Raw genomic sequence first — 57,220 nt, forward strand, 5'->3', positions numbered from 1 at the left:
GTCCCCTGCATCATGGCTGAGAGGTACTCAACCTGTTAGTGCTATTCCAGCCGTTCGAGATAATGCAGAAATTCCAAGAGAATTACCGAATGAAGAAGTCCATGAATTGGTAAATGCTTTTGGCGAAGCAACTAGAAGAGCTATTGAAGCGGGGTTTGACGGAGTAGAGCTACATGGGGCAAACACCTACTTGATTCAACAATTTTTTTCCCCACATTCTAATCGTAGAACTGATTTTTGGGGAGGATCGCTTGAAAAAAGAATGAATTTCCCTCTTGCGGTTGTACAATCCGCAAAAGCAGCTATTGAAAAATATGCGGACAAACCATTTATTTTTGGCTATCGTATTTCACCTCAAGAGTTAGAGGAACCAGGAATTACACCCGATGACACACTAGCTCTTTTAATGAAGTTAAAAGAGCTAGGCCTTGATTATATTCATCTTTCCCTTAGTAAGATGGAGCAAAGTTCCATGCGTGATAAGAAGAGTGCAACACCTGTTATTAACATTATCAATGATGAAATTGGAGATGAAATACCACTCATCATTGCAGGTTCGGTCATAACACCAGATGATGCCTTGCACGTATTAAAAGAACTGAACATTCCCCTTGTAGCAATTGCAAAACAACTTATTATAGAACCTGATTGGATGCAGAAAGTAAAAACCGGAGAAGAAAATACCATTCGCACTGAAATTCAGATGAAAGACCGAAAAGATTTGGCTTTACTTGATGCTATGTGGGAATATATAGAAGCTGTACCTGGAGGGTGTCCGATAGTAAAATCAGAATATAATATGACTAGAAATAGGTAACAGGTATTCATAGTATGATCAATGCTTTTGAGGGAACTACAGACTTTCAACTAGGCACAAATGAAATAAATAAATTAATGTAATCCAACTTCTTGGATTTATTTCTAACAGAATAATAAAGCAAAGGGGCTGTTCCAAAAGTCTTGATTTCCATTTATGCCGAACGCAGAGAGCTCTTTAGAGTGGTCCTATAATATCAGACAGGAAAAACCCCCAAATGTTGGATTTCACTCTAACATTTGGGGGCACTACCTATCCCTTCTATGGGCCAGTGGCCTTTTGCTTTTTTCAAAAACAATCCTCAGTCGCGTATGCATACCACAAAACCATTTAGCGGTGGCCGACTATTGGATGCGGGGTATAAGGCTCTTCAAGAAAAGTAACATCCTCAGGAGCAAGCTTTACCGATAAAGCCCCAACGGCTTCGTCCAGGTGAGACACTTTCGTAGCACCAATGATCGGGGCTGCAATAGTTTCTTTTTGCAGCAGCCAGGCAAGTGCCACGTGAATACGGGGAACTTGATACTTTTCTGCAATAGAGGCTACGCGTTCCACCACCAATCGATCGGCTTCTGCTGTCTTATCGTATTTCGATTGTTGAATGTAATCCGTCTCGGAACGATGCGTGGTAACGGACCAATCACGCGTTAATCTTCCGGACGCCAGGGGACTATAAGGCGTAACCCCGATTTTCTCTTCCTTGCACAGGGGCAGCATCTCCCGTTCCTCTTCCCGGTAGAGGAGGTTTAAGTGGTTCTGCATCGACACAAATTTCGTCCAGCCATGTGTTTCCGCTACATAGTTAGCCTTTTGAAACTGCCAGGCAGACATCGCAGAAGCCCCGATGTATCTGGCTTTTCCAGCCTTGACGACATCATGTAATGCTTCCATTGTTTCTTCAATAGGGGTGGTGTGGTCCCAGCGGTGGATGATATAAAGATCCACGTACTCGGTTTTTAGTCGCCGAAGGCTTTTTTCTATTTCACTCATAATGGCTTTGCGGGAAAGACCGGATCCGTTAGGTCCTTCACGCATCTCTCCCTGTACTTTTGTGGCGAGAACGATTTCATCCCGATTCGCATAATCATTCAATGCTCGTCCCAGGTATTCCTCGCTGGTCCCAAGGGAATATACGTTGGCTGTATCAAAAAAATTAATCCCTGCGTCCAGAGCTTTTTTTATAACGGGACGGGAATCTGCTTCGTTCCGCACCCATTTGTGAATCCATTGGTTTGCGTCTCCAAATCCCATACAGCCAAGACAGAATCGCGACACATCTAAGCCTGTATTGCCAAGTTTTACATATTCCATACTCGCAGCTCTCTCCTTTGTTTACCTGCTGGATTTATCGCAGCGTATTACAGCCCCATTATGGCATATATAAAACCAATCTCTTATCTTATTTCTATTCATTTTTTGCCTAATCCTCTCAAATCGATTCCCTTCTTCCATGGTTATCCGCTATACTAATTGGAAAACCCCCTAAGGAGAAGGTAGTATGGCAGACAAGATGCATCTATGTAAAATCACTTCCATTATCGAAAATCATGTCCGGGAGGACGGGGTGCATCCTACCCCCATTCCCTCTATGTTTTTCATTCGTGAATCGGTAAGGACAGAACCTATTCCCAGGGTGAATGAACCGTCTTTTTGCATTATCCTCCAAGGAGAAAAGGAAGTAGTATTGGGTCGGGAACGCTTTTTGTATGGCCCCGGCCATTACATTGCGGCTTCCGTTGATCTTCCTGTAACCGGGCAGGTCATTAAAGCCTCATCTGACTCCCCTTACTTAGCTCTCAAACTTGAATGGACCCCAAGCCAAATTTTAGAAGTCGTCAAGGAACTTCCTATTACGTTGGACCGGAGAACTCCTACGAAACGGGCGATGTTTATCAGCGAAGCCGCACCTCCTTTACTCGATGCCGTCCAGCGGCTGGCTGCCTTACTGAACAATCCGAACCATATTCCGGTCCTTGCCCCTCTCTTACAAAAAGAAATTATCTATTGGATTTTACAAGGGCCATATGGCAGTACACTGGCGCAGGTAATAGCCGATAACCATCATGCTTCCAGCATAAGAGAAGTGATTCACTATATTTTCCATCATTACAAAGAATCTTTTCCAATAGATCAGCTTGCTGAAAAAGCGAATATGAGCGTGTCTTCTCTGCATCGGCATTTTAAAGAGCTCACAGCCATGAGTCCCCTGCAGTTTCAAAAACAGTTGCGGCTTCAGGAAGCCCGGCGTTTATTAGTAACGGAGTCTCTGGATATAGCTGAAGCGGCCTTTAGAACGGGGTATGAAAGCCCATCGCAGTTCAGCCGGGAATACTCCCGTCTGTTCGGCCTCCCACCCAAAGTCGATGTCACCCGCTTAAAAGAAACATACGCTTAATTAAATAAAGGAAGAGAGTCAGGAATTGAGCAATAAAATATTGTATTGCACTAAACAAAAAAAGATCCAGTATGTTATTCGCTGAATAACATACTGGATCTTTTTCTTAGGAAATTATAATTTTATCGCAGTAATTCCCATTTCCTTTTTGCGGTTTAGCGGTAAGATTTAGGATCTTTCCCTTGATGATTTCTAGGTTACCCTCTACTCTCCTGTCTTTTCATTGTTTAAATTTCTCTCCTATCAACAATACTTATCTATAGACTTTTTAAAAAGAATGCCGCCAGCTTATCAAAAGGAATTTTTTTGCCTGATCATACATATCAACGTGATTTACATCTGAAATGGTATAGACCTCTTTCGGTTCTACCGCATTTTTATAGGCCGTTCCGCTGAAATAGGTAGAATGTACATTTAACCTACTATAAACAAAATGGGATGCGGAATGATTTTATTTATATGTGTCAAAGACAAAAGGTCGTCAAAGATAGCATAGATGATCTGGTCACATTGCCACGTGCATGAGGATACCAGCCCCCATTCACTCCTGGGTAGTTTTAATTTTTTTTAACGTTTTCGCTGGCACACCGCCTGCAATAACATTGGAGGGTACATTTTTGGTCACTACTGCACCCGCCGCGATAATAGCCCCCTCTCCAATGACTATCCCGGGGAGAACGGTGGCATTTGCTCCAATCCAGACATCTTTTCCGATTGTAATAGGCGCAGGATGCATCGTGCTGCGCTTGGCAGGATCAATATCGTGATTTAAGGTAGCCAAAACAACATTATGTCCAATAAGAGCCCTATCTCCAATGGTAATGCCTCCTTGATCTTGAAAGCGGCAGCCGGAGTTGATAAAAACATTCTTGCCCATCTTAATATTTTTTCCGCAATCTGTATAAAAAGGGGGAAAGAGAGCAAATGTATGATCTACCGGTTGCTCAATCAACTGGAAAAAAAGTGCCTGAATGTCTTCCGGTGTGTGATACTGTCCATTTAACTGACTGGTCAACTTCAATGCTTCCTGCGATAGATTATGCATCATTTGGTGCATCTCGGTACCGCCTTCAACTGATTCTCCACGATTTAGGTGGGCTAAAAGATCATTAGTATTCATTCAAACTCTCCTTTATATTTTTTCTTTTATTGATACTCATTTAATAATTTTTGACTAATAACAGATTTACCTTTTGTCTATTATTTTTTAATTTGTTAAAAATGTACAAACTTTTCTACATTTCTATTGTTTCTTGGTCCCTTATAACACCATTTTAATTCCTAGAGTTAACTCTAGTTCAAGAAGGTAGTTTCTAATCCTAAATGAATTAGCTGGTCACTTACGAACTAAGAAAAGCCCCTCGGTACTCATAAATGAATTTATGAGTACCGAGGGGTTTAATTAATGAGTAATTTCAATTTTATTTTTCTTATGAACCTCTTCTGTTCCTGCTTCTAATGCCGTTTTGTAGTACATGCATTTATGTTCAATAAGAGCCATTGTTTTTTTTAGTTCTTCAATCTGCGCTTCTGCCGCAGCTTTTCGTCCCATAAACATATCGTACCTTTTTTGAAGGGTGGAATCTCCTTCCGCACACCAATCAATAAAATGTTTAATCTCTTTAATGGGCATGCCTGTCGATTTTAGGCATTCAATAATTTTCAACGCTCCAATATCTGCTTCATTAAACACCCGTACCCCACTGTCTTTTCTTTCTATAAAAGGCATGAGCCCTTCTTTATCATAATAGCGCAACGTATACACCGTAAGATTCAGTTCTTTTGCCACTTCGCTTATTGAGTATGTTTTCATCCGTTATCTTCCTTTCCATATCAATCAAACCTCTAGTTAACTCCAACTACACAAATAAATTACCACGTTTTTTATGTAGCGTCAAAAAGTCTTGAAAAAAACAACCAGTCTATTTGATCCTTGTAGGACAAAAGTTTTTGAATGACTTTCATGACTAAAGATATTTACCATTCATTAAAATAAAGCGCTTGACTTAGAGTTAACTCTAAACTGTAGCATACAATTTATAAGAGAAATTAATTTAAGGTTTCTCTTTTAAATTGATAATAAGAGGAAAAACAAAAAAAGGTGGAGATGTTATATGAAAGCAAATATTATGTACGAAGCTGGAGATGTCCGGGTCGAAGAATTACCGGTTCCAGAATTGAAGCAATCTACGGATGTTCTTTTAAAAGTCGTTGCTGCCTGCGTTTGCGGAAGCGATCTGCATCCTTATCGCAATATGCACGCCCACGATCATGGGGAAGGCGAAGCAATGGGACATGAAGTACTTGGACGAATTGAAGAACTCGGTTCTGACGTTTCCGGCTTCACGAAAGGCGATTTGGTCGTTGTTCCTTTTGCTTATGGGGATAATACGTGTCCATTCTGTCAGGAAGGATTAATGACTTCTTGTGTGAACGGAGGCTTTATGACGGGAGCTCAGGCGGAATTTGTCCTGGTGCCCCAAGCACAGGGAAGCATGTTCAAACTGCCTGACGACATTGACGAAAACTCGTCTTTACTGCCGTCCCTCCTGACTTTGTCTGATGTGTACGGCACCGGCTACCATGCAGCGATCATGGGCGGCGTGAATGAAGATACAACGGTAACCGTTATTGGAGATGGAGCGGTAGGTCTTCTTGCTGTACTGTCCGCTAAGAAACTTGGTGCCAAACAAATCATTCTTATGGGCCGCCATAAGGATCGGACCGACCTTGGGATGGAGTTTGGGGCTACCGATGTGGTGTCGGAACGAGGAGACGAAGGCATTGCCAAAGTTCACGAGCTGACGAATGGCGAAGGAACCCACGTCGTGCTCGAGTGCGTTGGGTTGATGCCTGCGTATGAAATGAGTGTGGGTGCTGTGCGTGCTGGTGGCGTGATCAGCCGCGTCGGGGTACCTCAGTATGAAGAGGCAGCCGTTGGCTTTATGAGTCTTTTTGGACGGAATATCACCTTGACGGGCGGACCTGCCCCAACACGTGCCTACATGGAGGAATTGCTGCCGGATATTCTCGATGGAACCATTGAGCCCGGCCGGGTGTTTGACGTAACGGTGGATCTCGACCATGTGCCCGACGGATATCGTGCCATGGACAACCGTGAAGCTCTAAAAGTGTTAATCAGACCTTAAAGATTTTCATTTTTCCAACCAAAAAGACATTACGGATTCCAATACAAATTAAAAATGAAACGTTAGAGAAAATCAGCAAGTCTCTTGAGACAAAAGCCTTATTTGTAATCTATGAAAGGCCATAAAGAAGGTTTAAAGGAAATAGCACTTTCACTGGATACATTGTGAAAGTGCTATTTTTCATAATTATATGATTATTAGAAAGTTAGTACACGATTATTTTGTTTTTCTCCCAGCTCGTCAAAGTATTCCATCTTTTTATCTATTTTCTTAAATACTTTATTTAGATTTATTTTTTGTTCTATCATTTTTTCTTATGTTTTTCAAGGGTTGCTTTATCGTAGCGTATGAGTTGGCAGATTCACTTTTACTGCCGCCTCTCTACTGTTCCGATGACTTATTTCTTTTGCTGATTTTTTAAGTGTTTCACATTCATCTTACCAAACACTATCTAAAATATCTCGGGATTATTATTAAATTAGAACCCAACTACTCTAGACAATTGTCATGTTTTTATAAAGGACTATAATGGCCAGAAAAAGTATTCCTTGACTTAGAGTTCACTCCAAGGTTTAAACTGACTTTAACTTTTAACCGGCGAGGTCTGGAAGTGACTTCTCGTTGGTGATAAGACCAAAAAAATACTCTCGTCATTTAGTTAGTATTCCTCTATCGGGTTCTTTCGACACTTCAGCAGACCTTGTCTTAGAAAGTGGAGGCGACTATACACGCTGGGAGCCGCATTAGGATGACAGATGGATGGGAGAAAAAGGCTTCCACATTCTTCCGAAAGAAAACAAGGAACAACCTCTCGACCTGCAGGCAGGTCGATTAAAAGAACAGATAAAGGAGATGGTTTGGCCATGCTCGGGGAAAAAATTCAAAGACATCGTCAAAACAAAAACATGACTTTGGCGGATTTAGCTCAACACGCAGCGGTGTCGAAATCGTATCTCAGCGTGATAGAGCGTGGTATTAAGTCCAATCCTTCTATTACAATAATAGAAAAGATCGCCCAAGTTCTTGGTGTCTCTGTGTCTGCCTTACTTATAGACCCTCCCCCTGCCCAGCAAAAGGTGGTTTTAGATGAAGAATGGCATCGGTTAATCCAAGAAGCGATTCAATCGGACATGAGTAAACAGCGTTTTAAAGATTACTTAGTCTTTATTGGTACGAAACTCTAAGCTGGATAGATTCCATTCTGCGCGGTAAAGGACTGATGCTTAACCTTTAAATCGTTAAAAAGCCTATCAGCTCTTTACTAATCAAGCGTTGCTATTATAATTTTTAGAATATTTTATTTTATCTTTTGGGAATTAGTCACCGATATCAATTTCATCTAATTTCTTTTAATCATACGCAGCTAACCCACAAGGGTGAGCTCTTTTTCTATACTTGCAGCCTCTACGTTTTTAAAAAGGATAATCTTTTCCACTTTTCATACCAACAGTCCCTCATTGATACGCTTTTATTCTTCACGAATAAGCCTCTATCTCCTTACCCCACTCCTCTGCTCGTTGAACACTTAACATAATCGTGGTTGTTAAAAGCCAATTAAATATAGAAAGAGAAGAGGCTGAAAAGCATCTCTTCTCTCTTTTTTTCTGTAAAATTTTGCTTTTATTTCGAGTCTTCAAAAGTAGTATTCACACCCTGTGCCATCTCCATCGCGATCTAGATGCTTCGCATACCAAGGGTCTCCTTTTTAATCAGGTTTTAAAATGCACGTCTGTTTCTACTTTTTATTCTGTGGGTGTTGGTTCAGGTTCTGACTTTGGCTCTGATTGAGGCTCTGGTTTTTCTTCTTTCCCGTATTGAAATCCGTTCTCTTGGTAATCGAAAACCAACGTTTTCTATGAAAGCGACCCAACCAAGAAAATGCTTCATGACCATTCCCCTTTTTCCATCATTTAAAGGGAGACTACTCATAAAGTATCAACCAAAGGGTAAAATGCTTGGAGTTAGGATCCAACGGTTTTTATTCTTTACTTCTGTAGGAAATAATAAATACTCTAAAAAAAATATTTGTTTTATACTCAGATGATCTGTTTAATATATTCGTCCATAAGTTCTTTATTTAGTTTTTTGCCATACTGCGTGCTCTCTAACGTAGTATCATTATGGGGTATAAATAATATATCTATTACTTGATCATCTTCATCGTAATTTTTTCTATAATCGCTAGCTATTACTTTGATTTCCTTTTCGATCTGTTCGAATTGGATTCTCTTATTACCCAACGCCATCGAAGGGCCTTGATGGTAAAAACCGTACAATACAACATCGTTAAAATCATGATTACTCGAATTCTTATCTAAATTTCTTTTAAATACTTGGAGGTATGTTGAAATAAATTCTATGCCATCCAAAACAACTTTTTCTACATTCATTATTAGCACCTCTTTTTTACATTAACTTTTTTATAAACACTATTATATTCTAAAAAAATTACGAAAGGCTTCCCAATTCCCCTGCCTCCGGGTGTAACTTGCTCTCAAATACCAACGGTGTCCGATCAGATTAGGCATCAAAAAAAAGAAAAAGGCATGCTTTAATAAGCCCCTTCTCTCCCTTTTTATGTTTAAAATCGTACTTTTGTGAACAGAGTGGAGGTTCCTACCATCTATCCACCTGCTTTAAAAACCTCCTCTAAAGTAGATATGTTGTATTTGTACTTTGGGAAGATGTCTTGCTTCTATTTTAATGTACCTGCTTTCCCATTCTCCATAAATCATAAAGAAATAGCTTTTTCATATTTGCCATTTTTATCTAAAAGAATAATTAAAATCACGGATAATGTTTCGAAATTGGTCGTGTACCAATTGTTCTGTTTTTTTATCGTAATAGTCCCGGTAGTTTATTTTTTTCTTATTGGATACTTTTTCTTTCGGCAAGTTCATGGCAGACAGACCAATCTTTTCTCCTACGTCTATTAAATCCTGCTCTATCTGTTCGAATCGTATGTAAAAATCACAGGCTTTTCCTTGTTCATCATAAACGAAAGGATCAAGCAGTTCTCCTATTTTTTTAAAACCAGTTGGAAGCACTTCTTCTTCTGTAATCATCTGGACAAAATACGGAAAAGACATATCCCGCTTTTCCGATCTTCCTGCCCGTCCGCTCCTAATCCAGCGATAGTCAGAAGCTACTAGATCCCAGGGATTTCGTATGTTAGCTACTTTATATGATTTCTGCCATGTTTTTTCTCCTATGAGATGCTTTACATCTGCCGCCGACTGATGCTGCAGCAGCGGCCCGCCGCTTCCTGTTTTCCGCAGAAAGATCTTCGCTCCTGTATCGATTATCTTTTGCGAGCTGCCTATATCGGTGTTATAGCCCCACTTTGTAAAAAAATGCCCTTTTTTTCGTTCTGCAAACCCATATTTGCCAATATCTTTTGCGGTCGCATACGCTGTTATTCTCTCATGGGCTTTTCTAATAAAAGCAATTTCCGTAGAGGTGCCCCCTGTTTTATAACTTTTCAAATAGATCAAACGCAATGGCTGGCTGATAATTGTCATGTTGTTCCTCCTGGATTTCTTTTACTGCTTACTAGATCACCTAATTTAAAAGGATACTATGTACGCTGGACATTTTTTTCGCCGGTTAACAGTATTACACTTGCAAGCGTTATAGCAATCGGTACCGGTTTATATTCTACATGTTCCGGAAACCCACTCCCTACTGTTAGACTGGTAAACAAAAGGGCTCTTTCTCATCATAGAATTTCGTTCTTTAATTATTTTTCAGTTAACGTTAAGTTTTTATACCAAATTTTGTTTCATTTAAGCTGATTGATCAAATTATTTTCTCCTTTTTCTATCACCTATTTTCATCATAAGAATCAATCTTAGTTTGGTGAAAAAAATTAAAAAAACTGCCCCTTTTGGAGCAGCCAAACACAAAAAGAACGGTTCCCAAGGGCAGTTTGGAGGGAAGGGTGGTGGACCCACTGTTAATGTATCATGCTCTTGTTTCTCTGCCTATGAATGGTGCCAAATCTTTACAAACACTTTACATAATGCAACTTATTAAAATCTAATGAAATACAAAAGGAATATATTGATACAATTCTTTATGTAATTGTAAGATCATGTTATCTGCGATTGGGATCTTCTTATAGGAAGACTAGACAAGGTTTAATACATCACGATAACCGGCTGCTTCCCCTTCCGAACGATCCATAGGCGTTTTTGTGACGCATCAGTCCTTTCAAGCGTTGATCGGTAATTACGATACCTTCGATAGCGTTCGAAGATTTTGTTGATTAAATCACCGCTTATACGAAAATGAATATGTTTATTGTTTTATGAGTATGTTTTTATGTCATTCGATTCTCTCATTGCTCGGGACAAGATATGGCTTTTTTAGAGACATTACATAACCAACTATTGCGCTTTGGTATTTATTTCGCCTACATTGTTTTACAGTCATACTATCATGATAGTTAGGAGAGAAATTCCGTGATGCATTCTAGAAATAAAGGTTTAATGTTGGTTATATTGGGAGCTTCCTTTTGGGGGCTGGGAGGTACCGTATCACAAAAGCTATTTCAAGATTTTTCTATTGAAGTCAATTGGTTAGTCGCTGTTCGATTGCTTTTGGCAGGCGTGGCTTTATTGATTATTCAATGGGGAACAGGAGAACGGTCTCAAATTTTTCAGATCTGGCGAACGCCTGCTACCGCGTTTGCCATTCTCTTGTTTGGAATTGGCGGCATGCTGGCCGTTCAGTACACTTACATGGCTTCGATATACGAAGGAAATGCAGCGGTGGCTACCCTTCTTCAATACCTGGCTCCGGCCATGATTATCATCTACCTGCTCGTTCGAAAACAAACGGTATTTACTCGTCAGGACGGATGGACACTCACGTTAGCCAGCACAGGTTGTTTTTTTCTATTAACTAATGGGTCACTGTCTCAGTTATCTGTGCCTGCTCCATCCATTATTTGGGGCGTGCTATCCGGCGTTTCCCTAGCTTTTTATACCTTGTATGCCGTCCCGTTATTAAAACAATTTGATTCTCTAGTAATTGTTGGCTGGGCCATGACCATAGGAGGAGTGTTGTTAAGCACCGTCCATCCTTTCTGGCAGATCAATCATGCCGTCCTCTCTTTCGAAGGGGTTAGTTATTTGGTATTCGTTATTCTGTTTGGCACGATGTTTGCTTTTTGGTTTTACATTGAAAGCCTGCAATACCTTTCTGCTAAAGAAACTAGTTTGCTGGGATGTTTGGAGCCCCTTGCTGCCGTGTTGGCTACGGTACTTTGGCTGCAGGAACCTTTTGGTCTCTTTCAATGGATCGGCGCCGCTTGTATTCTGATCATGGTTGTGATGCTTGCACTTTTGCAGCCGAAATTAAAAGTCTCCCAGCCGTAAAAAGACCTTAGCCATTGTTTTAGTCCTTCCTTACAAGCTTACAATTGGTGATTTTGCTTCCTCCCAGATTATCTTTTTATGTTTAGCTATTGCTGCCATATTTGCCTCCCAGGGTTCTTAATTGATCAACAACCTGGAGACGGGAACTATCCCTTCCTATTTCACTATACTATCGCTTCACAAGCTATGGAGTTATATACGACGGTGAGAAGGGCCATAAATTAAATCTTCTATAGAGACCTTCAAGGCTTCAGAAAGTTTAGTTAGGAGTAAAAGACCTGGATTAGCGTTTTTATTTTTTTCCAGTGTGCTCAAATAAGAAACGGATACATTGGCCCTTTGAGCTAAGTCAGACAAGGATAGCTGGTCTTTTTGACGATAAAACTTTATATTTTTGCCATTCATCATACTCTTCCTTTCTTTATCATGCCTAAGCCTGATTTAATCCATGTTGTTCTATTATTCATCCTACCTTATTTAATTGAACCCTTACCTTCGTATATAAACACCTAAACGCCGTATGAGATGCTTCATCTCTATGTTATGGGCTGCTCTTCTGTTCTCTTCTTGACCCTTGTTTTTACTCACATCATACCTCAATGAAAATATAATAGGAGCTATGGAAGGGATACCCCAATAGAGAAGAGGCGGCCCTTCCGTTTTTTTCTTACAACAAAGGCGCAAGGGAGGAAAGCTTTAAAAAAAAGATCTATCTACTGATCTTATGCCTGTGTTTCCTATAAAACAAGAAAAAGGTTTTAGGTCCTTTCTAAACGGTAAAAGCGTAAAGAACAGGAGAAAATCCATAGATCTTACGGTTACTAATGTTTGTCTATATGGATGATGCCAACACTTTTCTGCTAAATAACAAAAGGAGGAATTCAGATGACAACGAATCAAGAAAAGACATCAACCGATGAAACGAAAAAAACGGCTCCGGCAATTCTGCTATCTATTGCAGCTATAGGAGGGGGCATTGTTTGGCTGACAAAACGGTCCCGTTCGAGTAGTTCAAGCGAAGGACCAGGATTAAAAGAAAAAGCAAAAGAAGCGAATGACCAGGTCGATAAAGAAGAACTCAAAAACCGTTTTCAACGAATCGTGGCGCTTGTTAAAACCATCGCGACAAGCCTTCAGGAGATTTATGAAAAACAGGGAAAGGATCTCATGCAGCAGACCCAACAGGTGAAAGAGCAAGCAGAACATGTCGCTTCAACGGCTAAAGAAGCCGGTGAGGAATTAAAAGAAGTCAAAGAAACCACCGTTCAAGAAACCAAAGAGGAAATACAGGGAGCAAAAGGGGACGTCCAGGGAGCAACAGAAGCTGCTCAAGAAAACAATTCGTCTTCAGCCAATGAGGACCCTTCATCTCCTACTTCTCGTTAGGTTGACGATAAAAAAGGATAGGAATAGACAAGAAACAACGAGCTTTAGGCAGGTCGTCGAGAAAAGAACGTTCTTGACGGCTTTTTTCATGGAAAAAATTCTTCCTAAAGAAAAAGAAGCGTAATAGAGGGCGTTCAAAAAACGCGTCCCCGCTTCATCGCTTTTCTGTATTTCTCGTGCATTTCAAAAAGTTCTGGAGTAAAATCTCCCCGGAGCCTTTCTCATGCCTTTTATCATGTGTGATCGTCTACCCTTGCCTCTCCAGCGTACTGTTTCACCGCATTAATGTCATTTTGACAGCTCTGCATCAAGGTATATCACTCACTGACTGCGACAACTTTTCCATATTTCGTTTTTCCATTATTAAAGAAAATTGAATCATGAATGATTTCTTATGTTAGCCTGCGGGCCTATAGGCGCATTACTTATATAGATCGAGGTTTTTTCTAAGGTACAAGCATCTTTTTCCCATTCCTGTTGCAAAGCGGAAGGATAAGAGATAAACGTAATAATTACTTCCTGCGAACGATAAAGATGGAGGGCTTGCACCAGTTTTTGCATGTCTGTAAATGAATGGTCCATTACCTGTCCTGTGACAGCCTCCATTTCTTCTACGGTGCCCACTAGTACTTCATTTTTTTGAACAACATGGACAAAAACGAAGGGTGTCATGGGTATTCCTCCTTTTTATTATTCCATGAAAAAAAGCCACATCTGCCCTGGGAAGGAGATGTGGCTTGGGCAACAAACGTCCTTGTTTGTTGTCAGAACCATATTTTATAGAACGGCAGAGCCGTTATTTTCTTGATTCCTTTAGTTATATCTTACTTCCTTTGTAATATCAACCTATTTTTGGTTTTCTTTTTTCTCATTTTTATTTTTTTTCGAATTTTCTAAACCAATCAGTAAATATCCTTTATCTTTCTGGAAATGCCAATCGACAAATGTTTCTTCGATCGTTCGCTGTAACAGACTTTCCAGCACATGCTTGGCAAATAAATTTTTTTCCAGCGGTCGCTTTACAGTTTTTAAGGTTTCGCCATAGTTTTGTTCGATCAATGCGTTTTCAATTTCCACAAAGATGCCAATTCGTTCGACTAAAATCAGTCGCGGGCTTAACCAAAATAGATTGGTTTCCTCCGGTTCCTTCTGCACTTTTTTGCTAAGCGCAATAATCTCACGGCGAAACATATTTTGATTTAATTCTTTGGGCCAAGAAAACGTATCCAGCTGTTTTGGGGAAACATCCAGCGAAATCCAAACCATCCCCGTGCATTTCTTATTCTTCCGAAAATTCCAATCGTAATACATGTCCAGAACACTCTCGTCGGTTTCTTCCTCCACAATCTGCTGAATCACAGGGAGAACTTTAATCATCATCTGTTCGCGTAATTGTTCTAGTTGCAGCTCCTTGTCCTGGTGCAATAACACCTCTTCCATAGGAGCTAAAAAGCCTTTCAAATGAATCGTTACAAAAGGGGGCGTAATCATCACGTATATGCTCTCAGGACCTTTCCCAAACTGCGTTTGAAACATTTTCCCTAACCGTTTTGCTGCCTGCTGTTCGTTTTCTTCGTGTATAGGCATGCAAGGTAGCCCCCTTTCATGAATGATCCTTTATTGTATTTACCTTTTTCTAAAACCCTCTAAACAAAAAAGCTCACACGCCTGCTCCCCGGGAAACAGACATGTGATCACTTCAATGAGAAGGAACCTTTGTTTGCCCCTTTCGCTTTTAGTATAAACCAACGAACTCTTTTCCTACACTAATCAAGAAAGAAATGGAGCAAATTTTTATAGATCGTATAAAAATATCTTTGATAAAGAATGTAGAATAGCTTTCTTAATACTTCGTTGCCATACATCTACCAGGTATGAAAAGCAAAGCAAGCTAAAGATTAATTAAACGTAGGAACCATGCAGTACTTTTTTTACGGTCCATCTGTATCTCCCTATCTCTATCATTAATGAATGAATAGGCCTCGATTTCTCAACTCTGTACTCCTTAAAAATCCCACTCTTGTTTTCCCCAATTACAACACTCCTTTTATTTACCGGTTCAAGGTCGCTTTATCGCGGTCTCTTTTAAAGAAAACATTTCGATCCAGGTATTTATGGAAAAACCACTCTCCTCCGCCGATGATTAGAGCGGAAATAAGGGCTGCCTGTAAGATGTCTTCACTGGCGGCAAGGATGAATTCTCCCATTAACCAAATTACCAGAAAGGCCAGGACGATATCACCAACCGTTGCCATAACATTACGTTTTATATGGTCTGCAAGAGCACTATCCGGGCCGGATCGGGTGATATGATCCGTGGCGGTTTGAATGGAACGACCTTCCTTTTTGCGGAAAATCATTAGATCTCCGAGCAAATAAGCCAGCAATGTTAAAACCAGACTAATAAGCAGTGTGTTACCGATCTCCACATTGTAAAACCCCGTCAAGACGATTAACAGGACAATAGTTACCATAGGAAATTTCATGCTAAGTGCTTTTACATGCTTCAACATCTTTCATCTCTTTTCTATTTTATTTGATAACCCCTTGGTTTCAACGACTATGCTTCTGCTGCTCTATACAGATTGCTGGATGAAGCTATTAAAAATAAGCCGAAAAAGGCCACTTTCCCTTCTCGACCTATTAGCAGGCATTGATTCTTCTAATAACAGCCGGTCTATTGGCAAACAAGATCATTTCAGATGTAAAAAATCCCTCTGAAACATGTATCATCTGTTTACATGATAAGAAAAGGGCAGCTCCTGTTTTGTGCTTATCCAAAGAAACGATGACGATCCTTCACATGGAAAGACCACAGCTCATGGGATTTCCGGACGGTCCGTCTCGTTGCTTCATTTGTAGTTCCTATCGATAAGCCCATTCATGCAATGATAGTTACTATTCATAAAGACAAAAAAATAAACCCTTCTTTAAGTGATAGCAACACTCAGCAGGTTTATTTTTTCTTTTATTCTCTTCTTATTAGGGGAGAATAAAAAAGGAGGAAGTTACTTATGACTGGCAAGCTATATTCCATTCAATCGAATCAGCAACTACCCCCCCAAAGGAATTAGAGAAGGATAATATATTTTTACCCTTCTTCAAATTTTATAAACATTTTTGTCTTTTTATTCTAAATATTTAAACTTTTTTTACGCTTTCTCTCTAAACATGCAGATAGGTTTTTGGGCCGGACTATATTCCTCTCTTCCTTCGTTGTTTACTCATAATAGTATGATCTCAAAAGGGTTACTATGATTTTTATACGCTATTTTCCCCCCATTTCCGTCTCTATCTTCTATGTTTTTTCATATGTAATATAATTTGTAAATTAATGAAATGTTTAACGACTACTCTAATACTTGACCACCGCTTTCATTGCTAGCGTGCCCTTTCTCTCATTTTTTCTACAGAAATGCCTGCTGCTTCTGGAGACGAAAATAGGAAGAGAAAAATGATCATTAGAATCTATTAGTTAACTTTACATAATAGCGGTTATCCAAAGCTCTTAACTATACAAAAGGAGAAAAGGTGCAGTACCGATGTATTTAGCAGCCTCTTCTCTCTCTTTCTGTTTGTATTATCGTACTTTAAGAAAGGGGCAATCTAATATTGAAAATGTTAATTGAGTAAATAGTCACAATGATAAATATTTTGAATTATCTGTTTTAAACCTCATCTACTATAGTAAAGGAAGTAACAGTGTGCTACACTTCAAGAAAAAATATTCATCCAAAATTTTACAAAATATTCAGGGTTTTAATATGTGTGAAGCTATCGTTTTCTCCAGTTAAAGCGAATCCGTTTTATTGCTGTTATACATAAGGACGATCCGTTCCCTATGCATTTTTGCCTTTTCTTCTTTTTTAAAAGAGAATATCGGCGGGAAAAATGTAAACACCTGCAGGTCATTGTTTTCAGGTAAATGTACTTCAAAGAATTTTCATCAACCCTAAAATTAGTCTTCGTCAATGGATGATAAAGTCGGCGCAGAAGATAGTCTAATGGGATTAATGAATGGAGGCGTACACATGAATACCAGGCATAATCTGAAGGATAGTAAAAAGCGGCTAACACCATTAGTGATTATTCGTTATACAGGCTTGTTTGCAATAATGGGAGGAAGTCTCTATATTGTTATTCAGTTTATTCACCCGTCGGATGATATATCTTCTGTTAACACAAACTTATGGGTGGTTGTGGCGTGCTTAACGGTGGCTATGGCCCTCTTTAACTTCATAGGAATTACGGGAATCTATACAAGACAAGTGAAGGAAAGCGGTTGGCTTGGATTAATGGGGTTTCTTATATTTAGTCTTTTTTGGTTATTCGCAGCGTTCTTCAGCTTCATTGAAGCTTTTGTTTTGCCGCTGCTTACCACCGTGGCTCCACAGTTTGTAGAGGGATTTATAGGGATTTTTAGCGGATCCGTCAGCGAGGTCGATCTTGGGATTCTTCCGACTATTGGCTCACTGGCCGGGGTAATGTATATCCTTGGAGGATTCTTATTCGGCATGGCAATATTTCGTGCTAAAGTCCTGTCACGTGTAGGAGGTGCTCTTCTTGCTTTCGGTGCTGCAGCGACCATCGGTGCCTCCATCATCCCTCACCCATTTGATCGGTTATTTGCGCTGCCGATGGGCGTAGCTTTGATTTGGCTGGGATATGCTCTTTGGACTGAACAGAAGAGAAAGGTATAACAGAACAGAAAGAAAATGAGTAAGAGAGAATACTCTTCCCTCTCTCAGCAGCCCGTTGAAAATAAAAATAAGGCCATCCCTGCCGAAACGGTCCTCTTTGTACTTGGTTTGGTGAAAAAAAATAAAAAAACTGCCCCTTTTGGAGCAGCCAAACGCAGAAAGAGCGGTTCCCAAGGGCCATTTAGAGGGAAGGGTGGTGAACCTGCTGTTAATATATCATGCTCTTGTTTCTCTGCCTATAAATGTTGCCAAATCTTTACAAGCACTTTACTTAAAACAACTTTTATTTATGAGAACATCCAATAAATATACGATGCATAGGTTGCTGATCCTCGTATATCTTGATGAAAAGAACGGTAACACTAATATGTACCAGGGGCCCGGCTTTCCTTTATTTAGTTAGATGCGCGTCGGCGGAAAAGCAGAAACGTTCCTGTCATGAAGATCACAACACCAAGAAGCACAGCAGCAGGGTAGAAAGTCGAGGTGGCTGGAAGCGGACCTCCCTCTTCTCCGATGGTAACCGGTATTTCCAGTTCGTCTATCCGGCTGCCGTCATCAGCACTTTCACTGAATACAATCACGGTAAGATCACGCGATTCTCCTTCGTCCAGCTGGGCTACTTCGATTTCCAGATCGAATTCTCCCCAATCCGGACCGGCTGTGGCAGCAGTCGTAAATCCTTCATCGATTTCCTGGCCATCTTCTACTACCACATATGATACGGTTGCTTCGAATACCCTGGCTTCTCCTTCAATCAAAATCGTATTGCCTTCGCTTTCCACACTATGAATGCGGAAGGAATCATTTTCATACGTTGTTTCTGTCGCAGCGCCTGCCGGTAACACAACAAGAAAGCAGATGAATAGTACCATTACTGTCAGCAGTAATTTATTCACTATGGATCCTCCTCATAAGGAAGAACCGGGGCCCCTACTTCCTATTTTACTCTAATATTACTTCCATTACATAAAAAAATTGTCATTACTTCCATTGTTTAGATCAAAAAACCGCTCCAGACGTATGATCTGGAACGGTTTTCTTTATTATCACTTATTCAACAGAAGACGCAATTTTATCTAAAGACGCTTGGACCGCAGATTTTTCTTCATTACTATAAAAGGATGCCAATAGTTCATAACAGGTCTCAAGATCCACTAAATAACAGTCGTGTGTGCCGGTGTTATACACAAAATGATTCAGCTCTTCGCCTTTAGTACCATCAAGCACTTTATATTGTTCAAGATTGAATAACTCACGCATGCCTCCCTGCGCTAAATCCATAAATTCTTCTCTCGAGATTTTTCTTAATGCCGTAAATTCTTTTTGTACGCTCATTTGCAGCCTCCTGTATATTCTTAAAATTGATCATTTAAAGATTGTTCTTTATGATCTCAGACTTTACATATTATCACAATTCCCGCCTGGAGAATACGATTTCAACTTCTCATAAAGAATGGTTGAAATTGCAATGCTCGGAAAAACACAAACAGAAAAAGATGACTATTTTAGAATGATTTCAATAGGATGGGATGGGCTTTACACTTCCCTATATCGTCCCAATCGGACTTCTGCAAATTCCGATTGACGTACCTTGCTGATTCAATATTTTTTTAAGGTTCACAATGGCGTTTCCGTTATAAACCTGTTCCATAGTTGATTGTACGGTGTCGCTTTCCTGCTGTGACATTGCCTGATTGGTAAGGAGTTGGTTGAACCATTGGCTGATTTCTACTGGATTTATATTGCCGGCCATGGAAGAAAGCCGATTATATCCGCAGTTTACTTTATCCTCTAACTCCGCTTCTCCGCCTGCATAAAAAAAGAAGTCCTCTCTCTGGATAACGTCTCTTAACCGCTTTATTTTTTCTTTATCTCCGGCTTCTTTTATACCCACTACCCAATTTAGCCTGCTTAATTGAACAATGCTTTCCTCTGACAAATCAAACCCCGTTCTATTCGGGTTATTGTACAGAATGGCAGGTTTTTGACTGATCTCAACCATTCTTTTGGTATACAACATAGCTTCCTGCTGGGAGGGCACGATGTAAGGCGGATACCCAATCATCATACCTGCCATTTTTGAAGAGCCGATCTTTTCAGCTAATATCTCAGCCTCTTTCAGCCTGGTGGAAGCTGCCCCGAATATAATTTCCATATTGCTGATAAGCTCTTCTTCCGACTCCAGAGCGTCTATTATTTCTATTTTCTCCTGAAGGTTCATACTATGCTGTTCCCCCGTGGTTCCAGAAACCAGAATAGATTTTACTCCGTGGTTATATATATTTTTAATATGGCTGATGGTGCCCTGGGTATTTAACGATTCATCTTCGTAAAAAGCGGTAGGTACCGCAATATGGAATGGTTCTGTCAGCATATATTTACAACTTCCTTTCGTTTTTTACTATCATTTTGTTAACGTATGGCTTCTTCCTTTTTCTCCAGCGTTACTTGATACAGCCGTTTCGGCAGAGCACCTTCTTCGAATTCATGTTTTTCCACGACTTTGTATCCTTCTGCTAACATTTCCACTTTCTCTTGATTAAAGAAATGCACGATAAATCCATTTGCTTCATACAGATCTTCTCCATGGTGAATGCCATTGCCGTACTGTGGATCGCCGACGTGTCTTGCCGTGTAGATATTATACCCCCGCGGGCGCAGAACATGTCGTATATGCCGGCTTAGTGTTTTCAATTCTTCCGACGTCATTGCCATACAGTACAGCATATGGGAAAAGCATCCGTCCATCGAATGGGCAGCTAGTGGAAATGGCTGGCGCACATCATGCCGGGTTACGGTAATCCGGCTGTTGAGGCCGTGTTTTACGGCCTTTTGCTGAATGGATTCAACGCCTTCTTTTGTGTATTCCAGTGCATGAACATGGAATCCGTTTTGTGCGAAGTACAAAGTATCCCTTCCCTGCCCGGCACCAAGCTCTATCATACGAGTATAGCCTTTTGCCTTAAACATTTCTGCAGCTCTTACGGCCGCTTTGCTTGGTTCACCGCCGAACATTTTTTTATTTTTCGCATATACCTGCTCCCAGTGCGGCTGCTGGGTATTCAGTATTTTACCATCCATAATGAGCCCTCCTTTTCGTTAGCCGTTTTCTCCCATTATAATCGAACCAATTTCTTTTTAAAACGACAAGCTGGTGTGTACTGCTGTTAATACCAGCTTTCCGGAAGAATATTAATCAAAAGTTTTTCGTTCTTGATGTACGTCAAGTTTTTATTTTACTATGTCGTTTATGATAAAAATAACAGAAGATACTTATTCTGAGAAAAATACAAAAATGGAGTGTGTATGATGACTATACAAAAAATGCAGGATCTTCAAACGTACGATGAAAATCAAATGACCAAACAGATTGTTTTTACAGGACAAAAAAGCAAAGCGATCGTGTTTAATTTCCTCCCCGGACAGATAATGCCTGCCCATGGCCATCCTCAACAAAACGCCTATCTGACTGTGATCGAAGGAACAGGAGTATGTTACTTGGATGACAAGGCTTCCCCGGTACAGCGGGGCGATATGATTCACTGCGATCCGCATCAAACCATCAGCGTAGAAAATACAGACGCTGCCGCAATGACCGTTTACGTTGTACTTGCAGAGGAATAGGCAGAACAGGAGGACGTTATGACCATTGGTATCGTGTATGCAACGATGGGAGGCAGCACAGAACAACTTGCTTCTTTCATTAAGGAATATTTGATCGAAAAAGGAATACAGGTAGACCTGAAAGAGGCTTTTGAAGAAGGCGCGGAAGATATACTCGAATACGAGTGTATCTTTTTAGGAAGCTACACCTGGGGAGACGGCGACGTAGCCGACGAGATGCTGGACATCTATGAAGATCTGGAGACGATGGATTTAACAGGAAAGTTTTTTGGCGTGTTTGGCTCAGGCGATACCTGCTATGAATACTTCGCGGGGGCGGTGGATAGGTTTGAAGAAGTTATTCAAAAGCAGGGAGGATATATTGCAGTGCCGGGGCTGAAAGTAGATATTGATTCGGAAGAAACAGAAATACGAAAGCAGGTAAACGACTTCACCGAAGCCTTTTTAGAAGCTGCAAAAGCAAAATAAAAAAAGCTTTTAATCGCAGCTTCATGAGGAGACATAAACGCCGGGGTTTATATTTTTTCTTCCCGGCATTTAAATACCTTTTGTTCTCTTTTAAAACAAACAATTTGTATTTAAAAAAGAGAAGATTGAGTTCCGCTTTGCCCTCCTTTCGTAATGTCTGCCGGCATTTTATGGGTCTTCTCAAGAATAAGGAAATAGTTTCGATCAACTGCTTTTTTCACTTTATAGAGCACTACTCCGCCAAGCAAAAACTGCACAGTCATTAACAACGTAAAAAGGAGCGGAACTGCTGATTCTTTAATACCTAATAATATTAATAACAGCAGTAATTGAAAAAGAAATACTTTTTTTGTCCGCAGCATGACAGTAAAGGCAAAAGTTACAATGGCAATAATAAAAGCAAAGGTATGATCTTGAATAAGAATATGCCAGTTAAAATTAATGACGGAAAGAAACACGGGTTGGAATACATTCATTACCCTTCACCCCCGCTGCAGCACTTCCATCCTTTACCATTAGGATTTTTCATTTCTAAGCCCCCTTCTGTCCTTCAATTATCTAATAGAAGGGAGCCCATTTCCTTGACGCAAATCAATATTTGAAAATCATTTGCACTTCCCGATAAACCACCTAATTTACCTGGTTACTACCCTGCCTTTCTCTTCTAAGCTAGACCAGTTGTAGTCCGTCCAGATCCAATACTTTTATTTTCCTGCTGCTGATCTGTTCAATAAACCCACGGTCTTCCAAATCCGCCATCCTGCGGCTGATCGTTTCCGCCGTGGTACCTAAATACGAGGCTAAGTCTGCTCTCGTCATTGGCAGTTCCAGAGTATCGGTGCCAGGCAGATTAGTGGCTGCCTCCACTAAATACAGCGCGAGCCGTGTTTCTACTTTATCCGCAGCAAAGTGGGCTCTTTGGTTTTCGGAGCGGTTCAACCTTTGAGAAAACTCTGTGAGCATTTTCAAAGAAATGGCCGGGTATTTTGTTAAAATGGTCTGGAAATCGTTACGTGGAATCCTGCATATTATCGTATCTTCCACTGCCTGGGCGAAGGATTGATGGGTGGATTTATTAAAGAGAGCATACTCCCCGGTGAAGTCCCCGGGTAACAGCAGAGAAACTAAATGTTCTTTCCCGCCTTCTGACAATCGATACATTTTCACTTTTCCCGTGTTCACAATATAAAGAGCGTCTGATTGATTCCCCTCCTGAAAAATAAGTTCTCCTTTTTTGTAGGAGCTGGATTGAACAGTTTTCATGATTTCATTCATTTGAACAGGCTCCAAATGATTAAAAATCGGGACGATGGATACGCACAAGTGCTTCGCGCCACTCGCTGAACACGTACACTCTGTTCCAGTGGGTTTACATGTTTCAAATTTCTCCATTTTCTATTCTCCTTTAATACAAAATCTTTTACACTTATATTTATTATATCTGATTCACTCTTCATCTCCACATTCATCCAACGAGCAGAAACCATCTAAAACAGAAAAATAATACGAAAATACTGAAAATACAAAAAAATATAATACCTGCTCGTGCCGCCATGTTCGGAACCTATAGTATTGTTACATTCGAATGATCAGAGGTGATACAATTGACATTCAGTTTAACAAGTCCATACTTTGTTATATAGCCGGTATCTTATGCGGATAGTCTGTTTTAACAAATACTCCAGCTATTGAGAAAGTGATGATGTGTATGAATCAATCAAATAAAGGGTTCCTTTCATATAAATAAGTTCCATTTTTTCTTGAATAATGCCTTTGCTGATCACAAATAAAATATATTCTGTAATAGATATCGTTTTTTTAACCAGATTTTTTGTCTTTTCTTCCACAGTTTATTTAGTTTTATAGAAAATAAGGACAGTTCATGATTTATTAATTCAAACATGCTGTTCTAAACGAATTGACCTCCAAGCTGCATGCATTTACACATTCTGCAGAAGATATTCTATGCGTAGGCTGATACAGGGAAGAAATAACGACCCTCCTTCCCTTATATATCGCTTTCACCCACAAAATGGTTATTTAATTCAAAAAAATATTGATTATATGAATACGTTCAACGCTGCCATGACTGCCGCTTTGGATATATTTTCAAATGATTCAAACAGTAATTAAAAAATAACTAAAACCCTCTTAAATAGTTAGAATATTACATTTAGTATCTCTGCAGTTTCTTTTTTAGACAAACTATTACATTTCAGAAAGGGTTTTATGATGAAATATTCTATGCGATGTGCCGTATATGAAGAAATGCTTTTTTCCCTCAAACGACCTCCTAAAGGTTTACAGGACCTTCTTTTCCACGCTTCCCATAATGAAAAAATAGCCAGCATTACTCCATTCTATGGATTCTATCTTTATCCTCACGAATGGCTCTATTATTCCTTACAGAATCATGATCCCTTAGTGGTTGAAATGAATGCAGCAATGCTGATAGCTCTGGATGCACCCGCAATTGAAGCAGATCCTAAAATGATTCTTTTCTTTTCTATCGCTTCTTCCCCAAGCAATAAGGAAGTATGTAAACAAAGTCTCTCAGTCGCGTTTAATACGAGCTTATTTTTTCAAATGTTTACCCACCTGCAGCACAAAGTGGCACTTGTAGAAAAAGATCAGCAATTTACGATGCGTAAATACGAAAGCAGGCTGAAAAAAGCCGTTATCCATCACTAAATAGTTTATTTCCCTATAGTTATATTTATACCCTATTTATTTTCAAAACCCTCCTGTTGATCTATTCAAAACAAAGCAACCTGAAGGAGAAGTTATTAATGGAAAATTATCAAAAAATTCTATCAGCTGTGGATGGATCAGACGAATCCAAACATGCTTTTAATAAAGCGGTTGCGATAGCGAAAAAAGAAGAAGCAGAACTTATTATTTGTCACGTGGTGGACACGAGTTCTTTTAATAGAATAGAGCATTACAACTCCGCCTTTATTTCCGGTCTGGAAGACTATGCAAAAGAACTGCTTACCGATTGTGAAAAACAGGCAGACGAAGCAGGAGTCAAAAAAGTAATAACGGTACTGGAACACGGCTCACCTAAAGTCAAAATACCGCAGGAAGTGGCTGGGAAATATGAAGTAGATCTTATTGTGGCAGGTGCTACCGGCCTGGGCGCAGTAGAGCGATTTATTACAGGAAGTGTTTCTGAACAAATTGTAAGAGGTGCTGCATGCGATGTCCTGATTATTCGCATGACGAAAGAGAAACTTTAACAAAATATTTCCATTTTAGATTTTGTAGAAACGCTTTACTCCTGGCAGGGCCAGGGTGAATAATTTTTCTTCTTCCACGGAAAGCCGGGAACGTTTAGAAAACAGGTTGAAAATGTAGAATTCAATTAACATCTTGGAGAAGTAATTAAAATATCAGCCGATAGCCCCTATACAGTAAAAATGCCGGATATTCCATAAGGAACATCCGGCATTTACATATTAATTAACGAAGCTCCGGCCAGAAGCCTTTGTTTGCTTCCTGCAGATCTTCCAGAATGTCCTTTGCAACCTGTGCGCTCGGAACAATGCGGGAGAGCGTCAGGGCCTGCCACAGCTTTTGGAAAGACTTTTCATTCCACGCTTCCACCACCAGCTTTTCGACTGCGACCTGCTGCTCCATCAGCCCTTTCTGGAATCGTGGAATTTCTCCCTGGACGAGCGGTTCCGGTCCGTTGCTACCGACAATACACGGCACTTCAACCATCGCTGTTGGCTCAAAGTTGCTTATCGCTCCGTTGTTTTCTACAATAAGCAGCATTCGCTCTTTTGTGTTGTAGGCAATGGCACGGGCAAGATCAACGATGTAGGAAGCGTGCTCGTCAATATGAAGAGCGGAATCAGCGGCGGTGCCCTTTTCAATAATTTTGCGGCACTCTCCGAAAACAAACGTTTCTCTTCCTTCCATCACTTCGTTGGCCCGCGTTTTTTCCGGGTTGGAATGAGCAACTTCGTAATCCGGGTAAAGATAATATTTTAAATAGGTGTTTGGGACAGTGGAAGGATCCAGCGCCTGAACATCCTTCGCTTTAGCAAACGTATTGTTCCAGCTTTCATCTGCGTGCTGCAGGGACTGGTCCTCTGTCACATAGCCGAACCTGGCCACATGTTCCCGGATACGGGGCAGCAGGTCGTTTCCTTCTTTGTCACGGATTCCGGTCCACCAGCCAAAGTGATTCAGGCCGTAATAGTCCACTTCCATCTCCTTACGGCTTTCCAGTCCAATTGCGGACGCCATCAGCTCTTCAATCCCAATCGGCATGTCGCAGATATTAAGAATTTTTGCATCTGGACGCATTTTCCGCGTGGCCTCCGCCACAATTGCAGCCGGATTGGAATAATTCAAAAACCAGGCTTCCGGGGAATACGTCTCCATGTAATCAACAAGCTGCAGTACGTCTCCTATGGAGCGCATCCCGTAAGCCATGCCACCCGGCCCGCACGTTTCCTGGCCGACCACCCCGTGCTTCAGAGGGATCTTTTCGTCTTGTTCCCGCATGGCGTACTTTCCGCTTCGAATATGGGCCATAACGAAATCAATATCAGAGAATGCTTCTTCGGGATCTGTCGTTTCAGTAAAACGAATGTCCGGTGCTTTTTCCTTTAAAATGATTCGGCAGGCGCCGGCAATCGTCTGCTGCCGCTCTTTGTCGTTGTCAAAAAACTTAATCTGGTCTATTGGAAGCTTTTCCAGGTTATCCATCAGCATCAATATGATTCCCGGTGTAAATGTACTGCCTCCGCCTGCAATAGTAATTGAGTGTTTTTTCATCATTGACATCCTTTCGTTTTCTTAATTTTCATCAATAAACGCTTCAATAGAATCTCTTACCTGAGGAACGGACAGCCCGACAATAACCTGAATGCTTTGGCCGTTCTGCACAAGTCCGTGTGCTTCCCCATTGTTTTTAAAGTAGTCTGCCTCCTTAACCTGGTCCGGATCTTTTACTGTAACGCGGAGTCTCGTCGCGCAGTTGGTAACATCCGTGATATTGTCCACACCGCCCAGTCCTTCAAGAAATGCGGCAGCTCTCCGGTCATAGTCGCTTGCGTACGCTGCAGCGGGTTCAGATTCAGCACCTTCTTTTCCTGCCCGGTAATCCGATTTCGTATAAAGCTTGGTTTCCTGACTTTCGTCTTTTTCCCGTCCCGGCAGGGCGTAGTCAAATTTCACGATCAGCCAGCGGAACAGGAAGAAGTAAATAATGGTAAATACCACACCGATAATAATCTGCGCGATATAGACACCCCAGTGATTGCCCATGAGCGGAATCCAGTTGGTTGTCGCAATCTCAATCAGTCCGCCGCCCTGATTGCCGACGAGACCGAATGCACTCTGCAGGGTAACCATGGTGGCGCCGAGAAGCGCATGAAGCAGAAACAACAGCGGTGCAATAAACAGGAAAGTGAATTCCAGCGGCTCGGTAATTCCTGCGACAACTGCCGTCAATGTGGCTGCCAGAAGAAGGGCTCCAACCTGCTTTTTCTTTTCGGCACGCGCTGTGCTGTAAATAGCAAGCGCAATTCCAATTGAACCGAACATTTTAATATTGCCCTGTAGAAGGAAAGCCCCTCCTTCCCACTGTTCACGAAGCGGTGTATCAGAAGATGCTAATTCGCCGAGTCTGGATACCCAATTGGCTGTAATACCGCCGTCCACGACGGCCGGACCAAACTGGAATGGCGTATAAATAAAGTGATGCAGGCCGGTTGGAATTAATATCCTTTCCAAAAAGTGAAACAGCCAGACCCCAACGTATCCGGAAGAAATCATAAAGCCCTGAAGAGAACCAATACCGTCCTGCACTGCCGGCCACACCCAGGCAGTTAAAAAGGCCATCGGGATCATGACAAAGAAGGAAATCATGACAATAAACGGTCCGCCCTGAAAAATGCCAAGTGCATCCGGGAGCTTTTTGTCATAGTAGCGGTTATGAAGCCAGATCGTAATACCGGAAATCACAATCGCACCCATAATGTTTGTGTCGAGCGTCAGGATACCTGCGATTTCCGTTAATCCCGTTCCATCTGCCCCTTCGCTTAAATCAACACCGAACGCCGGACCCCACACATCAAGAATGGAGTTGATAAAGGTGTTATACATTAAGTAGGCCACCACCGCAGCAAGCGTTGCTCTTCCTGCGGCTTTTTTAGCCAGCGAAATAGGAAGCCCGATTACAAATATAAGCTCCATATGGTCAAATACAGTCCACCCTGTATTTTCCATAAAGGTCCAGATCTGATACCAGAGACTGTCCGGGTCCGCCAGTCCACCCATAATCTGCTCGTTTTTAAACAGTGTCGCCAATCCGACAATAATACCGAAAAAAGGAAACAACAGCACCGGCACAATCATTGCACTGCCAAATCTTCGAATAGAATTCATCATTATTCCCCTACCGCCCTTTACATAGTTTTTGTGATCGTTCTCTTTGACTAATGTCAGCTTACAAATGAAAGTGCTTACAATCAATACAGTCAGGGCAGGCAGGGAAACGAACAGCAACTTCGGACATTGTTTCAGAAGCTGGAAATTTTCCCGGCAAATATAGAAGAATGCTATACTGAATACAGGAATCATCCCGTACAACAGGAGGAACCACGATGTCTTTAGAAGAATTGATCAACACTCATTACGACAAACTGAATGAAAACGACATGCATGTACTTAAATACATTCTGAATCATAAAAACACTTGTCGGAACATGGGCATTAATGAGCTGGCCGAAGCTTCCCTTGCTTCCCGCTCTTCTATTCACCGGCTCACTAAAAAACTCGGTTTCAGCGGCTACAGTGAATTTAAAGTGTTTCTAAAATGGGAAGAGAATACTGAAAAAGATTCCGGGAACCACATGCAGGTATTGGAAGACGACATCCAGGCGACATTAAAAAACCTTTCTTCCCTCAATTTCGAACCGATCTGTGAAAAGCTTTACGCGGCCAACCGTATTTTTATCTACGGTACCGGCACGGCACAGCTTGGCTGCGCACGGGAAGCCCAGCGTCTGTTTGCTTTGCAGCAGACCTTTGTGACTATTATTTATGATGCGGTGGAGTTTGAGGTGATGCTCAAAGCGATGGGACCGGACGATGTGGTTATTATTATTTCCCTCTCCGGTGACACGCCGAGCCTGCTTCCGCAGGTACAGCAGCTGACAGCACGGGGCATTACGTTTATTTCCATTACGAATTTAAAAAACAATCGGCTTGCCCAGATGTCCCCTTTCAGCATTTATGCTGCCACCAGCGTTTTTCACGCTGGAAACGGTGGAGAGATTGTGTCATTCATTCCGCTTACGATAGCAGTCGAAGCTCTTTTTCGACGATTCATTCTATACAGGGAAGCACATGAAAAGTAGAATAACGAAAACCGCCGGGCATCCGTAATATGCCTGGCATGTTCTGCTTGATTTTCCGTACATAAAGTCCAGCTTCAAAAAAGGCAGCAAGATCCAGCGGAAGAGAGAAAGAGGAGATGTAATCCATTGAAAGAACATACAAGTTCTCACAAACCTCTGCGGGTGCCAAAATTTTTGCATGAGTTATTTGGAAAAGAAGCAACTAAGCCTGAATTAGTTCTAATCTTATTGAGCTGTATTATAATTTCGGCTCTGCTTTTGTCATCCACCTATGAAGAATGGCTTCATTTGTCAGTATTAAAGATTATTCTATTGGTAGTCTTAGCATTAGATCTTTCCGGCGGAGTAATCGCTAATGTTACAAGATCCACTAATGAGTATTATCAAGAGGGAAAAAGAGCAGGCTTCATTTTTATTGCTGTTCATATTCAACCTTTACTAATCGGATGGCTTCTTGGTAATTTTCTGTTGGGTCTGGCTGTGTGGATTGGAGCTGCAATCACTGCAGTGATTATCTTAAACCTCGATAGACGCATTCAGCGTACTGCAGGTATGGCCGCTGCACTCTGCGGGATTACTTTCGTAATTTTGGTGCCGGATGCCTTAGTAATTTTAAAAGGTCTACTTGCCCTGTATATCTTCAAGCTTGTTTTCAGTTTTGCCGTGAATCACACGAATTATAGGCGATGATCTCTAAAAAGAAACAATCAGATCCATAATGACCGTTCTATATGATAAAAAAAGAAGGAGCTGCCCTTTTTTGGGGCAGCTCCTTTTACATTAGTGCTTCTGAATAGTCATGGATGAAATAATCGTTTTCATGGACAGAATCCTTTCTTCATGTCTTCACAAATGCAGGCTTCTGTATCGGAACTCAACAGCGACAATCTGTCCGTTACGTCTTCGATCACTTCTTTATTCAAACGATACATGTTTTTGTTTCCTTCTTTTCTCACAACGATCAGATTATTTTCTTTAAGTGTTTTCATATGGTGGCTTAACGTCGGCTGGGAAAACTCAAAATGTTCCAGCAGATCACAAGCACAAAGCTCACCGCATGACAGCAGGTCCAGTATTTCCAGGCGGTTACTATCGGCAATGACTTTTAGATACCGGGACAACGTTTGATAACTGCTTTTGTTATTCGTTTTTATCAATAGAATTCACATACCTTTGGTAGTTTTTATTGCCTCCGGATAAATTATACACGTTCTCAAATCCGAGATTAATAAGCACGTTCTGGGCCGCATTGCCCGTCGTGCCTTTGTTGCAGTAGGTGACTACCGTTTGGTGTTTATCTGCTGTCTCTGCATATTCCCGCAGGTTTTTAAGAGGAACATTTACAGCGTTCTTAACATGGTTCTTTTCATATTGTTTGGGAGACCGCACGTCAATCACATGAATGTCCTCACGTTCGGCTTTCTCGGTTAATTGTTTTGGGGTGATGATGTTTCTGCCCCGCTGAATATTGTGACCGATCATTCCTGTATAAATAACCGGATCTTTTGTCGTAGAGAAAGTCAGTGCGTAGGCAAGATCGAGGTGGAAGAGATCCTCTACTTTTGCTCCAAACGACATCGCCGTTGCCAGCACATCGATACGTTTATCGACGCCCTCATATCCAACAATCTGTGCACCGATAAGTCTGGACGTCTCCTTATCAATGATCGCTTTGATGACCATTTCTCTGCCTTTCATGTATTCAGGCTGATTTGGTTTGATGTTATGAAAAACGTCTATATTCATGTTTAACCCGGCGGCTTCTTTTTCCGTCATACCGGTCTGGGCAATTGTCATATCGAAAACACGTACGATCCCGGTTCCTAAGATGCCTCTATGCTCCAGGTCCCCGCCGGTTAAACGGTCGCCTGCAATTCTCCCCATCTTATTGGCAGTCGAACCAAGGGGTCTGTACAGCGGCTGTCCGGAAACGACACTGAAACTTTCCGCCACATCGCCGATGGCGTATATATGCGGGATATTGGTTTCCAAATACGTATTTACTTTAATAGCACCCGTTGCTCCCAATCTGACCCCGATTTTTTCTCCTAGAGATACGTTAGGCTTTACTCCAACGGCTACTATTACCATGTCCGTGTCTATTGTCCGGCCGCTCTCCAACGTAAGCTGTGTGATCGAGCCTTCCTCTGTCACGCTCTGAATCGTTTCTCCAGTAATGACCGTTGTTTTCTTTTGAAGGTATTCTTCCACCATATAACCCATATCCGGATCCAGGTTACTCATAAATGTACTTCTTTGAATAATCGTCGTCTCATATGCCGCCAATTGTTCCAGCATTTCCAGACCGATGAAGCCGCCGCCGATAATCGTAATCTTTTTGACCTCGTTTGCATGAATGTATTGGTGAATAGCTTTAGCATCGTTGATATTTTTGACCTGAAAGGCATTTCTGTAGTCTCTGGAATACAGCTGCGGCAGTTCTATCGGGCTTGATCCCGTTGCCAGAACCAGCTCATCATATGGCTGCTCAAACGTTTCATCCGTCACTAAATTCTTAATGGAAACCGTTTTGTTTTCTTTATTTATATTTAGTACTTCGTGCTGGGTGTGGATATTAATATGAAACCTGTCTTTGAACCATTTGGCATCTCTTGGGGTCAGTTCATCAATTTCTTCTACTTCTCCGCCAATAAAATAGGGAATGCCGCAAACCGAATACGAAATATCTGTGTCTTTATCATAGACAGTAATGTCAACCTCTTCATCATTTCTTCTCGCTTTTGCTGCCACGCTTGTACCGGCTGCCACTGAGCCTATAATCACTATTTTTCTCATTGTCCGTTCTCCTTTTGATAGGTGCATCTCTTTTTCTTCTTTTCTCCACTCACTGTTATGTACCTTTTTGATTAAAATTCGACAAATATAGACTAACATCTATATTGATTATTATCTATCTTCTTTTTTGTAAATTCTCTTTCTGTGCCAATACCTCCCGCCTTTATGCTGAATCCAGTGCCTTAAGCAGTACAAAAAAGGAGCTGCCCCAAAAGGGCAGCTCCTTTAACAATTTATTGTTTATTCGCGGTTCGTCTCATTATTGTTCCTATCATCGGAAGAGGATTTTGTTTTTCGGACCAGCTCTTCTAAAATCCCAACAATTTCATCCTTGGAATACTGGTCTTTTTCCGCTCCGGTTTTGTTTTCTGTCGTTATTTCATTTGTTGTTTTAATGTCTGATTCATTGGTGTCTGTTGTTTCAATCGTTTCCTGCGTGGCTGCATGTTCAGCAGCCAGGTATTTATCCCGCTTGTCTACAGTCTCTACCGTATTAGTTTCGGTATCGATATCGCGCTTGTAAACAATTTGTCCGTCCGGTGTCATAAACTTCTTGTTCATCGTTCTTGTTGATTTGTCAAACAAGCTGTAGATAACCGGTATAACAAACAGGGTCAAGAAGGTACTGCTGATTAAACCACCGATTATAACGATACCCATCGGCTGAATAATTTCTGCTCCTTCTCCGATACCAAGTGCTAATGGAATAATACCAAGGATCGTCGTGATCGCTGTAATCAGGATCGGTCTTGTCCGGTCCTGCACGCCGGTAACAATGGCTTCGACTGTCGGCAGGCCTTTTTGCTTCTGCTGGTTGATATAATCGACCAGCACAATGGCATTGTTGACGACAATACCTGCCAGTACAATGACCCCTATCATCGCCATCGCGCTTATCGGGCTTTGCGTGATCGTGAGGGCAAGCATAACCCCGATTACAAACAACGGCACGGTAAACATAATGATAAATGGATATTTAAACGACTCAAACTGGGCTGCCATAACCAGGTAGATGAAAATCAGACCAAGCGCAAAGGCTAAAGCCACATCGCCCATCAGGTCATCAATCATTTCCTGGTCGCCGCCTACAACAAACTCTGCGTCGCCCGCCAGTCCTGCATCATCAATAACATCATCCACGACTGTAGAGGCATCACTTAAATCACTGGATGCTGTATACAATACGTCAAAATCAGCCGTTGTGATCGCGTCGGCCCGGTTGATAACAGAAGGAGCCTGGCCATCTTCTATATCTGCTACGTCAGACAGCGCAATGTAGTCTCCCTCCTGGTTCGGGATCGTAATGTCTTCGAAGTTTTCGGTGCTCTCCAGCACTTCATCTGCGTAGCGTACATTTACATTGTACGTGTCATTGCTGTCAGTCGTAATGCTGCCGGCAATTTCTCCACCGGTTGCCGTATTAACCGCCTCTGCAATCTGTGCCGGAGCAAGTCCTTCGTCTTCGGCTGCTTCGCGGTCGATAACGACCTGAAGCTCAGGTGCCGTTTCTTCTTCGGTGCTTGTGACACTGCGGATAATACTCTCGTCTTCGAGGGCTTCTACGATTTCGTCACTCGTCTCAGCCAGACGGTCCGAGTCGGGATCCTGAATGCTGAAGGAATACGTGTTAGGCTCTCCGCCTAATCCGGCCTGGGCGAAATCCTGTACTTCGATATCGGCCGCCTCATCGATGCCTTCTATTTCATCGGCAAGCTCTTCGGTAAATTCGGCCGTGGTCGTATCGCGTTCTCCTGCGCCCACAAGATTGACAATAATCTCAGCGGTATGGCTTTCAGAGGTTAATCCCCCCTGCTGGGAAGTAGATCCAATGGTGCTTAGATAGCTTTCAATATCGTCATCGCCATCGAGCTCATCTTCGATCTGGGCGATGGTTTCTTCCGTTCTTGCAAGTGTGGTGCCTTCTTCGTGTTCTACATCCACTAAAGCAATACCTTCATCGGAATCAGGCAGAAATTCAACGCCGGTTGTGGACAATCCGAGGGCACCAATTGCTAAGGTCACGAGCGTAATGGCGATAACAACAGCTCTTCTGCGAAGTGTCCAGCGGGAAATACGCTCGACTCTTTTGAGCATCGACGAATTCTTGCGCTTTTTTTCCACTTCTTCTTTTGGAGCAGTTAAAATTCTGCTCGCGATCATTGGAACGATGGTCACTGCTACGAACAGGGAAGCAAACAGACTGAATGCCACCGCTATAGATAATGGGGCAAATAGATCTCCAACAATCCCTGTAATAAAGACAACAGGAAGGAAAATGGAAACGGTCGTTAATGTAGAAGCCGTAATTGCTCCAGCTACTTCACGTGTACCGTCGGCCGCTGCCTGCTTCGGGGTTTTCTTCATGGATAAATGACGGTAAATATTTTCTACAACGACGATGGAGTTATCAACAAGCATCCCGATTCCGAGTGCGAGCCCCCCAAGGGTCATCATGTTCAAGCTGATATTTGTAAAGAAGAACAAAGCAAATGTCGTAATAATGGAGAATGGTATAGCAATACCGATTATTAACGGTGTTTTTAAATTACGTAAAAAGGCGAATAACACGACCATTGCCAGGATACCACCACTGATAAGAGCAGTAATAACACTGTTAATGGAGTCTTGTACATATTCTCCTTCATCATACAGTGTAATAGCATCCAGGTTCGAATACTCATCTTCCTCAAGCAGGCTGCTCAATTCATCATTAAATTCACTTGATACCTGGGTCGTATCTGCATCTGATTCCTGCATAACGTCCAGCTGAATGGAGCTTTCCTGATTTACTCTCGTGATAACATCTGCATTTTCGCTTTGCAGCGATACTTCCGCTACGTCTGATAACGCAATATCATCACCGGATTCAGGATCCTGGGAAACGGTAAGCTCTTCTAATTCCTCTGCGGAGCCAAGCTCGCTGAGAATCCGGGTGGAAATAGATTCTTCTGCCTCTTCATCGACGATTACACCACCCGGTACAGCAGCTTCCTGCCCCTGGATAACCTGTACGATATCCGATTGAGAAATACCGGCGTCTTCAATTTCCTCCTGATCTAGTATAACTTCGTACTGCTCTGTTAAGGAGCCTGACTCAGAAATACTGGCGACACCGCCGATTCGGGACAACTCTCTTTCGAGAGAAGCCGTCTCTTCCTGAAATTCCGTTACTTCATCTCCGCCGCCGGAAACAGCCAGCTGAATACTCGGAAACATCGAAGGATCAAATTGCAGAAAAGCTGGTGTTCCTGCGTCATCTGGAAGCTCTATCTGCGATATCGTAGAAACAATCTCTGTTTCTACATCATCAATATCCGTGTCTGCTGTGAACTCCATAATGACAATGGAAGAACCTTCCAGCGACTGGGAGGTCAGCTGATTGAGTCCGGAAATGGTAGACAATTCGTCTTCCAGATCTTCGGTAACATCATTTAACACTTCCTCCGGTCCGGCACCGGGATAGCTGGTGCTGACTGCAGCTACCGGCGCTTCAACATCCGGGAACAGCTGGACAGGTAAACGCGTCAGCGATACGGCTCCTAATATTAAAAGTACAAGCATAATAACAATCGTAAACTTTGGCCGTTTTATCGACAGGTCCCATATTTTCATTTACTGCTTCTCTCCTCTGATGTTTGTAATAGCTGGTGTGGTTTTTCTGAAAGGGCGGTTTCAAAAGAACGCATCACGTTCTGAACTAATTTTAAATCGTTAATATCTATTTTAATAAGGTACTGTTCGATGAGATTCTGTTCCATTTGAAGGAACTGTTTTTTCATCTCCAGCCCTTTCGTTCCAAATTCAATGTGCACTTCTCTGCGGTTTTCTTTATTAACGACGCGCTTAATAATAGATGATCCTTCCAACTTTTTAATCGTCTGACTCACTGCACTTCTGGATATATCACAGTATTCTGCCAGACCGGTCATCGTAACGTGCTCCTGCTTCAGAATATATAACAACATCACCTGCTGGCGTTTTGTTAAACTGATGTCCGGAAACGGAAAAAGCTGCAGCAGGGATTTATGTATTTTACGGTAGCTTTCCATCATTTCAGTAAATACTTTTCCGTGCTCTTCCATGGACGTTCTCCTTTCTTTTTCGATGCAGGTTTCATTCTAACGTAATTTGCTTAATAATTAAATAGATAAACAGTTTATTTTTTTAACTGTTTAGCAATTAACCGTTTTCATAAGAAACATTTCTCTGCTCTGCCTTTTCGTGATAGGATTCATGTATCTATTTTTTACTTAAAGGAGATCATCTATTGAATTCAGAGCCAGCAGATATATACCGGGTTATTGAAATAACCGAACGCATTCATAACACGATCATCAGCGACTTCCCCATGCCGGACCTTCCTTTAAATCAACGACAGATCAGCATTCTCTGGTTTGTGTTTCATCATCAGGAAAGCAGCATTAATGATGTAGCACGTCACTTTTACATTTCAAAAAGCACCGCCAGCCAGGCCGTTTCCCACCTCGAGAAAGAGAAATTTCTGGAGCGGACCGTGAACCCGTCCAACCGCAGAGAAGTAATACTACGCCTGCTGAAGCGCGGTGAATATTGGAAAACGCAGTTTAAAGAAGCCGAACGGCAGCTGCATGAAAAGTATTTTTCAAAAATCCCCCAGGAGGATGTTAACAAAATGCAGGAAGCGCTGGAAAGCATTCAGGCAATTGTGGAAGACGAAAAATCAAAAAGCTAACGTTTCGGAAAAAGATATAAAAATGACCCTGCTCTTATGTAAGAGCAGGGCTTTTTGTAGATCATGAAGTTTTTACGGCTGCTTTTTCTGTTCTCGTTCTTCATCAGAATCGGACTGCACTTCTTCAAGCAGACGAACTTTCTCCTGCAGCGCCTTATTTTCCTGTACGACTTCCATTGCCTGAGATGAATAATGAGGATCGTGCCTCCACCAGTCAATCCCCATTTCTTCCGCCTTGTCTATCGAAGCAACGAGCAGCCTGATTTTGATCGTAAGCAGTTCCACTTCGGCAATATTAATTTTGATATCTCCAGCAATAACCACCCCTTTATCCAGCACCGTTTCAAGGATATCTACCAAACTGCTTCCGCCGGACCGGTTATTGGTCACCTGGGCGTTACGGTCACTTACCGGGTATTCGTCGGCCATATATAGCCCTCCTTTTTTCTTTAGATGAGATTGCCAAGCGGGCCAAGGTCAATGTTCAAATCTTCATCCGTTAAACCAAAGATAACCTTCATCTCTTCCATTTTTTCTTCCAGCTGCATCAAGGCTGTTCCAAGCTGTTCGATCTGCTCATCTGACAGATCTCCTCCTTCTACCCGCCTCATCGCCTGTCGTTCGACAAGCTGTCGCAGCAGTTCAATGACTGTCATCACGATCTGCGACAATCCTTCATCTACTTTGTCGGGATCGAGTGAAATTTTTCCAGTCGGATTGCTCGTCTGCAGACCATTTATATTCGGAATATCACTCATGCATAAGCCTCCTGATTTATTTCGGGAATCGTCTGGCTGCTTTCTAAATAGGCTTTCTTTTTATTATCTTCAAGCTTCTGAACAGAGGCTAACAGCACACTTAAATCCAGATAAACGAGCTCAATATCGGCGATCGAAATCGTTAAATCCCCACGGATCACCACCCCGGTTTCAAGCACGGTATCTAATATATCCAAAAGGGTAATATCTTTATTTTTCAGGTCAAGACTATCTTCTCTCATCAGCCTTTCACACCCTTCGCTGTTGTAAAATTGGAGAAATGATAGGAAGGCCACGGACCGGTCACTTCATAATAAAAGCCGGAGTCGTTCTGTTCTGCCGTGTTCCGTTCGGCTTCTATATAAGAGAGCAGCAGCTCCTTTTTGGGGGCATTTACGAGATATACGCCGTTTAGGCTCATATCTTCCCCGCGTCCTGTCACTTTCCGTTCCCAGTTCTTTTTGACATCACTTGCTTCACTCAGCATTTTAAGATGATCGTGCAGGTCCTGACAGTACGACCTTATTTTTTCCACGGCTTTTTCTTCTGCAAAATTAGCCAGTTTCTTCTTTTCGAAAAATTTCTTCCCTGCCGGCATTGCTTCAATATCGGCCTTTTTTTGTTCCATTTCTTCGCTGTTTTCTACCACATTATTCATAAACGTATCCTTGTCAGCTTATACCTTAATATTCCATTCTTCTTTATCGGCTAAAAAAGCAAACTGGTCTGCAATGGATTCTTTTTTCTCATCCATCATTTGTTCCAGGCTTTCCCGCGATTCAAATATGGTCCCGAACTTTAATGGAACGACGGTATATTTTTCATGGAGTATATTCATCAGCTCATGATGGTGAAAGGCTTTTACCTGCAGCCACTGCATATCTTCGACCTTCTTCTGAAGCCTCTCTTCTTTGTAATCTTCTTCCGGAACCCTGCAGACTACTGCCGTTAATTCTCCGAGGCTCTGATATTCTATGATTTCCGATGGTTCGATGGCTTCTTTTTCTTCCATGGGGCTGCTTGTGTATTCTTTAGTCGGCACAAAAGCATAGACGTAAATCAGTTGGGCATTGCTTTTTTCTTCAGCCATACAAACCTCCTTTTCTTCTGTTGGTTTCTTCATCAACAAATGTGTATTACATATAGTATAATCAGGGGTACAAACCACATACAATCATCAAATAAACGGCTTTTGTTGGCTATTGAACAGTTAATCCTCTATTTGTTGATGAAAAAAGGAGCGAGCGTATGGATGAACACCTGCCTCCGATGGACAGACGGACCAAACGGTCAAAAGATGCCTTAAAAAAATCACTGATCGATTTAATGAATGAAAAAGATTTCAAGAAAATCTCGATCACGGAAATGATGGATCACGCCGATTTAAACCGCGGAACGTTCTACAAGCATTATCAATTCAAAGAAGATGTGTTGGAGGAAATGATTGAAGAAGTAATTGATAGCCTGGCAGCGTCTTTTCAGGAACCATTTCTTCAATACAGGACGTTTGACGCGGAACAGTTAAAAAACTCCGTTACTAAAATATTTGAACATGTTTTTGAGTACCGGAACTTCTATACTGTTGTGGTGAAATCGCAGGTGCTGTCCTGCTTTCAAGATAAAATCAGTGTCGTTCTCCGAGACTTTTCCCTCCAGGAATTCATCCATAAAAAATCCGATCCGCACATTAACGTTGAGCTGCTGGCCAGCTACCAGGCCTATGCCTTTTTAGGAATGATTATCGAATGGATTCATGACGATTTTAAACATTCCCCTGCGTACATGGCTGATCAGCTTCTACGTATTATGCAGAGCAGCGCCTCCCATTCTCCTTTCACAACAGAAGATAGATCTTTTTAACTCCATACAAAAAACACCTTTCTAAATGAAAGGTGTTTTTAATTATATTGTTATAAACTTTTCTGTAAAGAATGGCTGGTTGTCATCATTAAACTCTACGCCAACGCCAAGCTCCGTGAAACTATCGTGCAGAATATTCTCCCGATGGCCCATTGAATTCATCAATCCCTGATGGGCAAACACGCTGCTGAATTGTCCATACGCCAGATTTTCCCCCGCCCGGGTAAAAGTAATCCCGTCTTCTTCCAGCCTTTCAAAAGGAGACTGTCCCTGCTCGTTCGTATGGCTGAAAAATTGATTTTCCGACATATCGGTACTGTGCTCACGGGCTGAGTCTCTTACTTCCTCGTTCCACTCCAGAACAGGAAGGCCATGACGAACACGAGCTGCATTTGTCAGGTCGAATAATTGATATTCAAACCCTTCTTTTAATGTTTCACTACTGCTCGTGTAAAAACTTTCTTTCGTCGTTTCCAGATTTTCGTCAATGATCTGAACAGCCGTTACTTCATCCGACTCATGAACATCGTAAAACATAGTTACATAGCTCCCATCCAGATGGTGAACGCCGTATTCTCCTTCACTGTTGACCTGATAGGTAAATCCGCCATTTCGCATCATGTCCTCGGATTCACCCAACGTTTCATTTACATAGGATTTTGAGTCGCCCAATGTAATATCATATTGGGAGGAAAGTAAATTCTGGTTTGTGTAAAGCCCTTGAACGATACCTTCTTCATTGTACGAAACCATCATAAAGTTATGATAGTTTTCATGATAGGTTAACCAGTTTACCCCGTATTCATTCTCGCTTTCACGCATAGACTCTCCATACATATCTTCCACTTCCTGCCTGGTATCCCCCAGTTCCACATTACCTACGGAAAAGGATTGATCCTCCGGCGTGGTCAGTTCCGGTTCTTCTACTTCCACTGCTTCCTGCTCAGGTTCTTGTACAGAACCTATCAAAGCATTAAAAAGGGTGACCGCCTCTTCTGTCATCTCCTCAAAGTCAAAGCCATTGTTTATCGTATCGTTTAATGGTTCAGGCATTACGTCGCCGGCGCGCTCCTCCCATAACGGTTTCGTCCAAATGATAACCAGCACAGCAGACACCAATAAAAACAATCTTCTCAAAATACGAACCACCCTCATCTATTCAATACTCCCGGCCGTTTCCGGCGGGAGGCACTGTTTTACTAATTATCTTCGCCCATCATTGTATCATTCTCATGAGGCACCATTCTATTAATTGGACTCCTAAGTCCGCCCTGTATGTCAGTTGTAAATACTACGGGGGAAAACCCTGGTTCCATAAAAAAACAACCTGCTTGCGGCTGGACGGCAGGTTGTTTACGGTTTGTGTGCAAGGGTTCTTATATTCATTTCATGCCCTTCAGTAGAATATACCGGTTGGTGATCTATGCCGGCTGCGCCCCATTCAGGATGGCATGCGGCTGCCGCTAATACGGAAGCATCCAGAATATCATCACGGGTGCATACGCTGCGGGGATATAGGCTTAGTGTTTTAGAAAATAGATTAGCCATATCAGAATCAAGCAGTTGGATCAGATCGAGGCGCTGTGAGAGACCCGGATTCGTTTTCTTTGATTCCAACAGCGGCTCTCCGTTCAGATCTGCGAATACGACTTCCGGATGTGCTTCATTCACAGGCACCAGAAGAGCAAAAACATCTACTTCTTTTATTTTCGGAAATAAAAACCAGGACTGCTTTTGCAGGCCTGCACCTGTTAACTGTTTGTGTAACACATTTGCTTCCTGGTAGCTGCTGCAGGCAAGTACTTCCCTGCAAGGCACCGGAAATACGCTGGAACGCCGTTTTCCGAGTTTCCGGCGCGCCAGCGCCTCCACCCGCCGCGGGTACTCGCTGGCAGCCGGCAGGCCGATCGGCATATCTATCCATATAGAAGTATCCGGTTCGGGCCGGAGCTGATTCAAGCCGGGTATTACCTCTATATGATGTACCTTTCCGTCTTCGGCGAAAGCCGCGAGCCATCCACCTCTGCATCCATCCAGTCCAATTGCTTTCACCACGGCTCCTCCTTTCATCTATACAGGTAATGGGAACGTATGGCTTTTCATTACCCAGGTATTTGCTTTGCTTTTTTATATGTCATTGTCTTAGGTAAAAATAAAGCTTGTTACTACTAATAATATTAACATTTATTGAATAATCTTTTTTAGACACAATTAGAATATTATTATGACCAAGCTATTATCCACACCTATACTATGGGGCGATGCAATAAATGAACAAAACAGTTGATTTAAATGCTCTAGAACGTCATAAAAAGATCCATTTCAAGAGGATTTGTATATTATTTATCGAAGTAAACTATATATTATTCGTCCCCTCTTATCCCTTCCTTCATCCAGCCTGTATAAAGGAGAACGTTCATGGAAAAACTGAAGCTGCACATTGAATTAATCGCTGCTCTTACTTCCGGCGTTTTGATCCTTTTTGCTTATACCCTTGAACTTTTTGAAGCTGGCAGCTTGTCGGTCATCACTTATATACTGGCCTTTGTTATCGGCGGTTATGCGAAAGCGAAATACGGAGTCAAAAAAACCATCCAGGACCGAAAGCCTAATGTGGAAACGTTAATGATTCTCGCTGCAGTAGGCGCTTCGATTATTGGTTATTGGACTGAAGGAGCTATCTTAATCTTTATTTTTTCCCTCAGCGGCGCATTGGAAACCTATACGATGAACAAAAGCCGGAAAGAGCTGTCGGCGCTGATGAAAATCCAGCCCGAAGAAGCATGGCTGTTAAAAAACGACGTAACCACCCGTGTGGCTGTGGCTTCCTTAACCTCCGGAGATATGCTAATTGTTAAACCCGGTGAGCGGGTGCCTGCTGATGGCAAACTAGTGAAAGGTCATACTGTCGTAGACGAATCTGCGATCAGCGGGGAATCCATCCCTGTTTCTAAAGATATAAATGATGATCTATATGCCTCTACTGTAAATTTAAGCGGTGCGGTTACGATGGAAATGACCAAGCCAAATTCCGAAACGCTCGTCCAGAAAATTATTGACCTTGTTCAATCGGCCCAAAGCGAAAAACCACCTTCCCAGCAGTTTGTGGAACGATTCGAAGGACGATATGTCATTGTCGTATTAATAGTCTTTTCGTTTATGTTGTTTCTTCCACACTATATAATCGGCTGGGACTGGAATACGACGTTTTACCGGGCGATTCTTCTTCTCGTTGTTGCTTCCCCGTGCGCCCTCGTCGCTTCCATCATGCCGGCTGCGCTTGCAGCTATATCCAATGGAGCAAGAAATGGCGTTATTTTTAAAGGGGGCGTACATTTAGAGAACTTAAGCTCTATTCAAGCTGTGGCTATGGATAAAACGGGCACGCTCACCCAGGGGCGGCCTCAAGTAACGGATTTTGTGTTCCGGGAAGATATCGATCGTGAGGCGCTGATGGCAATAATTGCAGGGATTGAATCACAGTCCAATCACCCGCTGGCTAAAGCAATCATGAAGTTTATTGAAGCCAAAGGAATCAGTCCGTTATCCAATATCCAGGTAACGGATGTGCCGGGAAACGGTTTGAAAGCGACTATTCAAAATGAAGACATTTTAATTGGAAAGCCTGCATTTGTGGATGAAAAAGAGGCAGAACTGTTCCAAGGGGGAGTGTTGAGCCGACTGGCTCTTGAAGGAAAGACCGTAACGTTTGTCAGGGACGGAAAAGGAATAGCGGCAGCCATTGCCTTAAAGGATATTGTTCGGGAAAATACCAAATCCACTATTCAAGAACTTCAGCAGTTAGGAATTCACTGCATTATGCTTACAGGCGATAATCAAAAAACGGCCGAAGTCATCGCTGCAGAAAGCGGCGTCGATGCTTATATAGGCAGTTGTATGCCGGGGGACAAAGTGAACGAAATAAAAAAATTAACGGAAACCTACCGGTACGTTGCTATGATTGGAGACGGCATTAACGACGCTCCGGCACTTGCGGCAGCTTCCACCGGCGTTGCGATGGGGGAAGGTACCGATGTTGCACTTGAGACGGCGGATGTTATTTTAATGAAAAATGATTTATCGCGTATTACCTATTCGATTAACCTGGCGCGGAAGATGGAACGGATTATTAAACAGAACATGTACTTTTCTGTCAGTGTCATCCTCATGTTAGTTATTTTAAATTTTGCGCAGTCCATTACGATTCCTTTTGGTGTGATCGGTCATGAAGGCAGTACCATTCTCGTCATTTTAAATGGCCTGCGCATGTTGAAACCATAGACCGGTATTAACTGGGCTTATCCCGGATAATTAACACATCACAGGTGGCTCTCCGGACAATTCCTTCTGAGACGCTTCCTAAATGTATCCCTTTCTCCATTCCCGCTCCCGTGGCACCGGCAACAATAAGATCAGCACGATAAAGCCAGGCGGTTTCCTTCGGCAGAATATATTTAGGGGCCCCGTATTCCATCGAAATCGACATATCCTGCATTCCATTGTCAGCCGCTATTATTTGATACCTTTCTAAAAGCAATTGTCCATTCTTCATGTAGATGTCTTGAATGTCATCGCGAAACTGTTCTACTGAATGCGCCAGCGGCGTATACAAAACGTGCACAGCGGATATGTCTGATTCCTGTTCCCGGGCGATAGTAATCGCCGTCTCGAATGCTTTCATCGAAATGGCCGATTCATCTATAGCGACTAAGATACGGTGATAATTTTCAGTAAATGTTTTGTTCTTCACTACCAAGACATTGCAGCCAGCGAGATGAACCGTTCCAGCAGATACACTTCCTAATAGATGACTTTCGATAAGACCTAATCCGGAGGCGCCTGTGATCACTAAATCAATATTGTATAAAGGAACAATTTCTTTAGCGATCCTTTTTTGGGGCGAAATACCCTGTTTCAGGATGGTAACTACTTCTTTAACCCCGGATGCTTCCGCTGCCTTTTCACAGTCTTTTAATATTTCCATTCCATTCTCTACGGCTGCCTGCTTGATTTCTTCACGGTAGACAGGCACCCTGCTGTATTCTTTGCTTTCTACTACATGACAGATGAACAGATGACTATCGTATCGTTTGGCTAGACTAATGCCCCGCTGCAATGCTTTGTCCGCTTCTTTCGAACCATCTACAGCCACTAAAATACGCTTGTACCGATTCATCTTTTTCACCAGCTTTTTCTCATATTTAATGATACTAGTATACTCAAAATTGCCAGCCTTTAAAGTGATACATCTCACACTCATCCAACTATTCCAATGTATAAAGGTTTTATAGGTTTTAGGAATCAATAAGAAATTCAGAGGAATAACTGTAGACACAACGGGGAAATAAAAAAATAAAACAACGGCATCATCAGCATCGTACTTTTTAAGATCAATCTGCTTGTACCACAGCCCGCATGGGCATTGCTTCAAAAAAGATGCTGCTTTATGTTAATTTATTAAGTCCCTTTATTCACACTAAACGACAAAGGTGGTTGACATACTCCTAATTTATCCTATAATTCGTTATATAGGCATTAATATGTATTTCAAATGCGCTTTTAAGAATATGTTGATTTATTGATGTTAATCATGTAATAAATTCTTATCAGTCTACGGTTGAACATTTCATTAAAAATAAAAACGTTTAAATATGTGCAGACATTTTTTTGAATATTTAAATTTATTACCCCACTTCCTCTCCACTTCATCATTTAAGTACCTATTTTCCTACTACAAATATCCCATTTCAATACACTCCATTCCTGCTAACAGCCTTTCCATAGAAGCAGCCATCCTGTAACTTTTTTACAGATTAATCTTTTTGAAACGTTGAAAGATGACCCGTCAATTGAATTTCTTCAGAGAGGATTTTTATGATGAGATATTCTATGCGTTACGCTGTATATGAAGAGATGATGGCGGCACTGAAACGTCCGCCAAATGGGATGGAGGATCTTCTATTCCAGGCTTCCCAAAATGTAGAAGTAGCGAGAATTGCACCGTTTTACGGTTTCTACCTTTATCCGCATGAATGGCTTCATTATTCCCTGCAGAACAAAGACCCCCTTGTGACTGAACTGAACCTGGCTATGCTGATTGCCCTTGATGCCCCTACGCTGGATGCAGACCCTAAAATGTTTCTTTACTTTTCCATCGCTGCCTCCCCGGGCAATAGTGACGTGAACGAACAGAGTTTATCCGTTGCATTTAAAACCACCATGCTTTTTCAAACGTTTATTTATCTGCAGAATAAAGTCTCTCATTTGGAACAAGACGACCAGTTCTCCATGCGCAAATACAAAAATCGGCTGAAACAATCAGATACAAGCGAATAGACAATCTTTACGCCCGGCTCCTTATCTCTTTTATATTATTGAATCCTTTAGGTGAAAATACTATAAGATTGCGGGGTAAGAAAAATGAAAACAGAATATAAAAAAATTCTTGTTGCAGTTGACGGCTCAGATGATTCGGAAAAAGCGCTTGAAAAGGGAATTGAATTAGCGTTAGAGTATAGCAGTACGTTAATAATAGGACATGTAGTCGATTACAAAAACTACAGCCGCGCCTCTATATTTTCTCCTGTTCTTATCCCGGCTGCTGAGGAAACCGGACAAAATATCCTGGACAAAAGCAAACGCAGAGCACAGCAGGCCGGCGTAGCTGATATTATTGCTACCCTGCAGAGCGGAAATCCGCAGAAATTGGTTTCTCATCTTTTAGCTGAGAGTTATGAAGCGGATTTAATCGTTACGGGGGCTTCCGGAGCGGGAACTTTTGATAAATACGTCATGGGGAGCGTATCACTGAGCACCGTGCGACAGGCCCATTGTGATGTGTTAATCGTGCGCAATGAGACAGCCCCATCAGTGTATCGCACGATTTTGGTAGCCGCTGACGGATCTGATGAATCCATCGCCGCATTTAGGAAAACTATTGATTTAGCGAAAATCAGCAACAGTGCCGTCGTTGTCGCGCATGTGCTCCATACCCCTGCCATTTCATCATTTGATATGCATACCGAAGAAATTCTCACTATGTTTAAGAAGAGCGCAGAAAGTATTATCGATCAGTATAAAGAAATAGCGGAGCAGGAGAACGCAGAAAATATTGAATATATCATTGAACGCGGTTCTCCTAAAACCGCTCTTCCGATAAGTATCGCGGAGGCATACAAAGCAGACCTGATTGTCGCAGGGGCCTCTGGATTAAACCGGGTGGAACGACGCTTTCTCGGCAGTGTAGCCGAAAGTATTGTGCGCAGATCAGCCTGTGATGTGTTAATTGTTCATCCTTCTGATTAAATCACGACATACACGAAGCCCCCTGCACAATGCAGGGGGCTTCGTGTATGATAATCAACAGCAAATGTTTACACGCTCATAGGAGGAATCGTTTCTCCACTGACCACTTTCACATTACACTTTGATATTTTTTGGATTTTTTTCGCTTTGTCTCCCAGCATCAAACGATCTATTCGTGTGCCTCCGGATTTTCCTATGATAATTAGATCAACCTCGTGTTTTTGGCATAAATCCTGCACGAGCATTTTTGTTGGATCTCCTATTTCCAAAACAGTCTGGACGTTAGTCAATCCTTTTTGAATCGCATCGTCTTCATACTCTTTCAATTTCATCCGGGCTTCATTCTTTAATTGTTCAAAACCGCGTGGATCCATTCTTTCGAGCATTGCATAGCCTTTCTTATCTATCACAAAAGCAATAATAAGTGCGGCATTGTGAGCTTCTGCAACTGTACAGGCCTCCTCGAAAGCATCATGGCTTGCTCCCTCAAGAGCTTCCACCCCAACCAAAATTCGTTTATATTGTTCCATATTTCATCTCCCTTTCGAATAGTTATTTTCTTTCGTTTACTTATAGACGACAAAAAGCCAGAAAAAGAATAAAGATTCTTTTTCCGGCTTATGGTATGGCTTTATATCCATTCATTACTGCCTGCTATATAATTGTCTTTAGGAACATTGTTGAAAATTACCTGTTATGCATATATTACCCTTACTATTTATAGGTAAAACGTTCTGATCACACTTTTTTATACAAAGTTAATTGAAGGATTTATTTTTATATATAATTTTTTAAAGGAGTGAATTGTATATGCCGGATATGAGTTCTTTAGGTTTACTTGTCTTGTCTTTTATCGTCACCTTTGCAATTGTGTACACGGTTCGTATGTTTCTTTCATCCAGGAAAAAATAAATTTCTGCCAATAGACCTTTTAATAATCAAAACGTACATAGAACCCGTTGCTCCTTCTCTACTTTGCAGAATATAAAGAGCAAGCCAATGAGCGAAAAAGTAATAAACGCAAACGGATACGATATTTTTTCAATGACTAGCCCCCCAGCTCCTGATCCCAGTGCCTGCCCAATGCCGAGCGATAAAAACGACATACTGACTCCCAGCGATGGATAATCTGGGAAAACCCGTGTAGCCCATACAATAAAGAGGCCCGTCATAAAAATGTAGGAGACGCCAAATAACACAGCTGATAGATAAACAGCCGGCTGGCCGGGCATGGTCAGTCCAATAATGGATGCTGCGGTGACAAATACTCCGACCCTAAATGCTAAAGGCAGCCCTATCTTTTGAATAATTCCTCCCGCGGTTCCGCCCATAATACCGGCAGTTCCCATTACAATCCAGAAAACAATGCTCTGATTCATGGAAAAATCATGAATTACAGAAACGTAACTTCTTGAAAATGTCCAATACACAGACGAGCTGAATCCTATTCCAAGCGAAGCTGCTATTAAAAAACGGCCTTGTTTAAACGAGCTGCCCCACGGTACCTTTTGTTCAACCGCCCGCATCGGCCTTTCCTCTTTTTCCAGTACCGCGGCATTCCACCACCAAACGATCACAGTAATAGCAGCAAACAACAGGTAGCTCCAGCGCCACTGCTCTGTAAATAGTAAAACGATGGGGCCTGTTACGATTAATCCAAAACTGGTGCCGGTATTAATCCACGTGTTACCTCTATTTTGAAGAGAAGATTGCAAAGACTGACTGATCACCTGGCTGAATGCGGGAGAGGCCCAGCCGCTTCCTAAACCAGCAGCAAAAACACTGATCGCAAGGGTGTAAAAGCCTGTTGAAAATGCGATGCCCCCCATTCCCAGAAAAGCTGTCGCCCCGGCCAGTAATACAATACGGCGGGCAGTAAACGTACGAATAAAAATATAAGCGGAACAGAGAGCCGCCGTGTAGGCCATATACGCTGCAGAACCGACAATTCCCCCCTGACTTTCTGACAGTCCCAATGATTCACTAATATCCGGAAGAAACAAACCAAAACTGAACCTCGCAAAAGCATACACAATACCAATCATCGCAATGCCGGGAAATACTATTTTCCACATATCCATCCTCCTTTTGATAGAACGATCACTCTATTAATAAGTAAAAAAAACAGACTATCTACTGTTTTTTTATATGTTGGATCAATCCATTCAGCGTTTTTTCAATGTCGTCAGCACTCAGCGTTTCAGCTAACGATGTACTTCCTTCGAGCAGTAAAGCCAATTGAATGGCGTTTATTCTCGTCAAGCCGTGAGATTCAAAAAACTGAATCATTCTTTCTTTGTGGGCAAGAACGTTTTTGACAAGCATATGGTCAGGCGTGCCCGAAAACTCCTCTTTTGCCCGCAGAAACATACAGCCGTTGGAAGCACTGTTTTTTAACCACTGTATATGACCAAAAGCCAGCCTTTGTTCGACTGATCCTTCTTCGTTACGCACAGCATCGGCAAGTAGAGAAAAATACATTTTTTCCCTTCTATTTAAAATCTCCAAAATCAAATCTTCTTTGGAATCAAAATGGTTATATAACGTCATCAGCGCTACTCCTGCGTCCTGAACGACAGCTTTCAGCCCTATCGCATGAAAGCCATGCTGATAAAATAATTTCTCTGCATGAACAAGCAGGTCCTCCCGTTTCCGGCTCATAAGCGCCTCCTTTTATATTAGATATAACGATCACTCTATTAAATTATCATACCCATAACCTGCAGGCAAGTTTTTACTCTTAGAAATTTTTAAATATACATTATGAGGCCATTCCACCATAGTATTCATTGATCTTTTACTTATTTAAATTAGAGATGGGTTAACCCGCCATCACCTTTAATGGCTGCATACATGTAGACGTCATGGAATGCACCAAAGTTGTATTCATAGTGCCTTAACAGGCCCTCTCTTCTAAACCCTTGCTTTTCCAGAACTTTCTGCGACGGCTTGTTGAGAGGATCGATGATGGCTTCGATTCGTTCAAGCTGCAAATGATGATACCCATACCGCACTATAGCTTCAATTGCCTCACTTGCGATTCCTTGTCTCCAATACGCTGGATGCAGTTCGTACCCGATTTCTGCCCGCCTATGTTTAAGTTCCCTATTTAAAAATCCACAGCTGCCTATCACAGTATCCGCCTGTTTCAGCGTGATTCCCCACCTAATCCCGGTACTTTTTTCCCGAATCGCTGTATACCAGTTGATTTCCCCATTCACACTGTCAGTCGATAGGTATGGCTTCATTCCCATCTGCTGCACTACTTTTTCATCCGATAGATAGGCAAACATATCGGAAGCATCCTCCGTTGTTACTTCCCTTAACCTCAAGCGTTTTGTTTCTATAGTTGGAAATACTCTCATAATGTCTCCACTCCCGAGTCGTTATATGTCAGCCTGCTTTTTTACATACAAAATTCTACTCTATCGTTCCTTTTAATAGTAAACTTAATGAACCTATCATTTTGTGACCTAAAATTAAATAAGGAGGGTGTGTAATGTTTCCGAATGAAATGGTCTGGGAAAATATAGAAACATTCGGCTGCGAATATTTATATGTTTCCAGAACAGAACACATGATTCAAGTGGAAAGCACGGTTATTTCCCTGGAAACCGGATTCCCCGTACAAATATGGTACCAAGTGATCCTCGACAACTCGTGGAAAACCAACAGTGTTCATATTAAAGACAAAAATGGGCCGAACCTGCACCTTACGTCTACAGGAAACGGTGTATGGTATGATCATCACGGAACTGTACTGGAGCATTTAAACGGAGCCATCGATATCGATATATCCGTCACACCTTTTTCCAATTCGCTTCCTATCAAACGGTACACATGGGATCCCGGCCAAAAAAGAGAGATAGAGATGATCTATATCTCTGTTCCCTCCCTGGACGTACAGAAAGTAAAACAAATCTACACGTATATTGAACGCGAAGGCGAAGATAGAGTGTTTCACTTCCAACACAGAGAGTTTGCTTCCTTTATCTCGGTCGACGAGAACGGCTATGTGACTGAATATCCCGGGTTGTTCACCAGACGGTATTAGCTGCGTCCAATGTGATTTAGAGTACTTTATAATACAGCTGAACAAACTGGTTAAACGTTTTTACTTCTTTCAGCGAAAGATTTACGCGATAGTCTCCTTGGCTGAAAAGAGGAATGCCGGCTCCAATCAGGGTGGGAGCAATCGTTAAAATGATTTGATCAATCAGTTGTTTTTCGATAAAAGAATGGATTAACTGTCCTCCCCCCAGCAGCCAGATATGTTTACCGGGTTTGTTCTTCAGCTCCTGTACTACGCTTACCGGATCCGCATTTACAAACCGGGTATAAGTATTGTCTTCCATTTCCGTGCTCGTAAATACGATGTTATCTCTATCCTGGTACGGGTATTCACTCATATTACCGGTATCATTTATCCACTCATATGACCTTCTTCCCATCAACACCGTATCGATCGTTTGATAAAAGTCAGCGATGCCGTTGTCGCCCTCTCCTTCTACGTCGAACAGCCAATCCAGCTTATCCTCTTCGGTCGCAATATACCCGTCCAGACTTGCCGCAATAAATAACACTACCTGCCGGCTCTCACTCATACCATTCTCCCCCTTAATTATGTTTTTAAATCACAGATAAAACTTGTAAATAGTTTATCATGTTCTGCCGGGTGCATCCGATCTAGCTTGTTTCAATTTTATAAAGGAGCATGCTAAAATACTTCTAGCATGCTTATTTTGTTTATTCGAATTCCAATCCCGAGAAATGGAGATGATCATTCTGAAGACTATTGAAAAATGGCAGACGGTCATTCTCTTATCCGCTATTGGCGTGGGATTGGTACTCGGTCAATTGCGGTTTGTTGAAGCACATGCCGATTTGTTTGTACTCCCGTTTCTATTTTGCATGCTGTACGGATTATTTTTAACTATTCCTCTTCAGCACCTGCAAAAAGCCTTTACACACATTCGATTTTTCAGCATAAGTGCCGGCATCAATTTTATATGGACGCCTGTGTTGGTGTTTGGTCTTGGAGCAGTGTTTTTATCTGAGCATCCGGCGCTGTGGCTGGGGTTTCTTATCCTGATGGTGACTCCCTGCACAGACTGGTATTTGATTTTCACCTCCATTGCCAGAGGAAATGTGCCGTTATCGGCTTCTATTCTGCCGGTTAACCTGATGCTGCAGCTTTTATTACTGCCGGTTTATCTTTTTTTATTCGCCGGTACGGTTGAAGGCATTGATCTTTCTGCAATTGGCACCAGCATTTTGCTCGTATTAGTCCTGCCTTTTACTCTAGCGTATGTGACAAGATACATATTCAAAAGAAAAAAGTTTATTCTGGAACAGCGGCTCGTTCCGTTTTTCTCCAAAGCCCAGGGACTGTTTCTCGCTTTAGCCATTCTGGCTATGTTTGCCTCTCAAGGCACAGTATTATTGAATAACCTGGAGGTTATCTATCTTCTGCTGATTCCGCTTTTCTTGTTCTATGTGATTAACTTCTTCGCAGCCCGGCTGGTCGGAAAGTGGCTGCGCTTTTCGTACGAAGACACCGTCAGTCTGCACTTATCAACATTAGCCCGGAATTCGCCGGCAGCCCTCGCTTTTGCTGTAACCGCCTTTCCGGATCAGCCTTTAATCGCACTTGTCCTCGTTATTGGCCCGCTGATCGAATTACCGGTGCTGGCCGTGGTCTCCCAGGTTCTTCTCCTTCTACGAGGTGCCTCGATTTAAAGAAAATAAATTTGAGTTTAAACCATAACGAAAAGAGCCCACTCATCTGTGAGTTGGCTCTATATTTGTATTAGGTGTATATATTTTTGTAGAACTGTAATAGCGCACGCTGCTCTGTTCACCCTCAACAGAAATTTTATGCGCAGAAAGATGGAACAGTAATTAAAAAGACAAGAGTTCGCATGTGGAACTCTTGTCTAATAGCTATCTAATAATAAAGTTTAGTAATATTTAAATCATATACTCAACTTGAGTGTTTTTATCTCATATGGCTCAAAATGTAGAGAAAGCGTGGAACCGCCTGTTAACTCTCTTTCCGGTTCTTCGAGAAGATTACACTCCGTACACGTGGAAAAATGCTGATCGCTCGTAAACGTAACCTCTCTCCGTGCTCCACCGTGTTCATGTATCCTAACGATGATTTCTGAATCTTCCTCTGCCTGCTTTACTGCATCAACTGTTACATTGGAAGCATTGGTAGACAGGAAGCTGTATTCACTGGAATTCGCTTCTCCTTTAGCAACATAAGCAGGTAAATTCAAGTCCATAGCTTCCTGGACTGTTCTTCCTTCATACCAATCTCCTTTATGGGGAAATAAACTGTAGGTAAACGAGTGTTTTCCCTGATCCTGCATAGCATCGGGCTCTATAGCTGATTTAAGCAGTGTCAGTTTCATAATATGGTCTTTAATATCATATCCGTACTTACAGTCATTCATAAGACTTACCCCATAATCTCTTTCTGAGAGGTCAGCCCATTGATGTCCGACTGTTTCAAACATCGCCATATCCCAGCTTGTATTCCAATGGGTCGGCCGTGTGACATTTCCGTATTGGATATCATATGTTGCTTTTGTAGAACGTACCTTTACTGGAAATGCAGCTTTCAGCAGCTGTTGATGTTCATGCCAATCGACTACGGTTTCGAAATCAATCCGTTTGGAATGATGATACACGATCATTTTTTGATAAATGGTGGAAGATTGATAGGACCACTGCAAAGCAATGACTGCACGTAACGGTCCATTTTCCACCAGCTCTTTTTTATCCAGCTGATCTACAATATATCGTTTCTCTTTATAAAAAATATCAATATCCCAGGCATCATAATGCAGAGGCTTGTCTTCGAATACTTCCAGAACGTTTGCCTCATGTTCAATAACTTCGCGATTGTTTTCCTTATCAAATATACTGCTAATATGACCATTTTCATTCAATTGAATAAGGTAAAATGGCGTCTCCCACATGTTTCCGTCAAGTTGTGTTAATTGTTCTTCAGACATTATAGAAGTGTCGGATGGATAAATTACTTTGTAACCTAGAGAAGGAACTCCCGGCACATGTACAATGTCTATTCCATCTTGACGCCTTTGAAGTTTCAACTGCCGGCCGGATTGATCTTCCCATCCCAATACGGAATCAGGTAAAGCTGCAAGTACGTCTCTCGAATGAGAACTTGAATTAAATATAGTAAAGCCTTCTGTATTATTATTTTGACCAATTAGTGCTTCTGCTGCCTGCTTCTCGTTCTCTTTCACTAAAGAAAATGCTTCTTGATATTCAGCGGCACTGTCTGCATATACTTCTTTAATAGAGGAACCGGGGATAATATCATGAAATTGATTACGAAGAATAATTTTCCAGCCCTGTTGAAAGTTCTTCTGGCGTTCAGATGACCAATTCCCATCCTTTAAATAAACCAGCGTATCCAACCACTCTGCCTGGCGGTAACGAAGCTCTGCCTGGCGATTCATTTTTTTATTATGCGCCTGACTCGTATACGTCCCTCGATGATATTCCAGATAAAGCTCTCCATCCCAAGTATGAATATATTGCTCCGTTGTATTCATCCGTTCATGCAGGCCATCTAAATACTTATCTACTCTACTCGTTTTAACGTTAGGAAGGCCTGGCATTTTATCAAACCGACGAATTTTTTCCAGCATGTCGCGATTTACCCCGCCTCCGCCGTCTCCGTAACCATAGGCAAGCAATAATTCATCATTAAAAGAACGGTCGCGGTATTGATCCCAAATCCCCTGGATACTAGTCGCAGTGATTTCTCCATTGTATGTGTATTTTTTGGATCCATCTGGCGTAGTGATAAAGTGGGCCACTATTTCCGTACCGTCTATTCCTCTCCATTTAAAGCTGTCGTGCGGCATACGATTATATTGATTCCAGCTGATTTTTGTCGTAATAAATGTATCGATTCCTGATTTTTTTAAAATCTGCGGCAGTGCCCATGAATAACCAAATACATCCGGAAGCCATAAGTAGCGGCAACGCTCCACTCCCAATTCCTTTTCCAAAAAACGCTGGCCATATAATAGCTGGCGGGTAAGGGATTCCCCGGATGGAATATTACAGTCGGCTTCAAGCCACATCGCACCACCTGCCTCCCATCGGCCTTCAGCAATTTTTTCCTGCATTTGTTTAAATAGCTCCGGATAATCTTTTTTTACATAATCATATAACTGCGGCTGAGTTTGAAGAAATTCATACTCCGGGTATTGCTCCATAAGCTTTAACACGGTAGAAAATGATCGACCTGCTTTTTCTCTCGTATGCTTTAATCGCCAAAGCCAGGCAACATCTATATGAGTATGACCTACAGCTTGAACCGTTAAGGGATGAGTTTCCTGTAAGCTGTCAATATCCTGCTGCAGTTGATCATTAGCCTTTTGGAGAGACTCATAAAAACCGCCATTGCCAGGTGTCCTCCAGTCAATATGCTGAAAAGCACGATTCAGCGCTTGAAGAAGTCGCTCTTTTTTTATATTTCGTTCGTCTAATACATTAACGGTTTCCAACGCTGCTTCCGCTGTATAGTATAAATCATCAGCAATACCATCCAAACAGGCTGTAAATGCAGTCTGCAGCTGGTGCTCTTGTATTTCCTGGTTTCCTTTAAGCCCTTCCAATCCGGACCAAAGACGAAATTCCAATACGAGAGGAATACCAATTAAATGTTTTGGAAAGAAAAATTCTTTGTGATTTCCATCTATCGCCTGGACAGCTTCCCCATTGATGTAAAGTAAAGATTCAAAACCTGAATTATGGCCGTGGCCTGTTTTTCCAAAATCAAATACACCGACTGGCGTGTGCTGCTCCCAACTGCTCGGAATAATCAGCTTTGTTTTTAACCATATATAACGATCCCGACCTTCCCAGCGGTCCCCCAGCTTCATTTCTTTTGTTTCCTGTTTAGGTATCAACTGAGTAATTTCCTCACTGGCCGCCTCTTCCACTGTATCGAAACTTTCTATTATTTGTATGTCTTTATACCTGTAATTTTTTAATTCGTTGATTCTCTGCTCAAGCTTTTCTTCTGTCCAGAACATTTATTTCATCCTTTCTATTTATATATTTATTATCCTTTTACAGCTCCGCTTGTGAGTGCACCTACGATATAACGTTGAAGCAGCACAAATAATATAATGACTGGCACAATGGACATGATGCTTCCGGCGGCTAACAAATGAGTGGTGATTTGGGTCTGCGTTGATTGAAGATTCACCACTCCGACAGAGACCGGGTACAAAGAGGCATCATCAATGAGAATAAACGGAATAACAAATTGAGACCAGCTTTGTACGGCCACAATGATAACCACAGAAACAATTCCAGGCATACATACGGGAAAAAGCACCTTTGTCAGCATCTGCCATCTGCTGCATCCATCTATAATGGCCGCTTCATCCATATCTTTCGGAATGGTGTCCAGATAATTTTTTAAAAACCATGTAGTAAACGGAAGTACGACTGCTACATAAACAATGATTACCAGCCAAAGTTGATTTATTAAGCCCCAACTTGCAAATAGTCTGTAAATAGGAATAGTAATAACGACAGCTGAAACCATCTGCGTCATTAAAATAGCAACCATAAAGTGATTTTTTAATTTCATCTTATACCTAGATAATGCAAAAGCAGCAGGAACCGCTATAATAAGGGTCAGAATCACGGTTGAAACGACTATTCGAAAGGAATTCCATAAATATTGAAGAACCGGCGCCGTATCAAGCACTTCTACGTAATTTTCGAAAGCAAAACTTGTTGGAATAATGTTTGGCGGAACTTGAAGCACTTCAAACCTTGTCTGCAATGAGAGGGAAAGTACCCATAATAATGGAAACAAAAACCCCAGCACGACTAAAACAAAGCTTATATACAAACCAATTCTTGCCCATTTTGCTTTTTGTAAGTTTGTCATGATTCCACCACACCCTTTCGCCCGAGTACTTTTAAATAAACCATTGTCATCCCCACATTGATGATCAGCAGCACGACAGCCGTAGCTGCTCCTTCTCCTAAATTGAACTCTCTAAAAATAGCTGTATATATACTTAATGCAATAACTTCAGTGCTGTTACCGGGCCCTCCTCCAGTCAATGCCATCACCATATCAAACGTATTGAACGTATCAATAGATATAATAATAAGATTAACCAGGATAATAGGCGCAATAGCTGGAAGAATAACACTTTTCATTCTCTGCCAGGCATTAGCCCCATCTATAATAGCCGCTTCCAACACATCTTTTGAAACCGTTTTCAATCCTGCGTACATTAAAATCATGCTGAACGCTGTTCCTCTCCAAATATTTGCGAGCGTCACCGACAAGAGAGCCATCGTTGGGTCTGATAAAAAGGAGATAGGACCAAGTCCTATAGTGCTTAACGCATAATTAATAATTCCAGCATCCGTTTCGTTATATAGCATGCCCCAAATAACGCCAATGACAACACC

The 57,220-nt window shown here is 41.8% G+C and carries 56 protein-coding genes and 2 pseudogenes (2 of these 58 running past the window's edge); 21 read left to right on the forward strand and 37 right to left on the reverse strand.

Annotation, left to right across the window (positions count from 1 at the left end; genetic code table 11):
• Positions 1-817, forward strand: partial view of an oxidoreductase gene (locus AC5W2J_RS04970; protein ID WP_496058931.1) — the 3' portion only. 29 nt of this gene lie to the left of the window's left edge; only the last 817 of its 846 coding nucleotides appear in the window; its start codon lies off the left edge, out of view; it ends in the stop codon at positions 815-817.
• Between the two features lie 330 nt (positions 818-1,147).
• Here AC5W2J_RS04970 and AC5W2J_RS04975 read toward each other — a convergent pair whose 3' ends face one another.
• Complete coding sequence (locus AC5W2J_RS04975) at positions 1,148-2,128, reverse strand: aldo/keto reductase (RefSeq protein ID WP_496058388.1); 981 nt, start codon at positions 2,126-2,128, stop codon at positions 1,148-1,150.
• Between the two features lie 187 nt (positions 2,129-2,315).
• Here AC5W2J_RS04975 and AC5W2J_RS04980 point away from each other — a divergent pair, with 187 nt between their 5' ends.
• Complete coding sequence (locus AC5W2J_RS04980; RefSeq protein WP_496058389.1) at positions 2,316-3,212, forward strand: AraC family transcriptional regulator; 897 nt, start codon at positions 2,316-2,318, stop codon at positions 3,210-3,212.
• 541 nt (positions 3,213-3,753) lie between these two features.
• Here the strand turns inward: AC5W2J_RS04980 and AC5W2J_RS04985 are convergent.
• Positions 3,754-4,332, reverse strand: coding sequence for a DapH/DapD/GlmU-related protein (locus tag AC5W2J_RS04985; protein ID WP_496058390.1), 579 nt, complete (start codon positions 4,330-4,332; stop codon positions 3,754-3,756).
• 282 nt (positions 4,333-4,614) lie between these two features.
• Entirely contained in the window at positions 4,615-5,025 is a 411-nt protein-coding gene (locus AC5W2J_RS04990) for a MerR family transcriptional regulator (RefSeq protein WP_496058391.1), read from the reverse strand.
• Between the two features lie 301 nt (positions 5,026-5,326).
• Here AC5W2J_RS04990 and AC5W2J_RS04995 point away from each other — a divergent pair, with 301 nt between their 5' ends.
• Entirely contained in the window at positions 5,327-6,361 is a 1,035-nt protein-coding gene (locus tag AC5W2J_RS04995; RefSeq protein ID WP_496058392.1) for a zinc-binding dehydrogenase, read from the forward strand.
• Between the two features lie 755 nt (positions 6,362-7,116).
• The gene (locus tag AC5W2J_RS05000; protein WP_496058393.1) at positions 7,117-7,545 is read left to right on the forward strand and encodes a helix-turn-helix domain-containing protein; all 429 of its coding nucleotides are present in this window, start codon (positions 7,117-7,119) and stop codon (positions 7,543-7,545) included.
• 449 nt (positions 7,546-7,994) lie between these two features.
• Here the strand turns inward: AC5W2J_RS05000 and AC5W2J_RS05005 are convergent.
• From AC5W2J_RS05005 to AC5W2J_RS05015, 3 genes and pseudogenes are all read right to left on the reverse strand, one after another.
• Positions 7,995-8,063 (reverse strand): annotated as a pseudogene (locus AC5W2J_RS05005) (excalibur calcium-binding domain-containing protein); the annotation flags it as partial.
• A 334-nt stretch (positions 8,064-8,397) separates the two neighbouring features.
• Positions 8,398-8,751: a hypothetical protein gene (locus AC5W2J_RS05010; protein WP_496058394.1), complete on the reverse strand. Its 354-nt coding sequence runs from the start codon at positions 8,749-8,751 to the stop codon at positions 8,398-8,400.
• A 375-nt stretch (positions 8,752-9,126) separates the two neighbouring features.
• Positions 9,127-9,882, reverse strand: coding sequence for a hypothetical protein (locus AC5W2J_RS05015; RefSeq protein WP_496058395.1), 756 nt, complete (start codon positions 9,880-9,882; stop codon positions 9,127-9,129).
• Between the two features lie 945 nt (positions 9,883-10,827).
• Here AC5W2J_RS05015 and AC5W2J_RS05020 point away from each other — a divergent pair.
• The gene (locus AC5W2J_RS05020; protein WP_496058932.1) at positions 10,828-11,742 is read left to right on the forward strand and encodes an EamA family transporter; all 915 of its coding nucleotides are present in this window, start codon (positions 10,828-10,830) and stop codon (positions 11,740-11,742) included.
• 192 nt (positions 11,743-11,934) lie between these two features.
• Here the strand turns inward: AC5W2J_RS05020 and AC5W2J_RS05025 are convergent, their stop codons facing one another.
• Positions 11,935-12,150 carry a helix-turn-helix domain-containing protein gene (locus AC5W2J_RS05025; protein WP_496058396.1) on the reverse strand — a complete coding sequence of 72 codons (216 nt, stop codon included), beginning with the start codon at positions 12,148-12,150 and terminating at the stop codon, positions 11,935-11,937.
• A 477-nt stretch (positions 12,151-12,627) separates the two neighbouring features.
• On the opposite strand from AC5W2J_RS05025, the gene AC5W2J_RS05030 reads away from it, so the two are divergent.
• Positions 12,628-13,128 carry a hypothetical protein gene (locus AC5W2J_RS05030; RefSeq protein ID WP_496058397.1) on the forward strand — a complete coding sequence of 167 codons (501 nt, stop codon included), beginning with the start codon at positions 12,628-12,630 and terminating at the stop codon, positions 13,126-13,128.
• Positions 13,129-13,506: 378 nt separating this feature from the next.
• Here AC5W2J_RS05030 and AC5W2J_RS05035 read toward each other — a convergent pair whose 3' ends face one another.
• From AC5W2J_RS05035 to AC5W2J_RS05045, 3 genes are all read right to left on the reverse strand, one after another.
• The gene (locus AC5W2J_RS05035; RefSeq protein ID WP_496058398.1) at positions 13,507-13,800 is read right to left on the reverse strand and encodes a hypothetical protein; all 294 of its coding nucleotides are present in this window, start codon (positions 13,798-13,800) and stop codon (positions 13,507-13,509) included.
• A gap of 174 nt (positions 13,801-13,974) precedes the next feature.
• Entirely contained in the window at positions 13,975-14,715 is a 741-nt protein-coding gene (locus AC5W2J_RS05040) for a Na-translocating system protein MpsC family protein (protein WP_496058399.1), read from the reverse strand.
• Between the two features lie 464 nt (positions 14,716-15,179).
• Positions 15,180-15,641, reverse strand: a complete 462-nt coding sequence (locus AC5W2J_RS05045) for a DUF2512 family protein (protein WP_496058400.1) — start codon at positions 15,639-15,641, stop codon at positions 15,180-15,182.
• Between the two features lie 1,458 nt (positions 15,642-17,099).
• Here AC5W2J_RS05045 and AC5W2J_RS05050 point away from each other — a divergent pair.
• Together AC5W2J_RS05050 and AC5W2J_RS05055 are read left to right on the forward strand one after the other, a co-directional pair.
• Positions 17,100-17,828 carry a hypothetical protein gene (locus AC5W2J_RS05050; protein ID WP_496058401.1) on the forward strand — a complete coding sequence of 243 codons (729 nt, stop codon included), beginning with the start codon at positions 17,100-17,102 and terminating at the stop codon, positions 17,826-17,828.
• A 15-nt stretch (positions 17,829-17,843) separates the two neighbouring features.
• Positions 17,844-18,134 carry a hypothetical protein gene (locus AC5W2J_RS05055; protein ID WP_496058402.1) on the forward strand — a complete coding sequence of 97 codons (291 nt, stop codon included), beginning with the start codon at positions 17,844-17,846 and terminating at the stop codon, positions 18,132-18,134.
• 89 nt (positions 18,135-18,223) lie between these two features.
• Here AC5W2J_RS05055 and AC5W2J_RS05060 read toward each other — a convergent pair whose 3' ends face one another.
• The 4 genes from AC5W2J_RS05060 to AC5W2J_RS05075 form a co-directional block, all read right to left on the reverse strand.
• Entirely contained in the window at positions 18,224-18,727 is a 504-nt protein-coding gene (locus AC5W2J_RS05060) for a Gmad2 immunoglobulin-like domain-containing protein (protein WP_496058403.1), read from the reverse strand.
• 154 nt (positions 18,728-18,881) lie between these two features.
• A complete protein-coding gene (locus tag AC5W2J_RS05065; protein ID WP_496058404.1) occupies positions 18,882-19,166 on the reverse strand; it encodes a hypothetical protein in 285 nt (94 codons plus the stop codon).
• A gap of 211 nt (positions 19,167-19,377) precedes the next feature.
• Positions 19,378-20,205, reverse strand: coding sequence for a dihydrodipicolinate synthase family protein (locus AC5W2J_RS05070; RefSeq protein WP_496058405.1), 828 nt, complete (start codon positions 20,203-20,205; stop codon positions 19,378-19,380).
• 38 nt (positions 20,206-20,243) lie between these two features.
• Positions 20,244-20,912 carry a class I SAM-dependent methyltransferase gene (locus AC5W2J_RS05075; protein WP_496058406.1) on the reverse strand — a complete coding sequence of 223 codons (669 nt, stop codon included), beginning with the start codon at positions 20,910-20,912 and terminating at the stop codon, positions 20,244-20,246.
• 228 nt (positions 20,913-21,140) lie between these two features.
• Here AC5W2J_RS05075 and AC5W2J_RS05080 point away from each other — a divergent pair, with 228 nt between their 5' ends.
• Together AC5W2J_RS05080 and AC5W2J_RS05085 are read left to right on the forward strand one after the other, a co-directional pair.
• Positions 21,141-21,455 carry a cupin domain-containing protein gene (locus tag AC5W2J_RS05080; RefSeq protein WP_496058407.1) on the forward strand — a complete coding sequence of 105 codons (315 nt, stop codon included), beginning with the start codon at positions 21,141-21,143 and terminating at the stop codon, positions 21,453-21,455.
• A gap of 18 nt (positions 21,456-21,473) precedes the next feature.
• Positions 21,474-21,923, forward strand: coding sequence for a flavodoxin domain-containing protein (locus AC5W2J_RS05085; RefSeq protein ID WP_496058408.1), 450 nt, complete (start codon positions 21,474-21,476; stop codon positions 21,921-21,923).
• Between the two features lie 110 nt (positions 21,924-22,033).
• On the opposite strand, the gene AC5W2J_RS05090 is transcribed toward AC5W2J_RS05085, so the two are convergent.
• Positions 22,034-22,399 (reverse strand): hypothetical protein, encoded by a 366-nt coding sequence (locus AC5W2J_RS05090; RefSeq protein ID WP_496058409.1) that lies wholly within the window; start codon positions 22,397-22,399, stop codon positions 22,034-22,036.
• A 193-nt stretch (positions 22,400-22,592) separates the two neighbouring features.
• Positions 22,593-23,315 carry a Crp/Fnr family transcriptional regulator gene (locus AC5W2J_RS05095; RefSeq protein ID WP_496058410.1) on the reverse strand — a complete coding sequence of 241 codons (723 nt, stop codon included), beginning with the start codon at positions 23,313-23,315 and terminating at the stop codon, positions 22,593-22,595.
• Positions 23,316-24,155: 840 nt separating this feature from the next.
• Here AC5W2J_RS05095 and AC5W2J_RS05100 point away from each other — a divergent pair.
• Entirely contained in the window at positions 24,156-24,614 is a 459-nt protein-coding gene (locus AC5W2J_RS05100) for a hypothetical protein (protein ID WP_496058411.1), read from the forward strand.
• Positions 24,615-24,712: 98 nt separating this feature from the next.
• Positions 24,713-25,162 (forward strand): universal stress protein, encoded by a 450-nt coding sequence (locus tag AC5W2J_RS05105; protein ID WP_496058412.1) that lies wholly within the window; start codon positions 24,713-24,715, stop codon positions 25,160-25,162.
• A gap of 223 nt (positions 25,163-25,385) precedes the next feature.
• Here the strand turns inward: AC5W2J_RS05105 and AC5W2J_RS05110 are convergent, their stop codons facing one another.
• Together AC5W2J_RS05110 and AC5W2J_RS05115 are read right to left on the reverse strand one after the other, a co-directional pair.
• On the reverse strand, positions 25,386-26,711 hold the full coding sequence (locus AC5W2J_RS05110; protein ID WP_496058413.1) for a 6-phospho-alpha-glucosidase: 1,326 nt from the start codon (positions 26,709-26,711) through the stop codon (positions 25,386-25,388).
• Positions 26,712-26,732: 21 nt separating this feature from the next.
• Positions 26,733-28,325, reverse strand: coding sequence for an alpha-glucoside-specific PTS transporter subunit IIBC (locus tag AC5W2J_RS05115; RefSeq protein ID WP_496058414.1), 1,593 nt, complete (start codon positions 28,323-28,325; stop codon positions 26,733-26,735).
• 218 nt (positions 28,326-28,543) lie between these two features.
• On the opposite strand from AC5W2J_RS05115, the gene AC5W2J_RS05120 reads away from it, so the two are divergent.
• Together AC5W2J_RS05120 and AC5W2J_RS05125 are read left to right on the forward strand one after the other, a co-directional pair.
• Positions 28,544-29,299 carry a MurR/RpiR family transcriptional regulator gene (locus tag AC5W2J_RS05120; RefSeq protein ID WP_496058415.1) on the forward strand — a complete coding sequence of 252 codons (756 nt, stop codon included), beginning with the start codon at positions 28,544-28,546 and terminating at the stop codon, positions 29,297-29,299.
• 126 nt (positions 29,300-29,425) lie between these two features.
• Positions 29,426-29,989, forward strand: a complete 564-nt coding sequence (locus AC5W2J_RS05125) for a hypothetical protein (RefSeq protein ID WP_496058416.1) — start codon at positions 29,426-29,428, stop codon at positions 29,987-29,989.
• A gap of 128 nt (positions 29,990-30,117) precedes the next feature.
• Here the strand turns inward: AC5W2J_RS05125 and AC5W2J_RS05130 are convergent, their stop codons facing one another.
• From AC5W2J_RS05130 to AC5W2J_RS05145, 4 genes are all read right to left on the reverse strand, one after another.
• Entirely contained in the window at positions 30,118-30,453 is a 336-nt protein-coding gene (locus AC5W2J_RS05130; RefSeq protein ID WP_496058933.1) for an ArsR/SmtB family transcription factor, read from the reverse strand.
• Positions 30,440-32,095 carry an FAD-dependent oxidoreductase gene (locus AC5W2J_RS05135; protein ID WP_496058417.1) on the reverse strand — a complete coding sequence of 552 codons (1,656 nt, stop codon included), beginning with the start codon at positions 32,093-32,095 and terminating at the stop codon, positions 30,440-30,442. Before AC5W2J_RS05135 ends, AC5W2J_RS05130 begins: the two co-directional genes overlap by 14 nt.
• Positions 32,096-32,335: 240 nt before the next feature.
• Positions 32,336-35,707: an efflux RND transporter permease subunit gene (locus tag AC5W2J_RS05140; protein ID WP_496058418.1), complete on the reverse strand. Its 3,372-nt coding sequence runs from the start codon at positions 35,705-35,707 to the stop codon at positions 32,336-32,338.
• Entirely contained in the window at positions 35,704-36,177 is a 474-nt protein-coding gene (locus AC5W2J_RS05145) for a MarR family winged helix-turn-helix transcriptional regulator (RefSeq protein ID WP_496058419.1), read from the reverse strand. Before AC5W2J_RS05145 ends, AC5W2J_RS05140 begins: the two co-directional genes overlap by 4 nt.
• A 185-nt stretch (positions 36,178-36,362) precedes the next feature.
• On the opposite strand from AC5W2J_RS05145, the gene AC5W2J_RS05150 reads away from it, so the two are divergent.
• The gene (locus tag AC5W2J_RS05150) at positions 36,363-36,806 is read left to right on the forward strand and encodes a MarR family winged helix-turn-helix transcriptional regulator (RefSeq protein WP_496058420.1); all 444 of its coding nucleotides are present in this window, start codon (positions 36,363-36,365) and stop codon (positions 36,804-36,806) included.
• Between the two features lie 72 nt (positions 36,807-36,878).
• On the opposite strand, the gene AC5W2J_RS05155 is transcribed toward AC5W2J_RS05150, so the two are convergent.
• The 4 genes and pseudogenes from AC5W2J_RS05155 to AC5W2J_RS05170 form a co-directional block, all read right to left on the reverse strand.
• Complete coding sequence (locus tag AC5W2J_RS05155; protein ID WP_496058421.1) at positions 36,879-37,235, reverse strand: gas vesicle protein; 357 nt, start codon at positions 37,233-37,235, stop codon at positions 36,879-36,881.
• A gap of 20 nt (positions 37,236-37,255) precedes the next feature.
• The gene (locus AC5W2J_RS05160) at positions 37,256-37,564 is read right to left on the reverse strand and encodes a gas vesicle protein K (protein ID WP_496058422.1); all 309 of its coding nucleotides are present in this window, start codon (positions 37,562-37,564) and stop codon (positions 37,256-37,258) included.
• Positions 37,561-37,806: a gas vesicle protein gene (locus tag AC5W2J_RS05165; RefSeq protein WP_496058423.1), complete on the reverse strand. Its 246-nt coding sequence runs from the start codon at positions 37,804-37,806 to the stop codon at positions 37,561-37,563. Before AC5W2J_RS05165 ends, AC5W2J_RS05160 begins: the two co-directional genes overlap by 4 nt.
• Positions 37,806-38,687 (reverse strand): annotated as a pseudogene (locus AC5W2J_RS05170) (GvpL/GvpF family gas vesicle protein). Before AC5W2J_RS05170 ends, AC5W2J_RS05165 begins: the two are co-directional and overlap by 1 nt.
• A 125-nt stretch (positions 38,688-38,812) precedes the next feature.
• Here AC5W2J_RS05170 and AC5W2J_RS05175 point away from each other — a divergent pair.
• Positions 38,813-39,424, forward strand: coding sequence for a TetR/AcrR family transcriptional regulator (locus AC5W2J_RS05175; RefSeq protein WP_496058424.1), 612 nt, complete (start codon positions 38,813-38,815; stop codon positions 39,422-39,424).
• A 42-nt stretch (positions 39,425-39,466) separates the two neighbouring features.
• Here the strand turns inward: AC5W2J_RS05175 and AC5W2J_RS05180 are convergent, their stop codons facing one another.
• Positions 39,467-40,561 (reverse strand): CAP domain-containing protein, encoded by a 1,095-nt coding sequence (locus tag AC5W2J_RS05180; protein WP_496058425.1) that lies wholly within the window; start codon positions 40,559-40,561, stop codon positions 39,467-39,469.
• A gap of 216 nt (positions 40,562-40,777) precedes the next feature.
• Positions 40,778-41,476: a DUF429 domain-containing protein gene (locus AC5W2J_RS05185; protein WP_496058426.1), complete on the reverse strand. Its 699-nt coding sequence runs from the start codon at positions 41,474-41,476 to the stop codon at positions 40,778-40,780.
• A 366-nt stretch (positions 41,477-41,842) separates the two neighbouring features.
• Here AC5W2J_RS05185 and AC5W2J_RS05190 point away from each other — a divergent pair, with 366 nt between their 5' ends.
• Complete coding sequence (locus AC5W2J_RS05190) at positions 41,843-43,705, forward strand: heavy metal translocating P-type ATPase (RefSeq protein ID WP_496058427.1); 1,863 nt, start codon at positions 41,843-41,845, stop codon at positions 43,703-43,705.
• Between the two features lie 7 nt (positions 43,706-43,712).
• Here AC5W2J_RS05190 and AC5W2J_RS05195 read toward each other — a convergent pair whose 3' ends face one another.
• Positions 43,713-44,600, reverse strand: a complete 888-nt coding sequence (locus AC5W2J_RS05195; RefSeq protein ID WP_496058934.1) for a universal stress protein — start codon at positions 44,598-44,600, stop codon at positions 43,713-43,715.
• A gap of 701 nt (positions 44,601-45,301) precedes the next feature.
• Here AC5W2J_RS05195 and AC5W2J_RS05200 point away from each other — a divergent pair.
• Together AC5W2J_RS05200 and AC5W2J_RS05205 are read left to right on the forward strand one after the other, a co-directional pair.
• Positions 45,302-45,760, forward strand: coding sequence for a hypothetical protein (locus AC5W2J_RS05200; protein ID WP_496058428.1), 459 nt, complete (start codon positions 45,302-45,304; stop codon positions 45,758-45,760).
• Between the two features lie 84 nt (positions 45,761-45,844).
• Positions 45,845-46,729, forward strand: a complete 885-nt coding sequence (locus AC5W2J_RS05205) for a universal stress protein (RefSeq protein ID WP_496058429.1) — start codon at positions 45,845-45,847, stop codon at positions 46,727-46,729.
• A gap of 68 nt (positions 46,730-46,797) precedes the next feature.
• Here the strand turns inward: AC5W2J_RS05205 and AC5W2J_RS05210 are convergent, their stop codons facing one another.
• The 4 genes from AC5W2J_RS05210 to AC5W2J_RS05225 form a co-directional block, all read right to left on the reverse strand.
• A complete protein-coding gene (locus AC5W2J_RS05210; RefSeq protein ID WP_496058430.1) occupies positions 46,798-47,259 on the reverse strand; it encodes a universal stress protein in 462 nt (153 codons plus the stop codon).
• Positions 47,260-47,667: 408 nt separating this feature from the next.
• Positions 47,668-48,804 carry an MFS transporter gene (locus AC5W2J_RS05215; RefSeq protein ID WP_496058431.1) on the reverse strand — a complete coding sequence of 379 codons (1,137 nt, stop codon included), beginning with the start codon at positions 48,802-48,804 and terminating at the stop codon, positions 47,668-47,670.
• Positions 48,805-48,862: 58 nt separating this feature from the next.
• Positions 48,863-49,390, reverse strand: coding sequence for a TetR/AcrR family transcriptional regulator (locus AC5W2J_RS05220; protein ID WP_496058432.1), 528 nt, complete (start codon positions 49,388-49,390; stop codon positions 48,863-48,865).
• Positions 49,391-49,539: 149 nt separating this feature from the next.
• The gene (locus tag AC5W2J_RS05225) at positions 49,540-50,094 is read right to left on the reverse strand and encodes a GNAT family N-acetyltransferase (protein ID WP_496058433.1); all 555 of its coding nucleotides are present in this window, start codon (positions 50,092-50,094) and stop codon (positions 49,540-49,542) included.
• A gap of 134 nt (positions 50,095-50,228) precedes the next feature.
• Between AC5W2J_RS05225 and AC5W2J_RS05230 the strand changes: the two genes are divergently transcribed.
• Entirely contained in the window at positions 50,229-50,783 is a 555-nt protein-coding gene (locus AC5W2J_RS05230) for a putative glycolipid-binding domain-containing protein (RefSeq protein WP_496058434.1), read from the forward strand.
• A 16-nt stretch (positions 50,784-50,799) separates the two neighbouring features.
• Here the strand turns inward: AC5W2J_RS05230 and AC5W2J_RS05235 are convergent, their stop codons facing one another.
• Positions 50,800-51,333 carry a dihydrofolate reductase family protein gene (locus AC5W2J_RS05235; RefSeq protein WP_496058435.1) on the reverse strand — a complete coding sequence of 178 codons (534 nt, stop codon included), beginning with the start codon at positions 51,331-51,333 and terminating at the stop codon, positions 50,800-50,802.
• Positions 51,334-51,514: 181 nt separating this feature from the next.
• Between AC5W2J_RS05235 and AC5W2J_RS05240 the strand changes: the two genes are divergently transcribed.
• Entirely contained in the window at positions 51,515-52,468 is a 954-nt protein-coding gene (locus tag AC5W2J_RS05240) for an arsenic resistance protein (RefSeq protein ID WP_496058935.1), read from the forward strand.
• A gap of 236 nt (positions 52,469-52,704) precedes the next feature.
• Here AC5W2J_RS05240 and AC5W2J_RS05245 read toward each other — a convergent pair whose 3' ends face one another.
• The 3 genes in view from AC5W2J_RS05245 to AC5W2J_RS05255 are tightly spaced (at most 29 nt apart) and all read right to left on the reverse strand, a layout consistent with a single transcriptional unit that may run on beyond the window.
• A complete protein-coding gene (locus AC5W2J_RS05245; protein ID WP_496058436.1) occupies positions 52,705-55,812 on the reverse strand; it encodes an alpha-mannosidase in 3,108 nt (1,035 codons plus the stop codon).
• Positions 55,813-55,841: 29 nt separating this feature from the next.
• Positions 55,842-56,684, reverse strand: a complete 843-nt coding sequence (locus tag AC5W2J_RS05250) for a carbohydrate ABC transporter permease (RefSeq protein ID WP_496058437.1) — start codon at positions 56,682-56,684, stop codon at positions 55,842-55,844.
• Positions 56,681-57,220: the 3' portion of a carbohydrate ABC transporter permease gene (locus AC5W2J_RS05255; protein ID WP_496058438.1), read on the reverse strand. The gene runs 402 nt beyond the window's last position; 540 of the gene's 942 nt are visible here — the last part of the coding sequence; its start codon lies beyond the right edge, outside the window; it ends in the stop codon at positions 56,681-56,683. The genes AC5W2J_RS05250 and AC5W2J_RS05255 overlap by 4 nt, the downstream gene beginning before the upstream one ends.

The sequence above is a fragment of the Sinobaca sp. SA16-1 genome, assembly GCF_059510515.1.

What these genes read in the sequence shown, in the direction of transcription:
- AC5W2J_RS05250 (WP_496058437.1), bottom strand. Translation starts at nt 56,684, where the DNA reads ATGACAAACTTACAAAAAGCAAAATGGGCAAGAATTGGTTTGTATATA.
- AC5W2J_RS05000 (WP_496058393.1), top strand. Translation starts at nt 7,117, where the DNA reads ATGGATGGGAGAAAAAGGCTTCCACATTCTTCCGAAAGAAAACAAGGA.
- AC5W2J_RS05235 (WP_496058435.1), bottom strand. Translation starts at nt 51,333, where the DNA reads ATGAGTGAGAGCCGGCAGGTAGTGTTATTTATTGCGGCAAGTCTGGAC.
- AC5W2J_RS05160 (WP_496058422.1), bottom strand. Translation starts at nt 37,564, where the DNA reads ATGAGTGATATTCCGAATATAAATGGTCTGCAGACGAGCAATCCGACT.
- AC5W2J_RS05040 (WP_496058399.1), bottom strand. Translation starts at nt 14,715, where the DNA reads ATGCCTATACACGAAGAAAACGAACAGCAGGCAGCAAAACGGTTAGGG.
- AC5W2J_RS04990 (WP_496058391.1), bottom strand. Translation starts at nt 5,025, where the DNA reads ATGAAAACATACTCAATAAGCGAAGTGGCAAAAGAACTGAATCTTACG.
- AC5W2J_RS05095 (WP_496058410.1), bottom strand. Translation starts at nt 23,315, where the DNA reads ATGGAGAAATTTGAAACATGTAAACCCACTGGAACAGAGTGTACGTGT.
- AC5W2J_RS05055 (WP_496058402.1), top strand. Translation starts at nt 17,844, where the DNA reads ATGAGTAAGAGAGAATACTCTTCCCTCTCTCAGCAGCCCGTTGAAAAT.
- AC5W2J_RS05025 (WP_496058396.1), bottom strand. Translation starts at nt 12,150, where the DNA reads ATGATGAATGGCAAAAATATAAAGTTTTATCGTCAAAAAGACCAGCTA.
- AC5W2J_RS05175 (WP_496058424.1), top strand. Translation starts at nt 38,813, where the DNA reads ATGGATGAACACCTGCCTCCGATGGACAGACGGACCAAACGGTCAAAA.
- AC5W2J_RS05140 (WP_496058418.1), bottom strand. Translation starts at nt 35,707, where the DNA reads ATGAAAATATGGGACCTGTCGATAAAACGGCCAAAGTTTACGATTGTT.
- AC5W2J_RS05045 (WP_496058400.1), bottom strand. Translation starts at nt 15,641, where the DNA reads ATGTTGAAGCATGTAAAAGCACTTAGCATGAAATTTCCTATGGTAACT.
- AC5W2J_RS05245 (WP_496058436.1), bottom strand. Translation starts at nt 55,812, where the DNA reads ATGTTCTGGACAGAAGAAAAGCTTGAGCAGAGAATCAACGAATTAAAA.
- AC5W2J_RS05010 (WP_496058394.1), bottom strand. Translation starts at nt 8,751, where the DNA reads ATGAATGTAGAAAAAGTTGTTTTGGATGGCATAGAATTTATTTCAACA.
- AC5W2J_RS05230 (WP_496058434.1), top strand. Translation starts at nt 50,229, where the DNA reads ATGTTTCCGAATGAAATGGTCTGGGAAAATATAGAAACATTCGGCTGC.
- AC5W2J_RS04995 (WP_496058392.1), top strand. Translation starts at nt 5,327, where the DNA reads ATGAAAGCAAATATTATGTACGAAGCTGGAGATGTCCGGGTCGAAGAA.
- AC5W2J_RS05210 (WP_496058430.1), bottom strand. Translation starts at nt 47,259, where the DNA reads ATGGAACAATATAAACGAATTTTGGTTGGGGTGGAAGCTCTTGAGGGA.
- AC5W2J_RS05030 (WP_496058397.1), top strand. Translation starts at nt 12,628, where the DNA reads ATGACAACGAATCAAGAAAAGACATCAACCGATGAAACGAAAAAAACG.
- AC5W2J_RS05075 (WP_496058406.1), bottom strand. Translation starts at nt 20,912, where the DNA reads ATGGATGGTAAAATACTGAATACCCAGCAGCCGCACTGGGAGCAGGTA.
- AC5W2J_RS05165 (WP_496058423.1), bottom strand. Translation starts at nt 37,806, where the DNA reads ATGAGAGAAGATAGTCTTGACCTGAAAAATAAAGATATTACCCTTTTG.
- AC5W2J_RS05110 (WP_496058413.1), bottom strand. Translation starts at nt 26,711, where the DNA reads ATGAAAAAACACTCAATTACTATTGCAGGCGGAGGCAGTACATTTACA.
- AC5W2J_RS05195 (WP_496058934.1), bottom strand. Translation starts at nt 44,600, where the DNA reads ATGAATCGGTACAAGCGTATTTTAGTGGCTGTAGATGGTTCGAAAGAA.
- AC5W2J_RS05155 (WP_496058421.1), bottom strand. Translation starts at nt 37,235, where the DNA reads ATGGCCGACGAATACCCGGTAAGTGACCGTAACGCCCAGGTGACCAAT.
- AC5W2J_RS05225 (WP_496058433.1), bottom strand. Translation starts at nt 50,094, where the DNA reads ATGAGAGTATTTCCAACTATAGAAACAAAACGCTTGAGGTTAAGGGAA.
- AC5W2J_RS05035 (WP_496058398.1), bottom strand. Translation starts at nt 13,800, where the DNA reads ATGACACCCTTCGTTTTTGTCCATGTTGTTCAAAAAAATGAAGTACTA.
- AC5W2J_RS05105 (WP_496058412.1), top strand. Translation starts at nt 24,713, where the DNA reads ATGGAAAATTATCAAAAAATTCTATCAGCTGTGGATGGATCAGACGAA.
- AC5W2J_RS05065 (WP_496058404.1), bottom strand. Translation starts at nt 19,166, where the DNA reads ATGAGCGTACAAAAAGAATTTACGGCATTAAGAAAAATCTCGAGAGAA.
- AC5W2J_RS05205 (WP_496058429.1), top strand. Translation starts at nt 45,845, where the DNA reads ATGAAAACAGAATATAAAAAAATTCTTGTTGCAGTTGACGGCTCAGAT.
- AC5W2J_RS05135 (WP_496058417.1), bottom strand. Translation starts at nt 32,095, where the DNA reads ATGAGAAAAATAGTGATTATAGGCTCAGTGGCAGCCGGTACAAGCGTG.
- AC5W2J_RS04985 (WP_496058390.1), bottom strand. Translation starts at nt 4,332, where the DNA reads ATGAATACTAATGATCTTTTAGCCCACCTAAATCGTGGAGAATCAGTT.
- AC5W2J_RS05145 (WP_496058419.1), bottom strand. Translation starts at nt 36,177, where the DNA reads ATGGAAGAGCACGGAAAAGTATTTACTGAAATGATGGAAAGCTACCGT.
- AC5W2J_RS05080 (WP_496058407.1), top strand. Translation starts at nt 21,141, where the DNA reads ATGACTATACAAAAAATGCAGGATCTTCAAACGTACGATGAAAATCAA.
- AC5W2J_RS05100 (WP_496058411.1), top strand. Translation starts at nt 24,156, where the DNA reads ATGAAATATTCTATGCGATGTGCCGTATATGAAGAAATGCTTTTTTCC.
- AC5W2J_RS05200 (WP_496058428.1), top strand. Translation starts at nt 45,302, where the DNA reads ATGAGATATTCTATGCGTTACGCTGTATATGAAGAGATGATGGCGGCA.
- AC5W2J_RS05070 (WP_496058405.1), bottom strand. Translation starts at nt 20,205, where the DNA reads ATGCTGACAGAACCATTCCATATTGCGGTACCTACCGCTTTTTACGAA.
- AC5W2J_RS05115 (WP_496058414.1), bottom strand. Translation starts at nt 28,325, where the DNA reads ATGAATTCTATTCGAAGATTTGGCAGTGCAATGATTGTGCCGGTGCTG.
- AC5W2J_RS05120 (WP_496058415.1), top strand. Translation starts at nt 28,544, where the DNA reads ATGTCTTTAGAAGAATTGATCAACACTCATTACGACAAACTGAATGAA.
- AC5W2J_RS05215 (WP_496058431.1), bottom strand. Translation starts at nt 48,804, where the DNA reads ATGTGGAAAATAGTATTTCCCGGCATTGCGATGATTGGTATTGTGTAT.
- AC5W2J_RS05085 (WP_496058408.1), top strand. Translation starts at nt 21,474, where the DNA reads ATGACCATTGGTATCGTGTATGCAACGATGGGAGGCAGCACAGAACAA.
- AC5W2J_RS05015 (WP_496058395.1), bottom strand. Translation starts at nt 9,882, where the DNA reads ATGACAATTATCAGCCAGCCATTGCGTTTGATCTATTTGAAAAGTTAT.
- AC5W2J_RS05090 (WP_496058409.1), bottom strand. Translation starts at nt 22,399, where the DNA reads ATGAATGTATTCCAACCCGTGTTTCTTTCCGTCATTAATTTTAACTGG.
- AC5W2J_RS04980 (WP_496058389.1), top strand. Translation starts at nt 2,316, where the DNA reads ATGGCAGACAAGATGCATCTATGTAAAATCACTTCCATTATCGAAAAT.
- AC5W2J_RS05220 (WP_496058432.1), bottom strand. Translation starts at nt 49,390, where the DNA reads ATGAGCCGGAAACGGGAGGACCTGCTTGTTCATGCAGAGAAATTATTT.
- AC5W2J_RS05020 (WP_496058932.1), top strand. Translation starts at nt 10,828, where the DNA reads ATGCATTCTAGAAATAAAGGTTTAATGTTGGTTATATTGGGAGCTTCC.
- AC5W2J_RS04975 (WP_496058388.1), bottom strand. Translation starts at nt 2,128, where the DNA reads ATGGAATATGTAAAACTTGGCAATACAGGCTTAGATGTGTCGCGATTC.
- AC5W2J_RS05050 (WP_496058401.1), top strand. Translation starts at nt 17,100, where the DNA reads ATGGATGATAAAGTCGGCGCAGAAGATAGTCTAATGGGATTAATGAAT.
- AC5W2J_RS05190 (WP_496058427.1), top strand. Translation starts at nt 41,843, where the DNA reads ATGGAAAAACTGAAGCTGCACATTGAATTAATCGCTGCTCTTACTTCC.